The organism is Falsirhodobacter sp. 1013 (genome assembly GCF_051195255.1).
In the GTDB taxonomy this organism is placed as follows: Bacteria; Pseudomonadota; Alphaproteobacteria; order Rhodobacterales; family Rhodobacteraceae; genus Falsirhodobacter.
Genome location: NZ_JBNJLK010000003.1, coordinates 164,979 through 219,916, shown reverse-complemented (window position 1 = coordinate 219,916; position 54,938 = coordinate 164,979). Strand labels below are relative to the sequence as shown.

57 protein-coding genes (2 of these 57 cut by a window edge) are annotated in these 54,938 nt (G+C 66.3%); 11 read left to right on the top strand and 46 right to left on the bottom strand.

The window, feature by feature from the left end; all coding sequences use genetic code 11:
* From ACSHZY_RS07350 to ACSHZY_RS07310, 9 genes are all read right to left on the bottom strand, one after another.
* Window positions 1-721 carry the 5' portion of an ABC transporter permease gene (locus ACSHZY_RS07350; protein WP_435167525.1) on the bottom strand. It extends 122 nt beyond the left edge of the window, so 721 of the gene's 843 nt are visible here — the first part of the coding sequence; it begins with the start codon at window positions 719-721; its stop codon lies beyond the left edge, outside the window.
* A 5-nt stretch (window positions 722-726) separates the two neighbouring features.
* Window positions 727-1,686 (bottom strand): ABC transporter permease, encoded by a 960-nt coding sequence (locus ACSHZY_RS07345; RefSeq protein WP_435167522.1) that lies wholly within the window; start codon window positions 1,684-1,686, stop codon window positions 727-729.
* A 59-nt stretch (window positions 1,687-1,745) separates the two neighbouring features.
* The gene (locus ACSHZY_RS07340; protein ID WP_435167519.1) at window positions 1,746-3,359 is read right to left on the bottom strand and encodes an ABC transporter substrate-binding protein; all 1,614 of its coding nucleotides are present in this window, start codon (window positions 3,357-3,359) and stop codon (window positions 1,746-1,748) included.
* A 57-nt stretch (window positions 3,360-3,416) separates the two neighbouring features.
* Window positions 3,417-4,139: an HAD-IA family hydrolase gene (locus ACSHZY_RS07335; RefSeq protein ID WP_435167516.1), complete on the bottom strand. Its 723-nt coding sequence runs from the start codon at window positions 4,137-4,139 to the stop codon at window positions 3,417-3,419.
* A 170-nt stretch (window positions 4,140-4,309) separates the two neighbouring features.
* Window positions 4,310-5,221 (bottom strand): 2-hydroxyacid dehydrogenase, encoded by a 912-nt coding sequence (locus tag ACSHZY_RS07330; RefSeq protein WP_435167513.1) that lies wholly within the window; start codon window positions 5,219-5,221, stop codon window positions 4,310-4,312.
* The gene (locus tag ACSHZY_RS07325) at window positions 5,221-6,594 is read right to left on the bottom strand and encodes an aspartate aminotransferase family protein (RefSeq protein ID WP_435167510.1); all 1,374 of its coding nucleotides are present in this window, start codon (window positions 6,592-6,594) and stop codon (window positions 5,221-5,223) included. Before ACSHZY_RS07325 ends, ACSHZY_RS07330 begins: the two co-directional genes overlap by 1 nt.
* 15 nt (window positions 6,595-6,609) lie before the next feature.
* Window positions 6,610-7,422, bottom strand: a complete 813-nt coding sequence (locus ACSHZY_RS07320) for a GNAT family N-acetyltransferase (RefSeq protein WP_435167507.1) — start codon at window positions 7,420-7,422, stop codon at window positions 6,610-6,612.
* Window positions 7,423-7,537: 115 nt separating this feature from the next.
* On the bottom strand, window positions 7,538-8,644 hold the full coding sequence (gene argE / locus ACSHZY_RS07315; protein ID WP_435167504.1) for an acetylornithine deacetylase: 1,107 nt from the start codon (window positions 8,642-8,644) through the stop codon (window positions 7,538-7,540).
* Window positions 8,628-8,990 carry a cupin domain-containing protein gene (locus ACSHZY_RS07310; RefSeq protein ID WP_435167501.1) on the bottom strand — a complete coding sequence of 121 codons (363 nt, stop codon included), beginning with the start codon at window positions 8,988-8,990 and terminating at the stop codon, window positions 8,628-8,630. Before ACSHZY_RS07310 ends, argE begins: the two co-directional genes overlap by 17 nt.
* Window positions 8,991-9,200: 210 nt before the next feature.
* Here ACSHZY_RS07310 and ACSHZY_RS07305 point away from each other — a divergent pair, with 210 nt between their 5' ends.
* Together ACSHZY_RS07305 and ACSHZY_RS07300 are read left to right on the top strand one after the other, a co-directional pair.
* Complete coding sequence (locus ACSHZY_RS07305) at window positions 9,201-9,866, top strand: haloacid dehalogenase type II (RefSeq protein ID WP_435167498.1); 666 nt, start codon at window positions 9,201-9,203, stop codon at window positions 9,864-9,866.
* 3 nt (window positions 9,867-9,869) lie between these two features.
* Window positions 9,870-11,159 carry an NAD(P)/FAD-dependent oxidoreductase gene (locus ACSHZY_RS07300; RefSeq protein ID WP_435167496.1) on the top strand — a complete coding sequence of 430 codons (1,290 nt, stop codon included), beginning with the start codon at window positions 9,870-9,872 and terminating at the stop codon, window positions 11,157-11,159.
* Here ACSHZY_RS07300 and ACSHZY_RS07295 read toward each other — a convergent pair.
* Window positions 11,156-12,094: an N-acetyltransferase gene (locus tag ACSHZY_RS07295; RefSeq protein ID WP_435167493.1), complete on the bottom strand. Its 939-nt coding sequence runs from the start codon at window positions 12,092-12,094 to the stop codon at window positions 11,156-11,158. The genes ACSHZY_RS07300 and ACSHZY_RS07295 overlap by 4 nt on opposite strands.
* Before the next feature lie 283 nt (window positions 12,095-12,377).
* Between ACSHZY_RS07295 and ACSHZY_RS07290 the strand changes: the two genes are divergently transcribed.
* Complete coding sequence (locus ACSHZY_RS07290) at window positions 12,378-13,532, top strand: ROK family transcriptional regulator (protein ID WP_435167490.1); 1,155 nt, start codon at window positions 12,378-12,380, stop codon at window positions 13,530-13,532.
* Here the strand turns inward: ACSHZY_RS07290 and ACSHZY_RS07285 are convergent.
* The gene (locus ACSHZY_RS07285; protein ID WP_435167487.1) at window positions 13,529-14,554 is read right to left on the bottom strand and encodes a sensor histidine kinase; all 1,026 of its coding nucleotides are present in this window, start codon (window positions 14,552-14,554) and stop codon (window positions 13,529-13,531) included. The genes ACSHZY_RS07290 and ACSHZY_RS07285 overlap by 4 nt on opposite strands.
* Window positions 14,551-15,033, bottom strand: a complete 483-nt coding sequence (gene coaD / locus ACSHZY_RS07280; RefSeq protein ID WP_435167484.1) for a pantetheine-phosphate adenylyltransferase — start codon at window positions 15,031-15,033, stop codon at window positions 14,551-14,553. Before coaD ends, ACSHZY_RS07285 begins: the two co-directional genes overlap by 4 nt.
* Before the next feature lie 130 nt (window positions 15,034-15,163).
* Here coaD and ACSHZY_RS07275 point away from each other — a divergent pair, with 130 nt between their 5' ends.
* Window positions 15,164-15,613 carry a hypothetical protein gene (locus tag ACSHZY_RS07275; RefSeq protein ID WP_435167482.1) on the top strand — a complete coding sequence of 150 codons (450 nt, stop codon included), beginning with the start codon at window positions 15,164-15,166 and terminating at the stop codon, window positions 15,611-15,613.
* Here ACSHZY_RS07275 and uvrA read toward each other — a convergent pair whose 3' ends face one another.
* Together uvrA and ACSHZY_RS07265 are read right to left on the bottom strand one after the other, a co-directional pair.
* Window positions 15,614-18,472, bottom strand: a complete 2,859-nt coding sequence (uvrA, locus tag ACSHZY_RS07270) for an excinuclease ABC subunit UvrA (protein WP_435167479.1) — start codon at window positions 18,470-18,472, stop codon at window positions 15,614-15,616. It abuts the gene before it with no gap.
* An 80-nt stretch (window positions 18,473-18,552) separates the two neighbouring features.
* A complete protein-coding gene (locus ACSHZY_RS07265) occupies window positions 18,553-18,990 on the bottom strand; it encodes a hypothetical protein (RefSeq protein WP_435167476.1) in 438 nt (145 codons plus the stop codon).
* Window positions 18,991-19,065: 75 nt separating this feature from the next.
* Here ACSHZY_RS07265 and moaA point away from each other — a divergent pair, with 75 nt between their 5' ends.
* Window positions 19,066-20,052 (top strand): GTP 3',8-cyclase MoaA, encoded by a 987-nt coding sequence (moaA, locus tag ACSHZY_RS07260; RefSeq protein ID WP_435167474.1) that lies wholly within the window; start codon window positions 19,066-19,068, stop codon window positions 20,050-20,052.
* Between the two features lie 3 nt (window positions 20,053-20,055).
* Here moaA and ACSHZY_RS07255 read toward each other — a convergent pair whose 3' ends face one another.
* From ACSHZY_RS07255 to ACSHZY_RS07235, 5 genes are read right to left on the bottom strand one after another with little or no spacing between them, the layout of a single operon-like run.
* The gene (locus tag ACSHZY_RS07255; RefSeq protein WP_435167471.1) at window positions 20,056-20,583 is read right to left on the bottom strand and encodes a nucleotidyltransferase family protein; all 528 of its coding nucleotides are present in this window, start codon (window positions 20,581-20,583) and stop codon (window positions 20,056-20,058) included.
* Window positions 20,580-21,446, bottom strand: a complete 867-nt coding sequence (locus tag ACSHZY_RS07250; protein ID WP_435167469.1) for an XdhC family protein — start codon at window positions 21,444-21,446, stop codon at window positions 20,580-20,582. The genes ACSHZY_RS07255 and ACSHZY_RS07250 overlap by 4 nt, the downstream gene beginning before the upstream one ends.
* A complete protein-coding gene (paoC, locus tag ACSHZY_RS07245) occupies window positions 21,447-23,624 on the bottom strand; it encodes an aldehyde oxidoreductase molybdenum-binding subunit PaoC (RefSeq protein ID WP_435167466.1) in 2,178 nt (725 codons plus the stop codon).
* 4 nt (window positions 23,625-23,628) lie between these two features.
* Entirely contained in the window at window positions 23,629-24,576 is a 948-nt protein-coding gene (locus ACSHZY_RS07240; RefSeq protein WP_435167463.1) for an FAD binding domain-containing protein, read from the bottom strand.
* Window positions 24,573-25,109: a 2Fe-2S iron-sulfur cluster-binding protein gene (locus ACSHZY_RS07235; protein ID WP_435167461.1), complete on the bottom strand. Its 537-nt coding sequence runs from the start codon at window positions 25,107-25,109 to the stop codon at window positions 24,573-24,575. Before ACSHZY_RS07235 ends, ACSHZY_RS07240 begins: the two co-directional genes overlap by 4 nt.
* A 246-nt stretch (window positions 25,110-25,355) precedes the next feature.
* Here ACSHZY_RS07235 and ACSHZY_RS07230 point away from each other — a divergent pair, with 246 nt between their 5' ends.
* The 4 genes from ACSHZY_RS07230 to ACSHZY_RS07215 are packed head-to-tail and all read left to right on the top strand — an operon-like array spanning window position 25,356 to window position 28,354.
* Entirely contained in the window at window positions 25,356-25,733 is a 378-nt protein-coding gene (locus ACSHZY_RS07230) for a response regulator (RefSeq protein WP_435167458.1), read from the top strand.
* Between the two features lie 59 nt (window positions 25,734-25,792).
* A complete protein-coding gene (surE, locus tag ACSHZY_RS07225) occupies window positions 25,793-26,575 on the top strand; it encodes a 5'/3'-nucleotidase SurE (RefSeq protein WP_435167455.1) in 783 nt (260 codons plus the stop codon).
* Complete coding sequence (locus ACSHZY_RS07220; RefSeq protein ID WP_435167452.1) at window positions 26,572-27,225, top strand: protein-L-isoaspartate(D-aspartate) O-methyltransferase; 654 nt, start codon at window positions 26,572-26,574, stop codon at window positions 27,223-27,225. Before surE ends, ACSHZY_RS07220 begins: the two co-directional genes overlap by 4 nt.
* 55 nt (window positions 27,226-27,280) lie before the next feature.
* Window positions 27,281-28,354 carry a LysM peptidoglycan-binding domain-containing protein gene (locus ACSHZY_RS07215; protein WP_435167870.1) on the top strand — a complete coding sequence of 358 codons (1,074 nt, stop codon included), beginning with the start codon at window positions 27,281-27,283 and terminating at the stop codon, window positions 28,352-28,354.
* Here the strand turns inward: ACSHZY_RS07215 and ACSHZY_RS07210 are convergent.
* The 5 genes from ACSHZY_RS07210 to ACSHZY_RS07190 form a co-directional block, all read right to left on the bottom strand.
* A complete protein-coding gene (locus ACSHZY_RS07210) occupies window positions 28,348-29,184 on the bottom strand; it encodes an ATP-binding protein (protein WP_435167449.1) in 837 nt (278 codons plus the stop codon). The genes ACSHZY_RS07215 and ACSHZY_RS07210 overlap by 7 nt on opposite strands.
* Window positions 29,181-30,041 carry a twin-arginine translocase subunit TatC gene (tatC, locus tag ACSHZY_RS07205; RefSeq protein WP_435167447.1) on the bottom strand — a complete coding sequence of 287 codons (861 nt, stop codon included), beginning with the start codon at window positions 30,039-30,041 and terminating at the stop codon, window positions 29,181-29,183. The genes ACSHZY_RS07210 and tatC overlap by 4 nt, the downstream gene beginning before the upstream one ends.
* A complete protein-coding gene (gene tatB / locus ACSHZY_RS07200) occupies window positions 30,038-30,568 on the bottom strand; it encodes a Sec-independent protein translocase protein TatB (protein ID WP_435167444.1) in 531 nt (176 codons plus the stop codon). Before tatB ends, tatC begins: the two co-directional genes overlap by 4 nt.
* Window positions 30,569-30,580: 12 nt before the next feature.
* Window positions 30,581-30,799 (bottom strand): twin-arginine translocase TatA/TatE family subunit, encoded by a 219-nt coding sequence (locus ACSHZY_RS07195; protein ID WP_435167442.1) that lies wholly within the window; start codon window positions 30,797-30,799, stop codon window positions 30,581-30,583.
* Between the two features lie 97 nt (window positions 30,800-30,896).
* The gene (locus ACSHZY_RS07190) at window positions 30,897-31,673 is read right to left on the bottom strand and encodes an SDR family oxidoreductase (RefSeq protein ID WP_435167439.1); all 777 of its coding nucleotides are present in this window, start codon (window positions 31,671-31,673) and stop codon (window positions 30,897-30,899) included.
* 50 nt (window positions 31,674-31,723) lie between these two features.
* Here ACSHZY_RS07190 and ACSHZY_RS07185 point away from each other — a divergent pair, with 50 nt between their 5' ends.
* The gene (locus ACSHZY_RS07185; RefSeq protein ID WP_435167436.1) at window positions 31,724-33,322 is read left to right on the top strand and encodes a peptide chain release factor 3; all 1,599 of its coding nucleotides are present in this window, start codon (window positions 31,724-31,726) and stop codon (window positions 33,320-33,322) included.
* A 168-nt stretch (window positions 33,323-33,490) separates the two neighbouring features.
* Entirely contained in the window at window positions 33,491-34,879 is a 1,389-nt protein-coding gene (locus ACSHZY_RS07180) for a DEAD/DEAH box helicase (RefSeq protein ID WP_435167434.1), read from the top strand.
* Between the two features lie 127 nt (window positions 34,880-35,006).
* On the opposite strand, the gene ACSHZY_RS07175 is transcribed toward ACSHZY_RS07180, so the two are convergent.
* The 22 genes from ACSHZY_RS07175 to ACSHZY_RS07070 all read right to left on the bottom strand — a co-directional run.
* Window positions 35,007-36,683, bottom strand: coding sequence for a ribonuclease J (locus tag ACSHZY_RS07175; RefSeq protein WP_435167431.1), 1,677 nt, complete (start codon window positions 36,681-36,683; stop codon window positions 35,007-35,009).
* Window positions 36,680-37,456, bottom strand: coding sequence for a type III pantothenate kinase (locus tag ACSHZY_RS07170; protein ID WP_435167428.1), 777 nt, complete (start codon window positions 37,454-37,456; stop codon window positions 36,680-36,682). Before ACSHZY_RS07170 ends, ACSHZY_RS07175 begins: the two co-directional genes overlap by 4 nt.
* The gene (locus tag ACSHZY_RS07165) at window positions 37,440-38,192 is read right to left on the bottom strand and encodes a biotin--[acetyl-CoA-carboxylase] ligase (protein ID WP_435167425.1); all 753 of its coding nucleotides are present in this window, start codon (window positions 38,190-38,192) and stop codon (window positions 37,440-37,442) included. Before ACSHZY_RS07165 ends, ACSHZY_RS07170 begins: the two co-directional genes overlap by 17 nt.
* A complete protein-coding gene (gene nuoN / locus ACSHZY_RS07160) occupies window positions 38,182-39,618 on the bottom strand; it encodes an NADH-quinone oxidoreductase subunit NuoN (protein WP_435167422.1) in 1,437 nt (478 codons plus the stop codon). Before nuoN ends, ACSHZY_RS07165 begins: the two co-directional genes overlap by 11 nt.
* Before the next feature lie 9 nt (window positions 39,619-39,627).
* Entirely contained in the window at window positions 39,628-41,166 is a 1,539-nt protein-coding gene (locus ACSHZY_RS07155) for an NADH-quinone oxidoreductase subunit M (protein ID WP_435167418.1), read from the bottom strand.
* Window positions 41,166-43,118 (bottom strand): NADH-quinone oxidoreductase subunit L, encoded by a 1,953-nt coding sequence (gene nuoL, locus ACSHZY_RS07150; protein WP_435167415.1) that lies wholly within the window; start codon window positions 43,116-43,118, stop codon window positions 41,166-41,168. The genes ACSHZY_RS07155 and nuoL overlap by 1 nt, the downstream gene beginning before the upstream one ends.
* A 4-nt stretch (window positions 43,119-43,122) precedes the next feature.
* A complete protein-coding gene (gene nuoK, locus ACSHZY_RS07145; RefSeq protein ID WP_435167413.1) occupies window positions 43,123-43,428 on the bottom strand; it encodes an NADH-quinone oxidoreductase subunit NuoK in 306 nt (101 codons plus the stop codon).
* 1 nt (window position 43,429) lies between these two features.
* Window positions 43,430-44,038: an NADH-quinone oxidoreductase subunit J gene (locus ACSHZY_RS07140; RefSeq protein ID WP_435167410.1), complete on the bottom strand. Its 609-nt coding sequence runs from the start codon at window positions 44,036-44,038 to the stop codon at window positions 43,430-43,432.
* A 7-nt stretch (window positions 44,039-44,045) separates the two neighbouring features.
* Entirely contained in the window at window positions 44,046-44,543 is a 498-nt protein-coding gene (gene nuoI / locus ACSHZY_RS07135; RefSeq protein WP_435167407.1) for an NADH-quinone oxidoreductase subunit NuoI, read from the bottom strand.
* A 2-nt stretch (window positions 44,544-44,545) separates the two neighbouring features.
* The gene (gene nuoH, locus ACSHZY_RS07130) at window positions 44,546-45,583 is read right to left on the bottom strand and encodes an NADH-quinone oxidoreductase subunit NuoH (protein WP_435167404.1); all 1,038 of its coding nucleotides are present in this window, start codon (window positions 45,581-45,583) and stop codon (window positions 44,546-44,548) included.
* A 9-nt stretch (window positions 45,584-45,592) separates the two neighbouring features.
* Window positions 45,593-46,003 (bottom strand): hypothetical protein, encoded by a 411-nt coding sequence (locus ACSHZY_RS07125; protein WP_435167401.1) that lies wholly within the window; start codon window positions 46,001-46,003, stop codon window positions 45,593-45,595.
* Window positions 46,000-48,009 carry an NADH-quinone oxidoreductase subunit NuoG gene (gene nuoG / locus ACSHZY_RS07120; protein ID WP_435167398.1) on the bottom strand — a complete coding sequence of 670 codons (2,010 nt, stop codon included), beginning with the start codon at window positions 48,007-48,009 and terminating at the stop codon, window positions 46,000-46,002. The genes ACSHZY_RS07125 and nuoG overlap by 4 nt, the downstream gene beginning before the upstream one ends.
* A gap of 25 nt (window positions 48,010-48,034) precedes the next feature.
* Window positions 48,035-48,370 (bottom strand): hypothetical protein, encoded by a 336-nt coding sequence (locus tag ACSHZY_RS07115; protein ID WP_435167395.1) that lies wholly within the window; start codon window positions 48,368-48,370, stop codon window positions 48,035-48,037.
* Window positions 48,367-49,662, bottom strand: a complete 1,296-nt coding sequence (gene nuoF, locus ACSHZY_RS07110; protein WP_435167392.1) for an NADH-quinone oxidoreductase subunit NuoF — start codon at window positions 49,660-49,662, stop codon at window positions 48,367-48,369. Before nuoF ends, ACSHZY_RS07115 begins: the two co-directional genes overlap by 4 nt.
* A 4-nt stretch (window positions 49,663-49,666) precedes the next feature.
* Window positions 49,667-49,888 carry a DUF5337 family protein gene (locus tag ACSHZY_RS07105; RefSeq protein ID WP_435167389.1) on the bottom strand — a complete coding sequence of 74 codons (222 nt, stop codon included), beginning with the start codon at window positions 49,886-49,888 and terminating at the stop codon, window positions 49,667-49,669.
* Window positions 49,885-50,796, bottom strand: coding sequence for an NADH-quinone oxidoreductase subunit NuoE (gene nuoE, locus ACSHZY_RS07100; RefSeq protein ID WP_435167387.1), 912 nt, complete (start codon window positions 50,794-50,796; stop codon window positions 49,885-49,887). Before nuoE ends, ACSHZY_RS07105 begins: the two co-directional genes overlap by 4 nt.
* Window positions 50,796-52,016 (bottom strand): NADH-quinone oxidoreductase subunit D, encoded by a 1,221-nt coding sequence (locus ACSHZY_RS07095; RefSeq protein ID WP_435167384.1) that lies wholly within the window; start codon window positions 52,014-52,016, stop codon window positions 50,796-50,798. The genes nuoE and ACSHZY_RS07095 overlap by 1 nt, the downstream gene beginning before the upstream one ends.
* Window position 52,017: 1 nt before the next feature.
* Window positions 52,018-52,851 (bottom strand): sulfotransferase, encoded by an 834-nt coding sequence (locus tag ACSHZY_RS07090; protein WP_435167382.1) that lies wholly within the window; start codon window positions 52,849-52,851, stop codon window positions 52,018-52,020.
* A complete protein-coding gene (locus ACSHZY_RS07085; protein ID WP_435167379.1) occupies window positions 52,848-53,450 on the bottom strand; it encodes an NADH-quinone oxidoreductase subunit C in 603 nt (200 codons plus the stop codon). Before ACSHZY_RS07085 ends, ACSHZY_RS07090 begins: the two co-directional genes overlap by 4 nt.
* Before the next feature lie 12 nt (window positions 53,451-53,462).
* The gene (locus ACSHZY_RS07080; RefSeq protein WP_435167376.1) at window positions 53,463-53,996 is read right to left on the bottom strand and encodes a NuoB/complex I 20 kDa subunit family protein; all 534 of its coding nucleotides are present in this window, start codon (window positions 53,994-53,996) and stop codon (window positions 53,463-53,465) included.
* On the bottom strand, window positions 53,987-54,352 hold the full coding sequence (locus ACSHZY_RS07075; protein ID WP_435167373.1) for an NADH-quinone oxidoreductase subunit A: 366 nt from the start codon (window positions 54,350-54,352) through the stop codon (window positions 53,987-53,989). The genes ACSHZY_RS07080 and ACSHZY_RS07075 overlap by 10 nt, the downstream gene beginning before the upstream one ends.
* Window positions 54,353-54,553: 201 nt before the next feature.
* Window positions 54,554-54,938: the 3' portion of an HAD-IA family hydrolase gene (locus tag ACSHZY_RS07070; protein WP_435167370.1), read on the bottom strand. It continues 272 nt past the right edge of the window; the window shows 385 of its 657 coding nt (coding positions 273-657); the start codon falls outside the window, past its right edge; the stop codon is at window positions 54,554-54,556.

Below are 54,938 nucleotides of genomic sequence, written 5' to 3'. Positions count from 1 at the left end.
CGATGTTCTCGCGCACCAGCGCGCCCCAGTCGGCGTTCGGCGGCTGCACGCCAAGGCCCAGGAAAGACAGGCCCGACAGCACCAGCACGATGAAGACGAAGCGCAGCCCCAGATCGGCCAGAACGGGGCCAAGGATGTTGGGAAAGATCTCGCGCAGGATCAGGTGGGTGAAGCCTTCGCCCCGGGCGCGGGCCACGGTGACGAAATCCATCGTGTTGACATTCACCGCCAGCGCGCGGGCAAAGCGGTAGGAACCGGGAAGGTAGATCGCGGCCAGCGTCAGGATCAGCACCGGGATGGACGACCCGACCGCGGCCACCACGACCAGCCCGAACAGAAGCGACGGGATGCCGTTGAACGCGTCCAAGAGGCGCGACAGCAGCGTGTCGAACCAGCCCCCCGCCACGCCCGCGATCATGCCCAGCAGCACGCCCCCGGCGCAGGCCAGCGTCACCGCCGCCAAGGCGATGCCCACGGTGTATCGCGCGCCCATGATCACGCGTGAAAGGATGTCACGTCCCAGATAATCCGTGCCCATCCAGAACTTCTGGCTGACGGGGCCGAAATAGTCGAAATCGACCATCTCTCCGGTCGGATAGGGGGTGATCCACGGGCCGATGATGGCCGCCACCGCCCAGAACAGGATCACAACCAAACCGATGCGGCCTACCCAGTTGAACGAATATCCCAGCCGCGCCGGGGTCGGAATGCGAAGGGACATGGACATCAACGGCGCAACCTCGGGTTTGAGAGAATGGCGATCATGTCGGCCACCGTGATCAGCAGAAGGTAGCTGAAGCAGAAGATCATGGCGCAGCTTTGGATCAGCGGCAGGTCGCGGGTGGACACCGCGTCCACCATCAGCTTGGCCACGCCCGGATAGTTGAAGACCGTTTCCACGATGATGACGCCCCCCACCAGATAGGACAGCGACAGGGCCACGGCGTTGGCGATCGGGCCCAAGGCGTTCGGCAGCGCGTGGCGCAGCACCATCCGCGTGCGCGACGCGCCCTTCAGCAGGGCCATTTCGACGTAGGGGGTGTTGATCGTCTCGATCACGGCGGCGCGAGTCATGCGGATCATCTGGGCCGACACCACGAAGGACAGGGTGATGACCGGCATCGCATAGGCCTTCAGCATCGCGCCCCAACTGTCCACGTCGACCCCATAGCTCAGCGCCGGAAGCCAGCCGAGCCAGACGGCGAAGATCAGCACGGCCAGCGTCGCCACCATGAATTCGGGAACCGAGATGACGGAGATGGTCAGCATCGACACCACCCGGTCCAGCACCGACCCCCGCCACATGGCCGACGCGATACCCAAGAACAGCGCCACCGGCACGCAGACCAGCGTCACGATCCCCGCCAGCCGCAGGGAATTGGCCAGCCGCCCCGACAGCATGTCCGCGATGGACACGTTGTTCACATAGGACATCCCCAGATCGCCCGAGGCGAGACCGCCAAGCCAGGACAGGAACCGCCAGATCGCCGGTTCGTCCAGACCCATCGCCGTGCGCAGGCCGGCCACCGCTTCGGGGGTGGCGGCCTGGCCCAGAAGGATTTCCGCCACGTCGCCGGGCAGCAGTTCCGTGGCAAAGAAGACGGCGAAGGACACGATCACCAGCGTGATCGCGGCGATCCCCAGCCGCTGGCCCACCAGAAGCCATGTGGTCGCGGAACGTAGCATGCCGCACCTCCTTCAAAGTTCGGGGATCCCGCGCGACGATCCGCGCGGGACGTCAGGCCTCAGACATCCAGCCAGACGTATTCGGCAAAGGCATAGCCCATCTGGCCACCCAGCGGGTTCGGCTGCAAGCCCTTCAGCTTGGACGACAGCGCATCGACGTTGGAGATGTAGGCCGGGATGATGGTGCCCGCCTCGTTCGCCACCATCTCCTGCATTTCCCAGTAGATCGCCTTGCGCTTTTCCTCGTCCAGCGATCCGCGGGCTTCGGTCAGCATGCCGTCGAACTTTTCGGACTTGTACTGGCTTTCGTTCCAAGGCGCGTCCGAGGCATAAAGCAGCGAGAACAGGATGTCCGGCGTCGGGCGCGGGTTGATGTTGCCGAAATGGATCGGCGCCTTCAGCCAGTAGTTCGACCAGTAGCCGTCCGACGGCACCCGCTCCAGTTCGAACTTCATGCCGGCTTCGGCGCCCGCCTGTTGCACCACCATTGCCATGTCGATGGCCGAGGTCGGCGCGTCCGAGGTGACGATCGGGATCGTCTGCCCGAACAGGCCCGCCTTCTTGAACAGCGCGACCGCCTGTTCGGGATCGTAGGGGCGCGGCTTCAGGTTCGGGTTGTGATACTTGTCGGCCGGCGACACGGGCTGGTCGTTCCCGATCTCGGCCAAGCCGCGCAGAACGGATTTCTGGATGGCCTCGCGGTTCATCAGGTACTTCATGCCTTCGATGAAGCCGGCCTTGTCGCCCGGCGCCATGTCCAGACGGATGTTCAGGTTGGTGTAGTTTCCGGACGTCGTGACCGAGGTCTGGACATGGTCCTGTCCTTCCATCATCCGCATCGACCGCGGGTTGATGGAGGCGCCAAGGTGCACATCCCCCGACAAGACTGCGTTCACCCGTGCGTTGTTGTCCGAGATGGCGAAGTATTCGAAGCTTTCCAGATACGGACCCTGGCCTTTGAAGTAGTTCGGGTTGCGCACGCCCACCGACTTGACGCCCGGCTCGAACGACTCGCACAGGAAGGCGCCGGTGCCGTTGGCGGTGGTGAAGTCGGTCGTGCCGTCGGCCACGATCATGAAGTGGTGCAGCGACAGGATGGTGGGCAGGTCGGCATTGGCCGCCGCCAGCACGATCCGCACGGTGCGGTCGTGCACGGCCGTGACCTCGGCCATCTGGGCCGCGATCGCCGCCGCCTTGGACCCGACGGCCGGATCCAAGTGCCGTTTCATCGAGTACACCACGTCGGCCGAGGTCAGCGTCTTGCCGTTGTGGAAGGTCACGTCCGGCTTCAACGTGACCTGCCAAGTCTTCGCGTCGTCCGTCGTGATCTCCTCGGCCAGTTCCATCTGGGCGATGCCGGCCTGATCAAGGAAGGTCAGGCGATTGTAGAAGGCGCAGCACCGCACATAGTCGGTGGAGAAGGACGCCTTCGCCGGGTCCAGCGTGTCGGCGGTGGAGGACGACCAGCCCGCCCCCTTCAGGTGCCCGCCTGTCACCGGCGTCTGGGCCACGGCCTGACCGGCGCGCAGCAGCAGGGAACCGCCCGCGCCCAGCGCCACGCCCGAAGCCATGAGCATCTTCAGAAGATCGCGGCGGGTGGCGCCCTTGCGGATCGCGGACTCCACCATGGCATCGTCGCGACCGGTCCAGTTGGCAGGCGTCTTGTGGTTCATGTCGTTCCCCTGTGGAAAGGCGCCGACGGTTCTTGTGACCGTTCGGACGATGAAAATTCAGGCGTGAAAGGCGTCCTCCGCCGCGTCGGCCAATTCGATCAGGGCGTGGAAGTGGTAATCGGGTTCGGTGAACTCGGTCGGTTCGATCGTGCCGCCATAGCCGGCCTGCGCGTGCCGACGCTGGATCCAGGCGTTGGTCATGCCCAGCTTGCGCGAGATGCCGATGTCGTGGTGCTGGCTTTGCGCCGTGTGCAGGATGTCGTCCTTCGTTCCGCCATCCGCTTCCACATGGGCGAAGACCTGGTGGAAGAAGGCGGGATCGGGCTTTTCGGTGCCCGTGTCATCCGTGGTGAAGGACGCCCAGAAGGGGAAGCCCAGCTTTTCCTCGTATTTTGCGAAGGCCCAGCGGCGGGCGTTGGTCATGGCGATCAGCTTGTAGCGGGCCTTCAGCTTGGCCATCGCGTCCAGGCTGTCGGGGAAGGGCTTGGCCTCACCCACGGCGTCGATCATGAACTGGCGGTGTTCGGGCGTGTCCGGCAGATGCAGCGCCGCCGCGATCCGGCCATAGCAGCGGCCAAGATCGTCGGGAAAACGCTGCGCCTCGGGATCGTAGCGCGCGTCGCGATACACGGACAGCGCGGCCTCGCCGTCGATCTCGCGGCCTTCGCGGCGGGCGATGTCGGCCAGAGCTTCGGTGATGGCGCCTTCGAAATCGATCAGCGTGCCGACCACGTCGAAGGTGACATAGCGGAAGGTGTGAAGGGGTTTGACATCGGTCATCCGGATGGTCCTTCTTTCGTGAAACGCGCCAGCACCGTGTCGCCTTTCCGTTACAGTCAGGTTTGCCTGTTTTGGCCTGCGGCGCATCCCGAAACCGGGGGCCGGAACGGCATATTCTGTCGTATTCGAAAATGGGGCGGCATAGAATCGTCTGCGCCGCCGCCGGGGGATCAGTAACCCCGTTCGCGATCGACAAGGCCCGGCAGGGGTGCGCCCTCCCGCCCGGCGCGGATCACGGCCAGCGCGTGATGGGCTCCTTCCTCGGCATCGGTCAGGGAGGCGATGTGCGGCGTGACGATCACCCGCGGATCGGCCCAGGCCCAATGGTCGCCCGGCAGCGGTTCCGGATCGGTCACGTCCAGCATCGCCGCGGCCAGCTGGCCACTGTCCAGCGCACGGCGCAGGGCGTCCATGTCCAGCTGCGGCCCACGCCCGGCCTGCACCAGCCGCGCGCCTTGGGGCAGTTGCGCGAACAGCCGGTCGTTCAGCAGGCCGCGCGTGTCGTCCGTCAGCGGCAGCAGCCCCACAAGGATGTCGGATTGCGACAGGAAGGCGTCCAGATCGTCGCTGCCGAAGGTTCGCACGCCGTTCACCGGCCTGGCCGAACGGCTCCATCCCAGAACCCCGAAGCCAAGCGCGCCGAGCGTCTGCGCCACCAGCGTGCCGATGCGCCCCATGCCCATGATGCCGACGCGGCGGGACCGGGCCAGCAGCGTCTTGTGCACCGTCCATTCCCCCCGCGCCGCCTGATCCAGATACAGCGGCAGGTCGCGATGCAGCGCCAGCACCGCCAGCACCACCCAGTCGCGGACCATCCCTTCGATCCCCGGGGCGACGGTGCGCGACAGGGCCACCCCTTCAGGCAGAGGCGGCAGGTGGTCCGTCCCCGCCCCCACGCCAATCACGACCGACAGGTTGGGATAACGCGTCAGGTCCTTTGGCGGCATCCAGCAGGCCAGATGCGTCACCAGTGCGGGATCCGTGACATCGCCCTCGGTCGCGAAGAACGGCTCGGACTCCTCGGCGAAGACCCGGCTCCAGATCTCGCGCCGTTCGGGGGTGGAATGCAGCAGCAGCGCCATCAGCGCAGAACCGCGCGGATCTCGGGATCCTCCAGCGTCAGGTCCAGCACGGCGCGCGTGCGGGCGACGATGGCGTCGATCTGTTCTTCGGTGCAGCACAGCGGCGGGGCATAGCCGAAGATGCCCTGCGGGAAGGACCGCACGATCAGCCCGTGGTCCCACGCGCGGTCAAACAGGCGCGTGGCCGGCTGGACCGAGAGCGGTAGCGGCGTCTTCGCCTCCTTGTCCGTCACCAGCTCCACCGCCGCGAGCATTCCGCGCCCGCGCACGTCGCCCACCAGCGGATGGTCGCGCAAGGTTTCCAGCCCCGCCATCAGGCGCGCCCCGGCCTTGCGGCCGTTTTCCAGCAAGCCGCCTTCGTAGAGCGACAACACCTCCAGTGCGACGGCGGCGGACACCGGATGCGCGGAATAGGTGAAGCCGTGCCCGATGACCTTGGCCCCCGCCCCTCCGGCGATCGTCTCGTACACGTGATCGCGCATGAACACCGCGCCCATCGGCACATAGCCGGAGGTGAGACCCTTCGCGACCGTCATCAGATCCGGGACGATCCCCTCCTCCTCGCAGGCGAACAGGGGGCCGGTGCGGCCGAAGCCGGTGATGACCTCGTCCGCGATGAACAGGATCTCCAGCTCGGCACAGACGTCGCGCATGGCCTTGACCCAGCCCTTCGGCGGAACCAGCACGCCGCCCGACCCTTGGATCGGCTCCAGATAAAAGGCGCCCACGCGTTCGGGGCCCAGCGCCTCCACCTTCGCGCGCAGTTCCGCGACGGAAGCATCAATGATGGCCTGCGGGTCCGTTCCCACCGAGTTGCGATAGATGTAGTGCGAGGAGATCTTGTGCTGCCAATCATAGGGCACGCCGAACCCGTCATGGAAGCCGGGCAACGCCGTCAGCCCCGCGCCCATGGTGGTGGAGCCGTGATACCCCTGCTGGACCGAGATGAACTGGTCCCGCTGCGGCTGGCCCTTGGCGTGCCAGTAGTAGCGGACAAAGCGGATGGTGCTGTCCACCGCGTCCGACCCACCCAGCGTGAAGTAGATGTGGTTCAGATCGCCCGGGCTGCGGTCGGCCAGCGCGGAAGCCAGCCGGATCGGCGCTTCGGAGCCGAGGTCGAAATAGCCGGTGGCGTAGGGCAGCCGGCGCATCTGGTCGGCCGCGGCCTCCACCACGCTTTCATGGCCATAACCTGCGTTCACGCACCACAGGCCCGCAAAGCCGTCGATCAGTGTGCGGCCTTCGGCGTCCGTCACCGTCGCCCCCTTGCCCGAGGTCAGGACGCGGACGCCCCGCGCCTCGTGCCCCCGGAACGAGGAGACGGGATGGATCAGGTGGCGGCGGTCGAGCTCGACAAGGGAATTGGTCAGCATGGGAAACTCCGTGGATCAGCCCAAGGCCTGCGAGACGAGGGCGTAGGTTTTGGCAAGGGTGGCGGGCGTGGAACGGGCGTCCTTCACCATGGCGGTGCCCCCGCCGGCGGCGGCAAGGCCCAGTTCCTCGGCCAGGGGAACAAGCGCCGGATCGCGCAGGTCGACGCGCAGGAAACCGCCTTCGCGCCGGCGGGCGGCTTCGGTCAGAAGGGCGCGGGCGGTGTCGGCATCCTCGGCCACGATGGGGCCGACCACATCGCCACGCCCGAAGGAACGGATCAGCGCGAAACCGCGATCGGCGCGCAGGACCTCCCCGCCCTCGGCGATGCGGCGCAGCAGGAGTGCGCGCTGCAGGCCGCTGGCGGCTTCGTCCATCGCGGCAAGCTGGGGAACGTCGTCCACCGTCCCGTCGCGCACGGGAAGGTCCGGGAGACCGCCCTTCGCGAGGCCCTGATGCTGGTGAATGCGGCCCACGCTGCGGAAGCCCAGCTTTTCGTAAAGCGGAAGCCCGCCGGTCGTGGCGACAAGGCGCATCTCCCGCCCCTCGGCCAGCGCCATGGCGGCGTCCATCAGCCGGCGGCCAAGGCCACGCCCGCGCATCGCCTCGTCCACGATGATCATGTTCAGTGTGGCCACATCGCCCAGAAGCGAACACAGGGCCGTGCCGACCACCCGCCCCCCGCCCAGCGCCACCACGCCGCGCGAGGTAGAAAGCGTCAGCCCCCAATCCTCGGCCCGGTGGGGCCATCCGGCCTGACGCGACAGGCCAAGGGCGTCCGGCACATGGGCGGTGTCGAAAGGTGCGATGGTGATGGTGTCGCTGGTCATGCAAGCTCTCCTTTTTCTGATCCTGCCACGGGCCGAACGGCAGGAAGACGCGTCGAACCGGCCGCCGCCGCAATTTCACGCGCATCCCTTCGGCCTTGCCGCAGAATATGCCGCGTCATGCCGACAGCCGCTCCCCCAAGGCCCGCACCATGGCGCAGGTGGCCTGCAATTCGCCTTGCGTGAGGTGTTCCTCGGGGCGGTGGGCGCGGGCGATGTCGCCGGGCCCGCAGATGATGGAGGGGATGCCGGCCGACTGGAACAGCCCCGCCTCGGTCCCGAAGCTGACGGCGCCCAGCGCGGTGTGGCCGGTGATCGCCTCGGCCAGCGTCGCCAGCGGATGATCGCGGTCCAGCGCCAGCGCGGGGTAGGACGACAGCCATTCGATGTCCAGCCCTCCGGCCGCCTCCACCACCGGCTGCAGGATCGCCTTCGGATCGACGCCCTGGATGGCGCGAGCCTCCAGCGCAGCCTCCGCCCGGTCGGGGATGATGTTGACCGCCTGCCCGCCCTGCACCGTGCCGATCTGAAGGCTGGACCAAGGCGGCGCGAACCGTGCGTCCTGCGGGCCGGATTGCAGCGCCACGGCCTGCGCCGCCGCCGCCTGAAGCGCGGGCAGAAGCGCATGGATCGCGTTCACCCCCAGATCAGGGCGCGAACTGTGGCCCGACCGCCCCTGCGCCACCAGCCGCAGCGCGGCCTTGCCCTTGTGGGCCAGCACGGGAACCAGACCCGTCGGCTCCCCCACGATGCAGCCCGCTGGCGGTGCGCAAAGATCGGGCAGCGCCGCGATCAGGTGCGGCACGCCGCGGCAGCCCGCCTCCTCGTCATAGGACAAGGCGATGTGAATGGGGGAGGACAGGCGCATCCGCAGCAGATCCGGCACGGTGGCCAGAACGGCGGCGACGAAGCCCTTCATGTCGCAGGCGCCGCGGCCTGTCAGGCGGTCGCCCTCCATCCGCAGGGCGAAGGGGTCGGCGCGCCACTCGGCCTCCCCCGCCGGAACCACGTCCACGTGGCCCGACAGGATGTGGCCCGGCACTGATGGATCGCCGATGGTCGCGAACAGGTTCCAGCGGTCGCCTTCCGGCCCCGCGATGCGGTGGCAGGGCACGCCAAGGTCGCGCAGATACGCCTCGACAAAGGCGATGATCGCGCCGTTGGGCGTGCCCACGACGCTGGGAAACCCGACAAGGCGGGCCAGAAGATCAGTCGGCGAAGACATAGATTTTCCGCACCGTTTCGATCGTCTTCCACACGCCGGTGAAGCCGGGCTTCATCAGGAAGGTGTCGCCCGCCGTGAAGCGCCGCGTTTCGCCGCCGTCTTCGGTCAGGTCCACCACGCCGGACAGGATGTGGCAGATCTCCATCGCCTCGCCCTTGACGGATCGGGTGGTGCCGGGGGTCGCTTCCCAGATGCCGGTGCGGATCTTCGACCAGTTGCCCAGCGGCACCTCGTCCAGCGCCCAGGTCTTGAAGGCGGGCGCCCCCTCGATCAGCTTTTCGGGGGCGGCCACATCCTCGCGCGGGGCGAAGGCGGGGTGGGTGTCGATGGGGGTCAGAAGGGCCACGGCGGATGCTCCGTCCTTTAAAATGTCTTTGTGGCCCCAGCATGGCGGCCCCGCCCCGCCCTGCGGCACCGTTCTTTCCGGCGCGGCGGCATCCCCTGCCGTGCTCCCCGCCGAATACGCAATTTCCTGCCTCTGGCAGCGCCACTGCCGCACGCCCTGTGGCCCAAGCGGCGCGAAGATGACAGGAACATGACCTTCCAGGAGACAGCGATGACCTTCCGCCCCAAATTCATCACCTTCGATTGCCACGGCACGATGATCTTCTTCGACATGGCCGGTGCGGCGCGCGACCATTACGGCGCGCAGCTGTCGGGGGCGGCGATGGACACCTTCATCGCCGACTTCTCCGCCTATCGCCTGGACGAGGTTCTGGGCGCCTGGAAACCCTATGCCGAAGTGGTCCACAACGCGCTGGAACGCACCTGCAAGCGCAACAACGTGGCCTTCGATCCGGCCGTGGCCGAGGACATCTACAACCGCGTGCCGACCTGGGGCCCACATGCCGACGTGCCGGCGGGCCTTGCCAAGATCGGAAACAAGATCCCGCTGGTCGCGCTGACCAATTCGATGAACGCGCAGATCCCGCACAACATCGCGAAGCTGGGCGCCCCCATCGCGCACACCTTCACGGCCGAAAGCGCGGGCGCCTACAAGCCGCAGATGCAGGCCTTCGAATACATGTTCGACCAGCTGGGCTGCGGCCCCGAGGATGTGCTGCACGTCTCCTCCTCGTTCCGCTACGACCTGATGACGGCGCATGACTTGGGCATCCGCAACAAGGTCTGGGTCAACCGCGGCCATGAACCCGCCAACCCCTATTACGGCTATACCGAGATCAAGGACGTGTCGGGTCTGGCCGCCGTGGTCGGGCTCTAGGACATGGAATACGCATCCTACTGGCACGCCACCTCCACCCCCTTTGCCCATGCCCAGACGGAACCGGTGAACGGAGAGGTGGACGTAGCCGTGATCGGCGCGGGCTTCACCGGCCTGAACGCGGCGCTGAAACTGACCAGGGCCGGCCTGCGGGTGGCGGTGCTGGAGGCGGGCCATGTGGGCACGGGCGCCTCGGGCCGCAATGGCGGGCACCTGAACAACGGCATCGCGCATGGCTATGCCAGCGCGAAGGCCCATCTGGGCGCCGACCGGGCCCACGCCCTGTATCACGCCTATGACCGGTCCATCGACCTGATCGAGGACACGGTCCGCGAGGAAGGCATCGACTGCGACTTCCGCCGTGCGGGCAAGCTGAAGCTCGCCTCCAAGCCCAGCCACGTGGACGGCCTGCGCGCCAATTACGACCTGATCCACCGCGAGGTCGATCCCGACACCCGCTGGCTGGACAAGGCGGAGCTGCGGGACGAGATTGCCTCGGACAGCTTCCATGGCGGGATGCTGTATGAAAAGTCGGCCATGGCGCATATGGGCCGGTACGTGAACGGGCTTGCCGAAGCCGCTCACCGGCATGGCGCCCGCATCTGGGAAGGCACCCCCGTCACGGACCGGAACAGGACCGCGGGCGGCTGGGAACTGGTGACCCCGCGCGGGCGCATCCGCGCGGCGCGGGTGATCGCGGCCACGGACGCCTACAGCGGCATGGTGCCGGGCGCGCCCCTGAAGCATTTCCGTCGGCGCATCATCTCGGTCGGGTCGTTCATCATCGCCACCCGTCCGCTGACCGAGGCGGAGGTGGCGGCCACCCTGCCCGGCGACCGGACTTGCGTCACATCGCTCAACATCGGGAACTACTTCCGGCTGTCGCCCGACCGGCGGCTGATCTTCGGCGGGCGTGCGCGGTTCTCGGCGGTGTCGGACCAGACCTCGGACGCAAAGTCGGGCCAGATCCTGCGCCGGTCGATGGTGGAGATCTTCCCCCATCTGGCGAAGGTGGAGATCGACTATTGCTGGGGCGGCTTGGTCGGCATGACGAAGGACCGCTTCCCCCGCGTGGGAGAGGCGGACGGGATGCTCTATGGCATGGGCTATTCCGGCCATGGCGCGCAGATGTCCACGCTGGTGGGACAGGTGCTGGCCGACATGGCGATGGACATCCGCGGCACGAACCCGCTGGAGGGTCTGGACTGGCCCGCGATCCCCGCTCACAGCGGCAGGCCGTGGTTCCTGCCGGTGGTGGGGATGTGGTTCGGGTTGAAGGACCGCCTGTCCTAACCCAGCGAATGGGCGGCCAGCCCGTAGATCACGGTCCCTTCCGCCGCGCGGCGGTGGGGGCCGATCCGCATCTCGGTAACGGTGTCGAAGTCCACCAGCCCCGCCTGCCGCAGGAAATCCACAAAGGCCGGGCGGATCACGGGCGTGTCCAGACGGGTGAAACGCCCTTCGTTCCGCGCGATCAGGGGTGCCGCCAGCCGCAGCGCCATGTCATCGCCTTCCGCGACCAGCGGGCCGATGACGATGCCGCGCCCGAAGGGGCGGCTGAGGGCATAGCCGCAGACGATGCCATCGCGCACCGCCACCACACCCTGTGACAAGGGCAAAAGCGCGTCCAGCACCTGCGTTCGGGGGGCACCATAGGCGTGGGCGTCCAAGGCGCGCAAGGCCGCCTCATCCTCTGGCACAAGGGGGCGGATCTCCATCCCCGGCAGATCGCGCGGCGGCGCAAAGGGCTTCACGATGCCCTGCTGCTGGCGGATGACCCCCACTGGCAGGAAGCCTGCCGCCTCGTACAGGCGATAGCCGGAACGTGTCGCGCTCAACCTCAGGTCGCGGCCCTGGGTGTCGCGCAGCAGGTTCCGCAGCAGCCAGCGGCCGGCGCCCAGCGATTGCAGGCGGGGCACGGTCACCATCATGCCCAGCATCGCGAAATCATCCCCCATCGGAAACCACATCGCGGAACCGAGGGCGCGCCCGATCTTGTCCGTGGCCAGATAGCCGTGGCCCAGGGACAGGAACAGGTCCAGATCGTGATCGCGATGGGGCCACAGCACGCTGACCGTCAGTTCATGCAGGGAACGCCGTTGCGCCGGACCAAGGGGCTGGGTGGACGCGTCATAGGCGTCGATCCTCAGACGCGGGGAGATGTCCCTGTCATCCGGGGACGGCGCGGGCGCGTCCGGTGTTTCGGGGGCCGAATCGTCGGTCGTCATGGCGGGCACGTCCTTCACACTTCCGCGGTCCCGCATTTATGGCGGCCCTCGGACCCCATTTGGTGCCGTATGCAGCCCTTGGGTGCGAAGATTATGCCGTGCTTGCGGATATACCACAGGATGCGATCGCCTGTGGACACTCCGCTGTTTTTTCTTGGATCGGCATATTTCCGCCTATATGGCTTCACACACGGAGCGTGGAAAAAATATAAATTCCGCTGCTTCACAAACCACCTCGCAACGCTTTGATATCGGACGCCCTTCAGCATCGGCCAAGAGTGTGATGGTTTACGACCCGAGAGGACTTATCGATCGCAGGTTCCACCGTCACCCCGACGGTCCCGTCGTCTCGTTCAACGAGCGTCAGATCCTGCGGGCCCTGCAGCGTGAACCGGGACTGTCCCGTGCCGACCTGACCGGGCGGTTCGACCTGACCCAGCAATCTCTGCACCGCATCGTGGAGCAGTTGGCCAGCCGTGGCATGATCCGCCTTGGCGCGCCCAAAAGCACCAGCGGACGTGGCCAGCCCAGCCCGACGCTGTACCTGCAGCCGTCCTTTGCCCACAGCTGGGGCATCTCGCTGAACTCCGAAACGCTGGGGATCGCGTTGATGGACTTCGCGGGCAACCTCGTCGCGGATGAACTGCATGTCCTGCGCAGCGCCACCCAGTCAGGGGTGCTGACCCTCGCCTCGCAGCGCATGGCGGCGCTGTCGCAGGTGCACGGCATGGACCGTGCGGCCTGTCTGGGCTTGGGCTTCGGGATTGTCGGCTACTGGGTGGAAGGCACGCGCTTCGCCCCGCCCCTGACGCTGCGCGACTGGGCCATGGTCGAACTGGGGCCGCTTTTGTGCGACTGGTTCGACCGCCCCGTCTGGATCGAGAACACGGCCAACACCGCCGCCGTCGCCGAGGCGTTCTTGGGCGTCGGGCGCCGCATCCCGACCTTCGCCCACATCTCCATGAATCACTGGCTGGGCAGTGGGCTGATCCAGAACGGGGAACTGTGGTTGGGCGGCAACAACAATGCGGGCGAATTCTTCAGCCTGTACGAAAGCGAACCCCGTGTGCGCCATCCGGCCCTGAAACGCCTGATGGAGCTGATGCATGATGACGGCACCCATATCCACAACATTTCCGACATCCTGCGGGGGATCGACACCGAACGTCCGGCCGTGACCCGCTGGATCGCCGAGGCGCTGCCCGGCTTCAACCGGCTGCTGGCCGCGCTGTGGTCGGTGTTCGATCCGCAGGCCGTCGTGCTGGGCGGCCAGCTTCCGCCCGCCTTGGCGCAAAGGCTGATCGACGGGGTCAACCTGCCGATCCTGCGCCGCTACGACATCCCGCGCCGGGCACCGAAGCTGCTGATCTCGGATCTGGGGCCGAACGTTTCGGCGCTGGGGGCCGCCGTCTTTCCGTTGCGGGTGTCAGCCTTCTAGGCCTCGTTCGGGAAGATCAGCTCCGACATGGTCCCGCCTTCGGGCCCCGTCGCCATCCGCAGGCTGCCGCCCATCTGCTGGGCGAACTGCCGGGCGATGGTCAGGCCCAGGCTGGGCGCCTGATCCACCTGGAAGCCCTTGGGCAGGCCATGGCCGTCATCCTCGATGCGCAGCACGACGTTGCCGCCTTCCTGCGACAGGCGCAGCGCGATCTGGCCTGCGCGGTCCCCGGCGAACCCATGCTCGATCGCGTTGCTGAGGAGTTCGGTGGCGATGAGGCCCAAGGGGACCGCATGATCGCGTGGAATGGCCAGCCGCGGGCAATCCAGGATCACGCGGATGCGCCCCTCCGCCCCCGCGGTGGAGATCATGTCGTCCGTCATGTTCTTCAGGAAGGCGCCGAAATCGACCTCCTGCGCCGTGGGGTCGTGCAGCAGGCGCTTCATCCGCGACACGGCGTTGATGCGGGCGACCGCATCATCCAGCGCCTTTCGGGCGGCCTCATCCTTTATGGCGCGGCGCTGGATGGACAGAAGGCCCGCCACCGTGGCCAGGTTGTTCGACACGCGATGCTGCAATTCGTTAAACATCAGGCGGCCCTGTTCGGCCATCGCCTCGCTGCGCTGACGCTCCTCCTCCAGATGCTTCACGGCGCGGGTCATGATGTCGATCAGCAGGATGTCGGTGACCGAGATGAAGCCGAAGAAGGCCATCGCCGTGATGGCCGCCGGCGACAGGTTGACGGTGCCTGGTTCCGACACGAACAGCAGCCACGAGGCAAGGAAGGACGCGATGGACACGGCCGAGCCCGGCCCCCGTCCGCAGAAGAAGGCGGTCAGGATGATCGCGGGAAAGAAGGTCAGAAACGGAAATCCGTCGGCGAGCGCGCCGCTCAGCACCCCGCGCAGAGACAGGGCGATGGCGAAGGACAAGGCCGCAAAGCCCCACCGGAACGCCGGGCCGCGTTCAACCAGAATCAGGTGGCTGATCGCGCGGAAGACCCTCGACGCCCTCGGTTTCATGAGAAGCGGTGGCGCAGCGCGTCCGCCACGGCCGGGGTCACGAATTTCGACACGTCGCCGTTCAGGCGGGCGATTTCCTTCACCAGCTTGGAAGCGATGGCCTGGCGTCGCGCGTCCGCCATCAGGAACAGGGTCTCGATCTCGTCGTCGAGCTGGCGGTTCATGTGGACCATCTGGAATTCGTATTCGAAATCGGCCACTGCCCGCAGGCCCCGGACGATCACCTGCGCGCCCACATCGCGCGCACAATCGATCAGAAGGTTTTCGAAGGGATGCACCACGATCTCGCTGTTGCCGAAGCGTGCGGCCTCGGCCTGCACCATGGCGACGCGTTCCTCAAGGCTGAACAGCGGGTTCTTGTCGCGGTTGATCGCGACGCCGACCACCAGGCGGTCCACCAGACGCGAAGCGCGCTGCAAGATGTCGATATGCCCCAGCGTGATCGGGTCGAAGGTGCCCGGATAAAGTCCGATCCGCATGTCTCACTCCCCCCTTTGGTCCCCGAGGGAAACAGGATTGCGCGGATTTCCGCAAGGCGAAACAAGCACCCTGACGGAAAGACGGAAAACCTGCGTTATATTTCCGTCGACGACATGTGAGGACATTTCGATGAGACGCATCATCCTGTCACTTCTGGCGGTTTCCCTGGCCACGCCGGTCCTGGCAGACCCTAAGGACCATTGGAACGGGGACCGCCGGGGACCGCCCGGCCATTTCCGTCACATCCCCCCCGGACATGACAAGGACCGGGACTGGGACCGCGACCGGGGCCGGCACGAGGGGCGCGATCGCGGCCATGACCGCGATCGCGAACATGCGCGGGATCGGGATCGCGACCGGGATCACCACCGCCACCGCCACGACGACCGCCGCTTCCACCCCGGCGATTACGCGCGCGACAGCTATCGCCTGCCGCCGGGACAGCTGGACCGGCTGCCCCGCCTGCCGCGCGGTCAGGAATATCGCCGCGTGGGCGACAACCTTCTGCGCGTCGACAGCGACACGCTGAAGATCATCGCCGTGCTGGGTCTGGTCAGCGCGTTCATGGCGATGCGCTGATCACTCCGCCGCCATGCGCCGGGGCTTCAGCATCGGCGCAAGATAGTGGCCCGTGTGGCTTTCCTTCACGCGGGCTACGTCTTCGGGCGTGCCCTCGGCCACGATCCGGCCACCGCCATCGCCGCCTTCGGGGCCGATGTCGATGATCCAGTCCGCCGTCTTCACGACGTCCAGGTTGTGTTCGATCACCACCACCGTGTTGCCCTGGTCCACCAGCTCGTGCAGGACCTCCAGCAGCTTCTTCACATCCTCGAAATGCAGACCCGTGGTGGGCTCGTCGAGGATGTAGAGGGTGCGGCCCGTGGCCCGGCGCGACAGCTCCTTCGACAGCTTCACGCGCTGCGCCTCGCCGCCCGAAAGGGTCGTCGCCTGCTGGCCCACCTTGATGTAGCCGAGACCGACGCGTACCAGCGCGTCCATCTTCTCGCGGATCGACGGGACCGCCTGGAAGAAGCCCTGCGCGTCCTCCACCGTCATGTCGAGGACTTCGGCGATGCTCTTGTCCTTGAACTTGATCTCCAGCGTTTCGCGGTTGTAGCGGGCGCCCTTGCAGGTCTCGCAGGTGACATAGACGTCGGGCAGGAAGTGCATCTCGATCTTGATGACGCCGTCGCCCTGGCACGCCTCGCACCGCCCGCCCTTCACGTTGAAGGAGAACCGGCCGGGGCCGTAACCGCGCGCCTTCGACTCCGGCAGGCCCGCGAACCAGTCGCGGATCGGGGTGAAGGCGCCGGTATAAGTGGCGGGGTTCGACCGCGGCGTCCGCCCGATCGGGCGCTGGTCGATGTCGATGACCTTGTCCAGATGCTCGAACCCCTTGATCGTTTCGCAGGGGGCGGGCGTCTCGTGCGCGCCGTTCAGCTTCAGCGCGGCCGTCTTGTACAGCGTCTCGATCGTGAGGGTGGACTTGCCGCCGCCCGACACGCCCGTGACGCAGACGAACTTGCCCAAGGGGAATTCCGCGGTCACGTCGTGCAGGTTGTTGCCGGAGGCCTTCACCACCGTCAGGCTCTTGCCGTTGCCCTTGCGCCGTTCGGGGTTCACCGGGATCTCGCGCCGGCCGCTCAGGTACTGGCCGGTGATGCTGTCGCGGTTCTTGATGATCTGCGCCGGCGTGCCGTGCGCCACGACCGAACCGCCATGCACGCCCGCGCCCGGCCCCATGTCGAAGACGTAGTCCGCCTCGCGGATCGCGTCTTCGTCATGTTCCACCACGATGACGGAATTGCCCTGGTCGCGCAGGTTCTTCAGCGTGGTCAGAAGGCGGTCGTTGTCACGCTGGTGCAGGCCGATGGACGGTTCATCCAGAACATACAGAACGCCTGTCAGGCCCGACCCGATCTGGCTGGCCAGCCGGATGCGCTGGCTTTCCCCGCCCGACAGCGTGCCGGCCGCACGGCTCATCGACAGATAGTCGAGGCCGACGTTCACGAGGAAGCCAAGACGCTCGCGGATTTCCTTCAGGATGGCGCGGGCGATCTCGTTCTTCTGAACGCTCAGCGCGGCGGGAACGGTGTCCATCCAGGCATAGGCCTCCTTGATCGACATCTGCACCACCTGCCCCACATGCAGACCCGCAATCTTCACGGCCAGCGCTTCGGGCTTCAGGCGGTAACCGTGGCAGGTGCCGCAGGAACGGTTGTTCTGGTAGCGCTCCATCTCCTCGCGCGACCAGGCGCTGTCGGTTTCGCGATACCGCCGCTCCATGTTGGGGATCAGCCCCTCGAACGTGCGGGCGATCTGGTAGACGCGGCCCGCCTCGTCATAGCGGAAGGTGATCTCCTCGGCGCCCGAGCCGTGGATGAACACGTCCTGCACCCGCTGGGGCAGGTCCTTCCACTTCGTCTTGCGGTCGAAGCCGAAATGGGCTGACAGCGCCTCGATCGTCTGGGTCACATAGGGGGACTTGGACTTCGCCCATGGGGCGATGGCCCCCTGCGCGATCGACAGGTTCTGGTCCGGCACGATCAGGCGGGGGTCGAAGAACAGCTCCACCCCCAGACCGTCGCAGGCCGGGCAGGCCCCGAAGGGCGCGTTGAACGAAAACAGGCGCGGCTCGATCTCGGGGATGGTGAAGCCGGACACCGGACAGGCGAACTTCTCGGAGAAGGTCGTGCGTTCGGCCTCCTCGCCCTCCGGGGCCGCCGTCTCGAAGATAGCGATGCCGTCGGCAAGGTTCAGGGCGGTGCGGAAGCTGTCGGCCAGACGGGTGGCGATGTCGCCGCGCACCACGATCCGGTCCACCACCACGTCGATGTTGTGGCGGAACTTCTTGTCCAGCGTCGGCGGCTCGTCCAGTTCATAAAACTGGCCATTCACCTTCACGCGCTGGAAGCCCTGCTTGCGCAGGTCCAGAAACTCCTTGCGGTATTCACCCTTCCGGTCGCGCACGATGGGCGCCAGAAGATAGCCGCGGGTGCCTTCCGGCATCGCCATCACGATGTCGACCATGTCCTGCACCTGCTGCGCGGTGATCGGCAGGCCGGTGGCGGGAGAATAGGGCGTGCCTGCGCGGGCGTACAAAAGGCGCAGATAGTCGTAGATCTCCGTCACCGTGCCGACGGTGGAACGCGGGTTCTTCGACGTGGTCTTCTGTTCGATGGAAATGGCGGGCGACAGGCCCGAGATGTGGTCCACATCCGGCTTGCCCATCATGTCGAGGAACTGGCGCGCATAGGCGCTCAGGCTTTCGACATAGCGGCGCTGGCCTTCCGCATAGATCGTGTCAAAGGCAAGGCTGGACTTGCCGGAGCCAGAAAGCCCCGTAATCACCACGAACTGGTCGCGCGGGATGTCCACATCCACGCCCTTGAGGTTGTGCTCGCGCGCGCCGCGCACCTCGATGAACTTCTGTTCCATGCCATTCCCCGGATCGGTCGGCGTCTAGATAGGCACTGACACCGGCTATGCCAAGCGCAAACGTGAACGATTGGTGAACGTCAGTTGCCGTAAACGCTCACCTGCGGAAGTGCGGTCAAGGGCAGTTCCAAGGCGCGATAGGCGGCCAGCGACAGCTGCGCCGACCCCGCCCCCGGCAGCAGGTCCACGGCGACGGATTGGCCGTTCACCTCCACCCGCCCCTTGCGCAGGCTCTTGACCAGGGAAGACCGAAGCCAGAACCCCGGCTCGGCCGCGTTGCCCAGCGTCACGACCGCCTCGCCCAACGGCTCCGCGCCCGGATCGGGGGTGGTGGCCATGGCGCGCTGACGCTCCGCCTCCGACGTCAAGTCGAAGCTTTCCGCGGGCTTGGCGGCGCTTTGGCCGATGGCCGCTGCAGGGGCGGCCGGGGCCGGCGGCGCGTCGCGTCGGAACGGGTTCGACACCTGCGAACAGGAGGCGAGGATCAGGAGCGGGGCAAGAAGCAGGATGGGGCGCATGAGGCAATGTTAGACCGGCACACTTCCGCGTCAATCGCACTTGAGCGTGAGGGCGCGTCGCCCTACCTTCCCCGCATGACAGCCCCCCTGATCGATCCGTTCCAGCGAGCCATCTCCTACCTGCGCATCTCGGTGACGGATCGTTGCGATTTCCGTTGCCTGTACTGCATGTCGGAACAGATGACCTTTCTGCCGAAGTCCGAGCTTCTGACGCTGGAAGAACTGGACCGCCTGTGTTCCACCTTCGTCGGCCTGGGCGTGCGCAAGCTGCGGGTGACCGGGGGAGAACCGCTGGTCCGCCGCAACATCATGGACTTCTTCCGCGCGATGTCGCGCCATCTGGACAGCGGCGCGCTGGAGGAGCTGACGCTGACCACCAACGGATCGCAGCTGGCGAAATACGCGGCCGATCTTGCGGCCTGCGGGGTGCGGCGGATCAACGTCTCGCTCGACACGCTGGATGATGCGAAGTTCGCCCACATCACCCGCTGGGGTCGCCTGTCGCAGGTGCTGGAGGGGATCGCCGCCGCCAAGGCCGCCGGGCTGCGGGTGAAGATCAACACCGTCGCCCTGAAAGGCTTCAACGAGGATGAGCTGTTCCGCCTGCTGGACTGGTGCGCGGGCGAAGGCCACGACCTGACCTTCATCGAGGTGATGCCGATGGGGGAAACCGGCGACCGGCTGGACCAGTACTGGCCCCTGACCGACCTGCGCCGCCGCCTTGGCGAACGGTTCAGCCTGATCCCGCTGACCGAACGCACCGGTGGCCCCGCCCGTTACGTGCAGGTGTCCGAAACGGGGCAGAAGATCGGCTTCATCACGCCCCTGACCCACAATTTCTGCGAAAGCTGCAACCGCGTGCGCCTGACCTGCACCGGAGAGTTGTACATGTGCTTGGGCCAGGAAGACCGGGCCGACCTGCGCGCGCCGCTGCGGGAAGGCGCCGATCTGGAAGATGCGATCCGCGCCGCGATCCTGCACAAGCCCAAAGGCCACGATTTCGACTATTCCCGCCAGAACACCGGCCAGATGCCCCGCCACATGAGCCATACGGGCGGCTGAGCTTCAGCGCAGGTCGTCCGGCCGGTCGATGTCGCGCAGGGAAGCGGGGGGCAGCGGGCAATGCGCCTCGGGGTGATGGCGCAGCAGCTTGCCCGCCCCTTCATCGCCGCGCAGGGTAAGAAGACGCGGGAACCATTCGCGGGGGAACAACGCCGGAGGGGACACGTGACCGTCCGCCACCGCGCAGCGCGGGCCGTCGCCGGACAGGATCAGCGCCAGATCCTCATCTTCCAAGTAAGGCATGTCGCCCAGCAGGATCAGAAGGTGTGTGGTGGTGTCCGGCAGATGACGGACGGCGGCGACCAGACTGTCGGCCTGCCCCCCGCCCGCCGGGATCATCACCGTGTCCACCCCCACCGCCTGCGCGACCTCGGCCGACGAGACAACGGCAAAGCAATGATCCAGCGCCGCGCGCGTCATGCGCTTGGCCGCATGGGCCACCAGCGGGCGCCCTTGCAGCGGCGCCAGCAGCTTGTCCTCGGCCCCGAAACGGCGGGAAGCCCCGGCCGCCAGCAGCGCGCCGACAATCATGCCTTGGCCCGCGCCAGAACGTCCGCCAGCACCGCCACCGCCAAGGTCCGCGCGTCGCGGGCCGAGGGGATCAGGCCGAACGGGTCGGCCAGCCGGTTGATCGCGTCCTCCGGCACCCCGATCTCCTCCAACGCGCGCCGCCGCGCCTGACGCGCCCGATGGCTGCCCTGCGCGCCGATATAAAGCGCCGGTGATGACAAGGCAGCGGCCAGCAAGGGCGGCTCCCAGTCGTGGTCGTGGAAGAACAGGGTGATGGCCGTGCGCGGGTCGATCGCCACCCCCTCGGGCCAGCGGGGCGAGACCATCGGGACGGCCGCCACGCCCGACGGCACGTCCATCGCCTCGGGCGAAAACAGCTCCACCCCAAAGCCGGCCAAACGGGCCAGATCGGCGAAGGTCGCGGCCTCGGGCCCCTTGCCGAAGACCAGAAAGCGCAATTCGGGCTGGATGTGCAGGGTGATCGCCCCAAGGTCCAGCACCGCCGTGCGGCGGGCCGCCAATTCCGCTGCCGCCGCCTGAACGGCACCCTGCTCCGGGCGCGGAAGGATCAGGATGTCCAGCCCCCCGCCGCAGGGAAGCGCCAGATCCGCGAAAGGCGATCCGGCCCCATAGCGCAACTGCCGCGCCTGCCCGTCCAGCAATGCCTGCTGCGCGTGCAGGGCCACATCCTCGTCGATGCAGCCCGAGGACAGGTTGCCCGTGCGGTGGCCGGACCCGTCCACCGCCATGGACGCGCCAAGGGGGCGGTAGGACGTTCCCTCCACCCCCACGATCACGGCCAGCGCCCGATCCTTACCCGCCAGGGCCGCAAGGGGCATGTCCCCTTCCGACACCTTGGCGGACACGCGCGCGTCAGTTCCCACTCACACCTCCGGCAAACGATCGAGATAGCGGTCCAGCGTGATCGGATAATCCCGCACCCGCACGCCCGTGGCGTTGTAGATGGCGTTCGCCACCGCCGCCGCCACGCCGCACAGGCCCAACTCGCCCACGCCCTTGGCCTTCAGGGGCGTGGAACAGGGATCGTCCTGCTGCATGAAGATCACCGTCTGTTCAGGAATGTCCAGATGGACCGGCACTTCATAGGTGGCCAGATCGTGGTTGGCAAAGAAGGCGCGTTCGGCATCCACTTCCAGATGCTCCATCAGCGCGGCGCCGACGCCCATGACCATGCCGCCGATCACCTGACTGCGGGCGGTGATCGGGTTCAGGATGCGGCCCGCGTCGCAGACGGCCAGCATCCGGCGCAACCGCACCTCGCCCGTATAGGCGTTGACGGCGGTTTCCACGAAATGCGCGGCGAAGGTGGCCAGTTCGTATTCCTTGTCGCGGAACTTCCCAAACTCGATCTTGTCCTCGGCCACCAACTCCCCGTCCGAGGCGAGGCTGGCCAGCGTCACGCTGCGCGCCCCGTCCCAGACCTCTCCGTCGCGGAAGTCCAGCGTGTCGGCATCGGCCTGAAGGCGTTTGGCGATCTGCGCGCGCAGGGCGACGCAGGCGGCGTAAAGCCCCGCGGTCGAACTTGCCGCCCCGAACTGCCCGCCCGAGCCTGAGGAGACCGGGAAGCGGGAATCGCCCAGACGCACCTCCATCTTCTCGATCGGCAGGCCCATCATCTCGGCCGCCGTCTGCGCGAGGATGGTGTAGCTGCCGGTGCCGATGTCGGTCATGTCCGTTTCCACGATCACGCGGCCATCGGCCTGCAACCGCACCCGCGCCCCCGAGGTGGTGGCCGGCGACCCGCGATAGGCCCCCGCCATTCCCTGCCCGATCAGCCAGTGGCCTTCCCGGCGCGACTTGGGCGCGGGGTTGGTCCAGCCGAACTCCTTCGCGCCGTGGCGCAGGCAGTCCACGAAGTTGCGGCGCGAGAATTTCTGGTCCGGGTTGCTGGGCACGACCTGCGTGTCGTTGACGATCCGGAACTCCACCGGGTCCATGCCCAGACGCTCCGCCATCTCGTCCATGGCGATCTCCAGCGCCATCTGGCCCGCCGCGTCGCCGGGCGCCCGCATGGAGTTCGACTCGGGCATCTCCATCTCGGCCACGCGGTTGACGATCAGAAGGCTGGGCGCGCCATAAAAGGACAGGCTCTGGATCGTCGAATCCTCTCCATCGCCGCCCGGAGGGGTGTTGGACAGGTTGTCATGGCCCAGCGCCATCAGGCGGCCGTCGGTGCCGGCGGCCAGACGGATGCGCTGGATGGTCTGGGCGCGGTGCGTCGTGTTGTTGGGCATGAAGGGACGCGGCAGCGCCACCTTCACCGGCCGGCCCGCAGCCTTGGCGCCCAGCGCGGCCAGAACGGCGTCCGCCCGCAGGAACAGCTTTCCGCCGAAGCCGCCGCCGATAAAGGGGCTTTCAACGCGCACATTCTCCACATCCACGCTGAGGGTCTTGGCCAGCGCGTCGCGCCACCACTTGATCATCTGGCTGGAGGTCCACACCGTCAGCTTCCCGTCCGTCCATTCCGCGATGGAGGCGTGCGGCTCCATCATCGCATGGGTGTGGGCGGGGGTGGTGTAGGTTTCGTCCAGCGTGACCGGCGCGGCGGCGAAAGTGGCGTCGAAGTCGCCGGTGTCGGCTTCGGGCTCGGCCTCGGGCGGGGTCACCTCGGACAGGTCCAGTGTCGCCTTCTCGGCCTCATACTCCACCTCGATCAGGCCCACCGCAGCGCGGGCCTGTTCGAAGGTGTCGGCCACGACGACGGCGATGGCCTGATGGTAATGGACGATCTCCGCCCCGCCGAAGAGGTGGTTGACGTTGTGCTTGTCCTTGGGCAGCGCCTCCATCTCCAGCGTGGTGACGATGGCGCGGACGCCGGGGGCCGCGCGGGCCGCCCCGATCTCCATGGACAGGATGCGGCCCTTCGGGATGGCGGCCCCCAGGGGGTATCCGTAAAGCTGGCCTTCCGCGACATCCTGACGTTCATAGGCGTAGGGCGCGGTGCCGGTGGTCTTCAGGGGACCATCCACGCGGCTGTGGGGCTTGCCCAGAACCACGGAACGGTCGGCGACATTGGCTTCGGCGGGACGGTCGAATTTCATGGTCTCACTCCTTCGCTTCGGCCAGAACCAGCGCAAGCGTCCGTTCGGCCAAAGGCAGTTTGAAGGCATTGTCCGGACGCGGCGCGGCGCCGGCAAAGACGCGGGAGGTGACGGCGCGCGCACCGTTGGGCATCTCGGCCTCCGCCTCCTCCACCCGCCACGGCTTGTGGGCGACGCCGCCAAAGGCCACGCGGCCCGTGCCGTCGGGATGGATGATGGCCGCAACGGACACCAGCGCGAAGGCATAGGACGCGCGGTCCCGCACCTTGTGATAGATCTGGCGGCCGCCCACCGGGGCAGGCAGCGTGACGGCCGTGATGAACTCGCCCGTCTTCAGCACCGTGTCGCGCTGGGGCTCATCCCCCGGCAGGCGGTGGAAGTCGGCCATGGGGATCGCGCGGGTGGCACCTTCGGCATCCACCGTTTCCACCACCGCGTCCAGCGCGCGCATGGCGACCGCCATGTCGCCCGGATGTGTGGCGATGCACGCGTCGGACCCGCCGATCACGGCCAGCTGGCGGCTGGCCCCGGTCAGCGCGGCACAGCCCGAACCGGGGTTGCGCTTGTTGCAGGGCATGTTCGTGTCATAGAAATACGGGCAGCGCGTGCGTTGCAGCAGGTTGCCGGCCGTTGTCGCCTTGTTGCGCAACTGCCCCGAGGCCCCTGCCACGAGTGCGCGCGACAGCAGCGGATAATCCCGCCGCACCTGCGCATCCGCGGCCAGATCGGTGTTGCGCACCAGCGCCCCGATCCGCAGCCCGCCTTCGTCCGTGGCCTCCACCTTGTCCAGCCCAAGGCCGTTCACGTCGACCAGATGGGTCGGGGCCTCGATCTCCAGCTTCATCAGGTCCAGAAGGTTGGTGCCGCCCGCGATGAACTTCACGTTCGGAACCGCAGCGGCGGCGGCGGCGGCGGCGGGCGTGGTGGCGCGTTCGTAGCTGAAGGCCCTCATTTCCGGCCCTCCACTTCGCGGATCGCGTTCAGCATGTTGGAATAAGCCCCGCAGCGGCACAGGTTGCCGCTCATCCGTTCGCGCAGTTCGGCGTCGCTGAAGATCACGTGTTCCAGATCTTCGGTCACGTGGCTGGGAATGCCCTGACGGATCTCCTCCAGCACGGCCTTGGCGGAACAGATCTGGCCGGGAGTGCAATAGCCGCATTGGTAGCCATCGTGCCGGATAAAGGCGTCCTGCATCGGGTCCAGCGCGTCCGGCGTGCCGATCCCCTCGATCGTCGTGATCTCGTCCCCTTCGTGCATCACCGCCAGCGACAGGCAGGAGTTGATGCGCCGCCCGTTCACCATCACGGTGCAGGCCCCGCACTGGCCGTGGTCGCAGCCCTTCTTCGATCCGGTCAGCCCGATATGCTCGCGCAGGGCGTCCAGAAGCGTGACGCGATGGTCCAGCGTCAGGTTCACGGTCTTTCCGTTCACCGAAAAGCGCACCGCCCCGGCGGTTCCGCCTTTCGGCATGTCGTGGATGGTCATGGCTGGCCTCCTGAAAGTGGCTTGCTGTCTGAGGCGGGAACCTAGTCCGAACACGATGCCGCGACAGGCCGGATGTCCGACAAAATAGTTATGGAACCCGCCCGCCGTTCCCGCGTTTGGCGCACGGTCCGCACCAAAAAATTCACAAAAGCGGGCTATGATGGGGCAAAGGCGGCACAGGGCGATCGTGGGCCAGCAGGCACCGGCCCGCAAAACCCTTCCGCGTGTTTTCGAGTGGAGACGGACATGAACGCAACCGCAGCATTCCGGGCGGCGCGCGTCCTCGTGGTGGAGGACGAACCCGTGATGGCGATGACCATTGGGGACTACCTGCGAGATCTGGGCTATGACGTGGTGGGACCCGCCACGCGGCTGGACGCCGCACTGGAACTGGCCCGGAACGAAGCGATCGACTTCGCCCTTCTGGACATCAACCTGCGCGACCATCTGTCCTTTCCCGTAGCGGACGCGCTGGCCGATCGCGGCATTCCCTTCATCTTCGCCACCGGCAACGGGCGCGAGGTTGTGACGGAACGGCACGCGGCGAACGTCATGCTGCGCAAACCCTATGATCTTTCGGATCTGGAACGGGCGCTGGGTGCGGCAGAACTGCATCTGGTCTGAGGCGCGGCTTGTCGCGGGGGATGCGGTCGTCTAAGCAAGGGTCAAAGGAAAGGGCCCTCATGCGTATCCTGATCACGAATGACGACGGCATTAATGCCCCGGGTCTGGCCGTTCTGGCCGAAATCGCGCAGGAACTGGCCGGTCCGGAAGGCGAAGTCTGGACCGTCGCCCCGGCGTTCGAACAATCGGGCGTGGGACATGCGATCAGCTACACCCACCCGACCCTGTTCGCCCAGCTGGGCCAGCGCAGCTTCGCCGCCGAAGGCAGCCCCGCCGATTGCGTGCTGGCCGCCATCCACGAGGTGTTCCAGGGCCAGAAACCCGACCTGATCCTGTCGGGCGTGAACCGCGGCAACAACTCGGCCGAGAATGTGCTGTATTCCGGCACCATCGGCGGTGCCATGGAAGGGGCCCTGCAAGGCGTCGCCTCCATCGCGCTGTCGCAATACATGGGGCCGGACACCCGCCTTCTGGAAGACCCGTTCGAAGCCGCCCGCGTCCACGGCGCGGCCGTCATCCGCCGCCTTCTGGACCGCGGGATCTGGGACGAGGCGCCCTACCGCCTGTTCTACAACATCAACTTCCCGCCCTGCGCGGCCGCCGACGTGAAGGGCACCCGCGTGGCGCCCCAAGGCTTCCGCACGGGATCGGGCTTCTCCACCGAACCGCACATCTCGCCTTCCGGCAAGCGCTTCCTGTGGATGCGCGGCGGCGAACAGGGTCCGGCCGAAGCCGGCAGCGACGCCACGCTGAACCTAGAAGGGTTCGTGACGGTGACCCCGCTGCGCTGCGACCTGACCGCCCATGACCGGTTGAGGGAGCTTGAGGCCGCCTTCGCATGACCGAGGACGAGGACAGCCTTGCCGAACGGAAGATGCGCTTCCTGTATGCCCTGCGGTCACGGGGGATCACGGACGGCCGCGTGTTGACGGCGATGGAAGCCATCGACCGCGGCGCCTTCGTGAAGGGCATCTTCGCCGATCGCGCGTATGAGGATACGCCCTTGCCCATCGCCTGCGGGCAGACGATCAGCCAGCCCTCCATCGTGGCGCTGATGACGCAGGCCCTGTCCCTGAACCCGCGTGACCGGGTGATGGAGATCGGCACGGGCTCCGGCTATCAGGCGGCGATCCTCAGCCAGCTGGCGCGGCGCGTCTACACCATCGACCGCCACCGCCGCCTTGTGCGCGAGGCCGAGGAGGTGTTTCAGGCGCTGAACCTGCCCAACATCACGGCCTTCACCGGCGATGGCAGCCACGGCCTGCCCGATCAGGCGCCCTTCGACCGCATTCTTGTCACCGCCGCGGCGGAGGATCCGCCTGGCCCCCTTCTGGCGCAGCTGAAGGTGGGCGGGATCATGGTCGTGCCCGTGGGCCAGACGGACGCCGTTCAGACATTGATCAAGGTCGTGCGGACCGAGGACAGCTTCGAATACGAAGAGCTCCGCTCGGTCCGGTTCGTGCCCCTTGTGGAGGGGCTGGCTTCGGAATGACGCAAGTCCTGCCGGCCATAGAAGGAAGAAGAATGTGAAGATCAAGCGCGTGGCGATGGTGCTGTCGGGAACGGTCCTGCTGGCGGCCTGCAACAACCCGGTCGACTTCGATCTGCGGAACGGGCTGAACACCGGCTCGGCGGCGATCAACGCGACGGATGCACGTCCCCAGCCCGACGCGCAGGGCGTGATCCGCTATCCGACCTATCAGGTGGCCGTGGCACGGCCCGGCGACACGGTGGGCTCCATCGCGGCGCGGGTCGGGGTTGATCCGGCGACGCTGGCCCAGCATAACGCCTTGGCGCCCGACACCGTCCTGCGCGGCGGCGAGGTGATCGCCCTGCCCCAAGGCACCGGCGGATTGGCCACGGCCAGCGCGGCGCCGATGGCGCCGGTGGCGACGGGCATCCAGACCGGCGCCATCGACGTGACGACGCTCGCCTCAAGCGCGATTGCCAGTGCACCGGTCAGCAGCGCGCCGGCGCCCAGTGCGGCCGTGCCTGCCGCTGCTGCCCCTGCCAGCGGATCGCAGCCGGCCCAGCACCGGGTCCAGCGGGGGGAAACGGCTTATTCCATCGCGCGCACCTACAGCGTGTCACCCAAGGCGCTGGCCGAGTGGAACGGGCTGGATGCGAACCTGTCGCTGCGCGAAGGTCAGGTCCTGATGATCCCGACGGGCGGCGCCGCCCCGGCCGCGACCCAGACGGCCGCCGCAGCGCCCGCAGCCGCCACACCGGCCGTTGCGACCCCCGCCGCGGCACCAAAGCCCACCACCTCGGGCGCGCGGTTCGCGATGCCCGCTTCGGGCAGCATCATCCGGCCGTATCAGAAGGGCAAGAACGAAGGGGTCGACATCGGCGCCCCCGCCGGCAGCCCGGTCGTGGCGGCGGCGGATGGCACCGTCGCGGCCATCACCAAGGACACGGATCAGGTCCCGATCCTTGTGCTGCGCCATCCCGACAACACACTGACCGTTTATGCCGGCATTGATGCCGTGGCGGTGGCGAAAGGGGCCAGCGTGACGCGCGGGCAGACCGTGGCAAAGATCCGGGCCACGAACCCGGCCTTCCTGCATTTCGAGGTGCGCAAAGGCTTCGAAAGCGTCGACCCGGCCCCCTACCTTCAGTAAAGGCGGATGCCCTTCCGCGCGGCCAGGTCGGTGAAGAACTGCCAGGCCACGCGGCCCGACCGCGATCCGCGCGTCGCCTGCCACTCGATCGCCTCGGCGCGCAGCGTGTCTTCCATGGGCACGCCGTAGGCCTGGCAATAGCCGTCGATCATCGCCAGATAATCGTCCTGCGAACAGGGATGGAAGCCCAGCCACAGCCCGAACCGGTCCGAAAGGGACACCTTCTCCTCCACCGCCTCGGCCGGGCTGATGGCGGTGGAACGCTCGTTCTCGATCATGTCGCGCGGCATCAGGTGCCGGCGGTTCGAGGTCGCGTAGAGGATGACGTTGTCCGGACGCCCTTCGATCCCGCCATCCAGCACGGCCTTCAGCGACTTGTAGTGCTGATCGTCATGGCTGAAGGACAGATCGTCCAGGAACAGGACGAAGCGATGGTTCGACCCGCGCAGAAGCGCCAGCAGACGCTGCACCGACGGCAGATCCTCGCGCGCCAGCTCCACCAGCTTCAGCGGCAGCCCTTCGGCCCGCAGCGCACCATGGATCGCCTTCACGAGAGACGACTTCCCCATCCCCCGCGCGCCCCAAAGCAACGCGTTGTTCGCAGGCAGCCCTTGGGCAAAATGGCGGGTGTTTTCCAGCAGGATGTCGCGCGCGCGGTTCACACCCACCAGCAGCCCCAGATCGACCCGCGCCACCCGCGTCACCGCGTCCAGCCGGTCCGGCGCGGTGTGCCAGATGAACGCGTCGGCCGCGTCAAGATCCGGTGCGGCGGGCAAAGGAGGCGAAAGACGCTCCAGCGCCTCGGCGATGCGAATCAGGGGGTCGCTCATTTCTTGGCGCTGTCCTCGGCTTCTTCGTCCTCGACCCACAGGCCCTCGGCCCGCAACTCCGCTTCGCGGCGTTTCTCGATGCGGCGGATCAGGAAGATCGACACCTCGTACAAGGGATAAACGGCGCAGAAGAGGATGATCTGGCTCATCATGTCCGGGGGGGTCGCGACGGCAGCCAGCACGAGGATCGCCACGATCGCGTATTTGCGCACCGAGGCCAGACCATCGGCCGAGATCAGCCCCGCCTTGCCCATCAGCGTCAGGAGCACCGGCAGCTGGAAGCACAACCCGAAGGCCAGGATGAACTTCATCGTCAGGCCCAGATATTCCTGCGCCGACCCTTGGAACACGATGCCCGCATGGACCGCCCGTTCGGCCACCTCGCTGGCGACCGGCGCCTCCTGCCCCTGCTGGAAGCTGAGGAAGAAGTCGAAGGCCATCGGAAGCACGACATAGTAGCTGAACGCGGCGCCCAGGAGGAACATGGCGGGCGAAGCGATCAGGAACGGCAGGAACGCGCTTTTTTCCGACTTGTAAAGGCCGGGCGCCACAAAGCGCCACATCTGGTAGCCGATGATCGGGAAGGCCAGCACGAGGCCCCCAAAGAACGAGATGTTGACCGAGATGAAGAAGCCTTCCTGCAGCTTGATCATCACGAGGCCGCAATCCTGCCCGCGCGTGTTCAGCGCGGTGCAGACAGGATGCGACAGGAAGTTGAAGACATGCTGCGCGAAGGGGAACACCACGCAGACCGCAACCACATAGGCCCCGAGAGCCCAAAGGACGCGGGTGCGAAGTTCCTTCAGATGTTCGATCAGCGGCGCGCTGCTGTCCTCGATCGTGTCTTCACGGCTCATGTATCGTGCTTCTTGGGCGTCGGGCGACGGGGGACGGGCTTGCGGACCGGAGCGGAGGCATCGACCTTCCGGCGGCGCACGGGTTCAGGACGCGGACGGACCAGCTTCGGTTCGGAAACGGGCTTCACATAGACGGCGGGCGACACGGGCTTCAGCGTTTCCACCGCAGGCGGGGCCGCGGTGACGGAAGCGGCGGAATGCCGAACCTCGTCCGTCTTGTCCGCATCGGCGCCAAAGCGGGTGGACCGCATCGGATCCCAGTTCTCGAACTTGGTCGCCGCGGTCTTGACCGCGTCCAGCCCAAGGGACCGGGCCGAGGTCATGTTCTTCAGATCGCCCGCCACGTCATGGACACCGGACTCCTTCGCTGCGTCTTCCATGGCGTTGGAAAACTCCCGCGCCATGGACCGCGCCTTGGAGGTGAAGCGGCCCATCTGCCGGAACATGTCCGGAAGATCCTTGGGCCCGACCACGATCAGCGCGATCGTCCCGATCAGGATAAGTTCGCTCCAGCCGATATCAAACATGGGTGCGGCCGATCAGACTTTCTTGCGCTCGGCCTCTTCGGGCGTCACGTCGCGGGCCTGGTCGACCCGCTGCTGGTCGGCTTCCTTGTCGCCTTCGTGCACGCCCTTCTTGAAGGCGGTGATGCCCTTGCCGACTTCGCCCATCAGCGACGACACCTTGCCGCGGCCGAACAGCACCAAAACGATCACAGCGATAAGAAGAAGGCCCGGAAGGCCGATATTGTTAAGCATGACGCAACCCCTTCACGCCGCCGACAAGGCGGTTTTGCCTTATCTAAGCGATTCAGGGGCGTGTTCAAAGCCCCATTCGCCCCGCCCGGCATCACAATCACATGGTCAGGTTGACGCTTCCGCCATCCACGAGGACGTTCTGCCCCACGATGTACCGCGCCTGCTGCGAGCAAAGGAAGGCGCAGATGGCGCCGAAATCGCCCGCATCCCCGTAACGTCCCGCCGGAATGGCGGCCTCACTGCGACGGCGGGCCTCGGCCTCGTCCACGCCTTCGCGGGCGGCGCGGCCCTTGTCCAGCGCCTCGGACCGGGCGGTGGCGTGGGTTCCGGGCAGAAGATTGTTCACGATCACCCCATGCGGCGCCACCTGCCGCGCCGTTCCCGCAACAAAGCCCGTCAGCCCCGTGCGCGCCGCGTTCGACAGGCCCAGTTGCGCGATCGGCGCCCGCACGGATTGCGAGGTGATGTTGACCACCCGCCCCCAGCCCTTTTCGATCATCTTCGGCATGATCGCCGTCATCATCGCGATGGGCGCCAGCATATTCGCGTCCAGCGCCTTCTGGAAATCCGCGCGGCCCCAGTCGGACCAGACGCCGGGGGGCGGTCCGCCGGCATTGTTCACCAGGATGTCCACGTCGCCCGCCACCGCCAGCACCTTGCGCTGGCCTTCCTCGCTCGCGATGTCGGCGGCCACGGTCCGCACGTCGATGCCATGGCGGCGCAGCCGTTCCGCGGCTTCGTCCAGCGGGCCTTCACTGCGGGCGTTCAGGATCAGGTTCACCCCCGCCTCGGCCAGCGCCTCGGCGCAGCCATAGCCCAAGCCCTTCGATCCCGCGCAGACCAGCGCCGTTTTGCCGCGAATACCCAGATCCATTCCATCTCTCCCAGTGGACGCGCATCGCGGGGTGATGTAAACCGCCGCCCATGCTGGACAACCGCCCCACCCTTCCGCCCGAGATTGCCCGCCGCCGGACCTTTGCGATCATCTCGCATCCCGACGCCGGCAAAACCACGCTGACCGAGAAGTTCCTGCTGTTCGGCGGCGCGATCCAGATGGCCGGCCAGGTCCGCGCCAAGGGCGAGGCGCGGCGCACCCGGTCCGACTTCATGAAGATGGAGCAGGAGCGCGGGATTTCCGTTTCCGCCTCGGCCATGTCGTTCGAATTCGGGAAATACCGCTTCAACCTGGTGGACACGCCCGGCCACAGCGACTTTTCCGAAGACACCTACCGCACCCTGACGGCGGTGGACGCGGCCATCATGGTGATCGATGGCGCCAAAGGCGTGGAATCCCAGACGCGCAAGCTGTTTGAGGTGTGCCGTCTGCGCGACCTGCCGATCCTGACCTTCTGCAACAAGATGGACCGCGAATCCCGCGACGTGTTCGAGATCATCGACGAGATCCAGGAGAACCTGGCCATCGACGTGGCCCCGGCGTCCTGGCCCATCGGCGTGGGCCGCGATTTCGTGGGCGCCTACGACCTGCTGCACGACCGGCTGGAGATCATGGACCGCGCCGACCGCAACAAGGTGGCGGAGTCGGTAAAGATCAACGGTCTGGACGACCCGAAGCTGGCCGACCACATCCCCGCCGACCTTCTTGCGAAGTTCCGCGAGGAGATCGAGATGGCGCGCGAGCTGCTGCCGTCCTTCGACCGCCAGTCCTTCCTGGAAGGGCACATGACGCCGATCTGGTTCGGCAGCGCCATCAACTCCTTCGGCGTGAAGGAGCTGATGGACGGCATGGGCGAATACGGCCCCGAGCCGCAGCCCCAGACCGCCAAGGAACGCCAGCTGGACGCGAGCGAAAGCAAGGTCGCGGGCTTCGTGTTCAAGGTGCAGGCCAACATGGACCCCAAGCACCGGGACCGCGTGGCCTTCGTGCGCCTCGCCTCGGGGCATTTCGAACGCGGGATGAAGCTGCTGCACGTCCGGTCGAAAAAGCAGATGGCGGTGTCGAACCCCGTGCTGTTCCTCGCCGCCGACCGCGAACTGGCCGAGGAAGCCTGGGCCGGCGACATCATCGGCATCCCGAACCATGGGCAATTGCGCATCGGCGACGCGCTGACGGAAGGCGAGGCGCTGCACTTCACGGGCATCCCCTCCTTCGCGCCGGAACTGCTGCAAGGCGTGCGCGCGGGCGATCCGATGAAGGCCAAGCACCTGGAAAAGGCGCTGATGCAGTTCGCCGAGGAAGGCGCCGCCAAGGTCTTCAAGCCGATGATCGGTTCGGGCTTCATCGTCGGCGTCGTGGGGGCCCTGCAGTTCGAGGTTCTGGCCTCGCGGATCGAGCAGGAATATTCCCTGCCCGTGCGCTTCGAACCGTCGCAATTCTCCTCGGCCCGCTGGGTGCAGGGGTCGAAGGTGGCGGTGGAAAAGCTGGTCAACGTCAACAAGGGCCACATGGCGACCGACAGCGACGGCGACACCGTGTTCCTGACACGCCTGCAATGGGACATCGACCGCGTGCAGCGCGACCATCCCGACGTGAAGCTGACGGCGACCAAGGAAATGATGGTCTGACCCTCCGCCCTGCAACGGACGGGGCGAAACCCGGCGGAACCTTGACCTTTTCACGTCTTTGCGATACTGCCGATCCAGGACCGGCAACGGTCCGCCGACGCCGGGACGCCCGGAGGATATGCGTCCCCTTTTTTTCATGCGGTCCGATACCGCATTCACAGGACGCCGATGACGAAATTTTCCGACCTCGCGCTGGACCCCCGCGTGCTGAAAGCCGTTCAGGAAGCGGGATACGAGACCCCCACGCCGATCCAGGCGCAAGCCATTCCGCATGCGCTGGAAGGTAAGGACGTTCTGGGCATCGCGCAGACAGGCACCGGCAAGACCGCAAGCTTCACGCTGCCGATGATCACCCTGCTGGGCAAGGGCCGCGCCCGCGCGCGCATGCCGCGCAGCTTGGTGCTGGCGCCGACGCGCGAACTGGCGGCCCAGGTGGCCGACAACTTCGACACCTATGCCAAGCACACCAAGCTGACCAAGGCCCTGCTGATCGGGGGCGTCGCCTTCGGCGAACAGGACAAGCTGATCGACCGCGGCGTGGACGTGCTGATCGCGACGCCCGGCCGCCTTCTGGACCATTTCGAACGCGGCAAGCTGCTGCTTCAGGGCGTGCAGATCATGGTCGTGGACGAAGCCGACCGCATGCTGGACATGGGCTTCATCCCGGACATCGAGCGGATCTTCAGCCTGACGCCCTTCACGCGCCAGACGTTCTTCTATTCGGCCACCATGGCGCCGGAAATCGAACGCATTACCAACACCTTCCTGCAAGGCGCGGTGAAGATCGAGGTGGCGCGCCAGAATTCCACCTCCGCCACGATCGAGCAGATGCTGGTTCCGGTCACGCCCTCGCGCAAGGACCGCAGTTCGGCCGACAAGCGCAACGTACTGCGCGACCTGATCCGCGCGGAAGGCGAAAGCTGCACAAACGCCATCATCTTCTGCAACCGCAAGATCGAGGTGGACGTGGTGGTGAAGTCGCTGAAGGCGCACGGCTTCAACGCCGGGGCGATCCACGGCGACCTGGACCAGCGCGTGCGCACCGCGACGCTGGACGGGTTCCGCGAGGGGACGATCCAGCTTCTGGTCGCGTCGGACGTGGCGGCACGGGGGCTGGACGTGCCTTCGGTCAGCCACGTGTTCAACTTCGACGTACCGACCCATCCCGAAGATTACGTGCACCGCATCGGCCGCACGGGTCGCGCCGGCCGCAAGGGCAAGGCCTTCACCTTGGCCACGCCATCGGACGAGAAATACGTGGCGGCCATCGAGGCGCTCGTCGGTCAGCCGATCCCAAGAGGAGAGACGCTCGTGGTTGCCGAAGACACGCCTGCGCCCGCCGCAGCCCCGACGCCCGGCCCCCGCCCCGAGCGGGAACCCCGCGCCGAACGCGAACAGCGGCGCGGCCGCAACAAGCGCGAAGACCGGGACCGAAACGAACCCTCCGCTGCCCCTGTCGCCAAGGATGGCCCGATTGTCGGCATGGGCGATCACATGCCTGACTTCCTGACGCGCAGCTTCGCCCTGCCGGACGCGACGCCCGCCACCGAAGACTGAATTGGAAGGCCGCGACCTGTTCGCGGCCTTTTCCTTTCGTTGCCAAAGAAAAAGGGTCGCTGCTTGTTGCAGCGACCCTTTTCCATGAAGGATAAGCCAGCGCCCGAAGGCGCCGCCGTTCCCGATCCTATTCGTCCTGCAGACGGGAGATGACGACCGTCACCTCGGGCTTCTTGCCGATCTCGTCCTGGCCGACCTGTCGTGCCATGCGCCGCAGCCCTTCTTCCAGACGATCGTCGTCGCGCAGAAGCTTGGAGCCTGCGCCTTCCAGATACTCGGTCAGCTCCCGCTCCAGCGTGTCGGAGAAGGGCGCGCCGTTCCGGCCCTTGGCCGCCAGACCCATGACCTCGACCCAGACCTCGCCCAACAGCTCGTCGGATTCGTCCAGAAGCAGCGTCACCAGAACATGGCCGTTCAAAGCCAGGCGGATCCGGTCGCGCACCACGCCGTCGAAGGCGCCGATCAGCATGCCGCCGTCCAGATAGATGCGCTTGGGCTCCACCCGCTCCACCGGAACGGGGGTGTTGCCGGTGATGTCCACCATCATGCCGTTGATGACCACCGCGCTGCGGATGCCGGCATCGGTGCCCAGACGCGCGTGCTGGCGCAGGTGGCGATGCTCGCCATGCATCGGGATCAGCATCTGCGGCTTCACGATGGAATGCACGGCCACGAGGTCGGGACGGTTGGCATGGCCAGACACGTGATAAAGGCCGCCCGCATCGTCCTGCAGGTTCACGCCCATTTCCGACAGCTGGTTCATGATCCGGCCCACCGGGCGTTCATTCCCCGGAATGGTGCGCGAGGAGAAGAGGAACGTGTCCCCTTCCTTCAGATCGATGCCCAGATACTTGCCGCGGGCCAACTGTGCCGTGGCCGCGCGCCGTTCGCCCTGCGAGCCGGTCACGATCAGCAGCACGTTGTCGCGCGGCATTTCCAGCACCTGCTCCGGGCTGATGGTGGGCGGGAAGTCCGTCAGGATGCCGGTTTCCTGCGCCGTGGCGACCATGCGGCGCATGGCGCGCCCCAGAAGGCAGATCGACCGGCCCGACGCCTGCGCCGCATCGGCCAGCGTCTTCAGGCGCGCCACGTTGGAGGCGAAGGTCGTCGCCACGACCATCCCGCGGGCGTTGCCGATCAGCTCGCGCAGCGGGCCGGCCAGCGTGCTTTCCGAACGGCCGGGATGCAGCGTGAACACGTTGGTGGAATCGCACATCAGCGCCTTCACCGGACGTTCCGACGCGATCGCCTCGAACGAGGCGGGATCCCACGGCTCCCCCACCACCGGGGCGGGGTCCAGCTTGAAATCGCCGGAATGGACGATGCGGCCCGCCGGCGTGTCGATCACCAAAGCGGAGCTTTCGGGGACCGAATGGCTCAGCGGGGCGAACTGGACCTGGAAGGGACCGGCCTCCACCGCGTGGGGGCGCGGTTCAACGATGGTGATCGTGTCGCGCGGAAGGCCCTGATCCTGCAGCTTGTGCTGGCCGATGGCGGCCGTGAAGCGGCGGGCATACACCGGCGCGTTCAGCTTGGGCCACAGATGCGCCAGCGCGCCGATGTGATCCTCGTGCGCGTGGGTGATGAAGATCGCCTCGATCCGGTCGGCGCGCGCTTCCAGCCACGACACGTCGGGCAGGATCAGATCCACGCCCGGCGTCGTGTCCATGTCGGGAAAGGTCACGCCCAGATCGACCACGATCAGCCGTTCGCGCCCGGGGGCGCCATAGCCGTAGACGTAGCAGTTCATGCCGATCTCGCCCGCGCCGCCAAGAGGGAGATAGATCAGCCGCTCGTTCGTCATGCCTTGTCCAGTTCCATGTTGTATTGGTGTATGAGGACCAGACCCTGCATGGTCAGATCGTCTTCCACCGTGTCAAATAGGTCGAACCCCTGATCAAACAAAGGGGCAAGCCCGCCGGTTGCGATAACCTTCAGCGGACGTTCGCGTTCCAGCCGTATCTGGCGGACGATCCCTTCCACCAGGCCGATATACCCCCAATACACGCCTGACTGCATGCAGGCCACCGTATTCGTGCCGATGGCGGAGGCCGGACGGCTGACGTCCACGTGCGGCAAGGCCGCCGCCGCCATGTGCAGCGCCTCAAGGCTCAGGTTCACGCCGGGGGCGATCACGCCGCCGATATAGGCACCATCCCGGTCCACCACGTCGAAGGTGGTGGCCGTGCCGAAGTCGACGACCACCAGATCGCCCCCATGGCGATGGAAGCCCGCCACCGTGTTCACCAGCCGGTCCGGCCCGACCGTCGTTCCCGGATCGACGCGGGGCGCGACGGGCAGGCGGCATTCGGGCTTGCCCACCACCAGCGGGCGGCAGTTGAAGTAGCGGTTGCACAGGACGCGCAGGTTGAACACCACCCGCGGCACGGTGGAGGAGATGATCGCTTCCGTCACCCCCGGCTCCACCCCCGCCAGCCGCATCAGGCCGGTTAGCCAGACGAAGTATTCGTCCGCCGTGCGGGTGTGATCGGTGGAGATGCGCCATGTGCCGACGAAATCGCCGTTCCACAGGGAAAACACGGTGTTGGTGTTGCCGCAGTCAATGGCCAGAAGCATGCGCGCGCTCCGCAAAGAAGATGTCGGCGGCGGGTATGAGCATGGGACCCTCCGCCGTGTCAAGGAGCAGCGCCCCGCTGGCGTCGATGGTCCGGAAGACGCCTTCATAGGTCGCGGACATGGTGCGGGCGACGATCCGTTCGCCAAGGCGGGCGGCGTGGGACAGGAAGTCACGGCGGATCGTGTCGAAATCCGCGGCCAACTGCGCTTCGCGCAGGGCGAAGGCCGGTGCCAGACGATCCAGAAGCTGCGACGGCGCGACGTGCAGGCCGGTTTCGGCCTTCAGGCTGACGGGGCGCAGGGCTTGCGGTTCCACGCCTTCGGCCGGCGGCGCCCCGATCAGGTTGACGCCGATTCCGACCGCCAGCCGCCCCGCCTGCCCTTCCAGCAGGATGCCGGACAGCTTGCCGCCGTTCAGAAGCACGTCATTGGGCCATTTCAGGGCAAAGACCTGCGGCAGGCCGGTCAGGGCCACCAGCGCGTCCCGCAGCGCCAGCGCGGCCACGAAGGACCGCAAGGCCATCCGCTCCGGCGGATCGTCCGGGGTCAGGATCAGGCTGCCATAGAAATTGCCGGGCGGGCTGGACCAGGCACGCCCCCGCCGCCCGCGCCCGGCCGTCTGCTCCCCTGCCAGCACCCAGGCCGGCACCTCTGGCAGGCGAAAACCGAAAGCATTCGTGCTGTCGACGGTGTCGAGCGTGTGACGCCCGACACCCTTGGGCCAGTCAGCGGACAAGAGACTGGGCCGCGACGGCGGCCGCGCCCTCGACCCCGAACAGGTTCACGACGCCCAGCAGCATGATCGCCGCCGAGGCCATGAGGACGACCCACTGGGTGCGCCCCATCCCGGTGTCGAGCGTGCTGTCCTCTTTCCCGAAATACATCAGGAAGACGACGCGGAGGTAGTAGTAGGCCGCCACCACCGACCCCAGCACGCCCAGCAGCGCCAGCCAGGTGTATCCGGCATCCACCGCCGCCTTCAGCACGTAGAATTTCGCAAAGAAGCCGATGAAGGGCGGAACGCCGGCCATGGACATGAACAGCGCCAGAAGCGCCAGCGCCTTGGCCGGCTCCTTCTTGGCATACAGGCTCAGGCTGTCGATGCGGGTGGTGGCGACGCCATCGCGCGCCATGGTCAGCATGAAGGCGAAGGTCCCCACGCTCATCACGACATAGATCGCGATGTAGATCAGCATGGCCTGCACGCCCTGCGCCGTCCCCGTGGCCAGCCCCATCAGGGCAAAGCCCATGTGGGAGATGGAGGAATAGGCCATCAGACGCTTCAGGTCCGTCTGCCCGATCCCCGCGACCGATCCGATGAAGATCGACAGGACGGCGATCACCGCCAGCACCTGCCCCCATTCGCCCGGCACGCTGCCAAAGGCGTCGAAGACCAGGCGGGCCAGGAAGGCCAGACCCGCCACCTTGGGCGCCGTGGCGAAGAAGGCGGTCACCGGCGTCGGCGCGCCTTCATAGACGTCGGGCGTCCACATGTGGAACGGCGCGGCCGAGATCTTGAAGGCGATCCCCGCCAGCATGAACACCAGACCGAAGAGCAGGCCCACCGGCATCCCCTGCCCCAGCGAGGAGAGGATGCCCGCGAACTGCGTCGTGCCGGCATAGCCATAGGTCAGCGACGCGCCATACAGCAGCATCCCCGAGGACAGGGCGCCCAGGACGAAATACTTCATACCGGCTTCGGATGATTTCGGGCTGTCGCGCCGCAGGCTGGCCACGACATAAAGGGCAAGCGACTGCAGCTCGATCCCCATGTAAAGCGCGATCAGGTCGCCTGCCGACACCGTGATCATCATCCCCACGATCGAAAGGGAGATGAGGATCGGGTATTCGAACAGCATCAGCCCGCGCCGCGTCAGGTAGCTTTGGCTGATCACCAGCACGGCCGCGCCCGACAGCAGGATCATGACCTTGGTGAAGCGCGCGAACTCGTCCTCCACGAACATGCCGAAGAAGGCGACATGGTCATTCGGCCCCGACAGGGACACGAAGAAGGCCAGCAGCACGTAGACGGCCGCCGTCGCCCACATCAGCAGGGGCGCCGTGCGATCCTTGCCCGCGAACGCCCCCACCAGGATGGCGCCGAGCGAGAAGAGCGTGAGCAGGAACTCGGGGAGGATGGCGGAAAAATCGGCGTGGGTCATCGTCGTCCCCTAGTTCGCTGCGGCCTGGATGCCCGCATCGGCGGGCAGCGCGGCCTGATAGGTCTGCGTCAGTTGCGCAGTGGAAGCCCCGATCACGTCGGTGACCAGCGCGGGATACAGTCCCAGCAGAAGCACGAACAGCACCAACGGGGCGAAGATCGCCTTTTCGCGCCCGCTCAGGTCGGTCACGGATTTCAGGGCCTCCTTGATCAGGTCGCCCAGCATCACGCGGCGGTACAGACGCAGCCCGTACCCGCCGGCGAAGATCACGCCCGAGGTGGCGACCAGCGCCACCCAGGTGTTCGCCTGGAAGGCCCCCATCAGCGTCAGGAACTCCCCCACGAAGCCGGAGGTGCCGGGCAGGCCCACATTGGCCATGGTGAAGAACATGAACACCAGCGCATAGGCGGGCATCCGGGCCTGCAGGCCGCCGAACGCGTCCACGTCCCGCGCTCTCAGGCGATCGATCACGACGCCCGCGCACAGGAACATCCCGGCCGAGATGAAGCCGTGCGACACCATCTGGAAGATGGCGCCGTCGATCCCCTGCTGGTTGGCCGAAAAAATGCCCAGCGTCACGAAGCCCATATGGGCGATGGACGAATAGGCGATCAGCCGCTTGATGTCATGCTGCACGAAGGCCACGAGCGAGGTGTAGACGATCGCGATCGCCGACAGCCACAGCATCAGGCCCTGCATCACCTCCGACCCCACGGGGAACATGCCCAGAGAGAAGCGCAGGAAGCCGTAGCCCCCCATCTTCACGAGGATGGCCGAAAGGACGACCGTCGCCGCCGTGGGCGCCTGAACATAGGCGTCCGGCTGCCAGGTGTGCAGCGGCCACATCGGCAGCTTCACGGCAAAGCTGGCGAGGAAGCCAAGGAACAGCAGCGTCTGAAGCCCGCCCATCACCGTGATCCCTGCCACCGTCATCGGGGCGGAGGCGAAGTCATGCTGCAGCAGCGCCACGATGTCCGTGGTCCCTGCGTCGAAATACATGGCGATCATCGCCACCAGCATCAGGACCGAGCCGAGGAAAGTATAAAGGAAGAACTTGAACGCCGCGTAAAGCCGCTGCCGCCCGCCCCAGATGCCGATCAGCAAGGCGCCTGGGATCAGCGTGCCTTCGAAGAAGACGTAGAACAGCACCAGATCCAGCGCCGCGAAGACGCCGATCATCAGCGTTTCCAGCACGAGGAAGGCGATCATCATCTCCTTCACGCGGTGTTCGACCTTCCAGCAGGCGCCGATCACGACCGGCATCAGCACCGTGGTCAGCAGCACGAACATCACGGAAATGCCGTCCACCCCCATCTTGTAACGCAGGCCGCCGATCCAGGCGTGATCCTCCACGAACTGGAAGCCGGGATTGGACCCATCGAACCCGAAATACAGGAACAACGAGATCAGGAAGGTCGCGACCGTGGCCAGCAGCGCCAGCCACTTGGCGTTCTTGCGCGCGGCTTCATCCTCGCCGCGCAGAAAGACGGCCAGGATCAGCGCCGCGATGGCGGGGATGAAGGTGACGATGGAAAGAAGGCTGTCCATCAGCGCGATCCCCCTGTGAAGCTGACCCAGGTGACCAGGGCGGCGACGCCCAGAACCATGGCGAAAGCGTAATGGAACACATAGCCGGACTGCATCCGCTGCGCGAGCCGGGTGATTGCCGGGATGAGGCCGAGCGATACCCCGTTCACCACGCCGTCGATCCCGCGATCATCGCCGCGCCGCCAGAACCACGACCCCAGACGCTGCGAGGGGCGCACGAAGATCGCCTCGAACAGCTCGTCGAAGTACCACTTGTTCAGCAGGAAGGCATGAAGACCTCGCGCGCTGGTGGCCAGGCGCGCCGGCATGCCCGGATCGCGCAGATACATCAGCCAAGCCAGAACCAGACCCACCAGCATCGCCACGAAAGGCGACGCGGCGACCCAAGCCGGGCCCTCATGCGCCTCGTGCAGGACGTGGCCGTTCATGGCCAGGCTTTCGCCGAACCACGCGCGGACGGTCTCTTCCTCTCCGAAGAAGACGTTGCGCCAGACCACGCCAGCCAGAACCGCACCGACCGACAGCACCGCCAGCGGGATCAGCATGCTGCGGCCCGATTCATGGGCATGGGCATGAAGCTCCGGCTTGCGCGGGGTGCCGAAGAAGGTCAGGAACATCAGCCGCCAAGAATAGAAGGCCGTCATCGCCGCCGCGATCACCAGCATCCAGAAGACGAGGCCGGAGTTCACCCATGCCACCTCGATGATGGCGTCCTTGGACACGAAGCCGGCAAAGCCGATATAGGTGAAGGGAATGCCCACGCCGGTGATGGCCATGGTCCCGATCATCATCGCCCAGAACGTGGCCGGCATCTTCTTGCGAAGGCCGCCATAGTTGCGAAGGTCCTGATCGCCATTCATCCCATGGATAACGGAGCCGGCCGCAAGGAACAGCAGCGCCTTGAAGAAGGCGTGGGTCAGCAGGTGGAACATGGCTGCCGAATAGACGCCCATCCCCGCCGCCACAAACATGTAACCGAGCTGCGAGGCGGTCGAATAGGCGATCACGCGCTTGATGTCGTTCTGAACAAGGCCAACCGTGGCCGCGAAGAAGGCGGTCGCCGCCCCCATGACCACGACCAGCGCCTGCGCGTTCGGCGCCACTTCGTAGATCGGGGACATGCGGCAGATCAGGAACACGCCGGCAGTGACCATGGTCGCCGCGTGGATCAGGGCGGACACCGGGGTCGGCCCCTCCATTGCGTCGGGAAGCCATGTGTGCAGGCCCAGCTGGGCCGATTTGCCCGCCGCGCCGATGAACAGCAGCACGCCCACGATGGTCGCCGCGTTCCATTCGATCGACAGGAAGGACAGCGAGGTCGTCGCCATGTCCGGCGCGGCCGCGAAGATGTCATCGAAGCGGACGGAATCCGCCAGGAAGAACAGCGCGCCGATGCCCAGAAGGAAGCCGAAATCGCCCACGCGGTTCACGACGAAGGCCTTGATGGCCGCCGCGTTCGCGCTGGTCTTGCGGTAATAGAAGCCCACCAGAAGATAAGAGACGAGACCCACGCCTTCCCAGCCGAAGAACAGCTGCACGAGGTTGTCGGCCGTGACCAGCGCCAGCATCGCGAAGGTAAACAGCGACAGGTAGGCGAAGAAGCGGGCCTTGTAGGCCTCCCCCTCGCGGAAGTTGTGGTCGTGCGCCATGTAGCCGAAGCTGTAAAGGTGCACGAGCGCGGACACCGTGGTCACCACGATCAGCATCACCGCCGTCAGCCGGTCCAGACGGATCGACCAGTCGGTGGACAGGCTGCCGCTTTCGACAAAGCGCATCAGGGTGGTGTGCACGGTACCGCCGTCGAAGCCGAGGAAGACGATCCAGGACAGCGCTGCCGCCACCGCGACCAGCGCCGTGGCGATCACCTGCCCCGCCAATTCCCCGATCCACCGCCAGCACAGGCCGCAGATCAGCGCGCCCAGAAGAGGCGCCAGAAGGATGATGGTCGTCATGCGCTCAACCCTTCATCACGTTGACGTCTTCGACGTCGATCGTGCCCTTGTTGCGGAAGAAGGTCACGAGGATCGCAAGACCGATCGCCGCTTCGGCCGCAGCCACGGTCAGTACGAACATGGTGAAGATCTGTCCCGTCAGATCGCCCAGATGGCTGGAAAAGGCGACAAGGTTGATGTTCACCGCCAGCAGCATCAGCTCAATCGACATCAGGATGACGATGACGTTCCTGCGGTTCAGGAAGATGCCGAAGATCCCGATGACGAACAGCGCCGCCGCGACCACGAGGTAATGTTCCAGTCCGACCATCCTACAGCCCCTGCCCCGATTTCACGTCCTTCAGCTCCATCGCCTTGGCCGGATCGCGCCACATCTGGTGCAGCACGTTCTGCCGCTTCACGTCCGACCGGTGGCGCAGCGTCAGCACGATAGCGCCCATCATGGCGACCAGCAGCACCAGTCCTGCCATCTGGAACAGCAGAAGGTAGCGGTCGAACAGCACCATCCCGATGGCGCGCGTGTTTTCCATGTCCGTCGGCGTCACGGTCTGGCGCAGCCCAAGCGCCCCGTCCGACTGGACCCAGGCGCCCACGCCCAGCACCAGCTGGACCAGCAGGATCAGCCCGATGAAGCCGGCGATGGGCACATAGCGCAGCATCTGGCCCTTCAGGTCGCCGAAATCGACATCCAGCATCATGACGACGAACAGGAACAGCACTGCCACGGCGCCGACATAGACGATGATCATCAGCATCGCGACGAATTCGGCCCCCAGCAGGACGAACAGCCCGGCCGAGGACAGGAACGCCGTGATCATCCACAGCACCGCATGCACCGGATTGCGGGAGATGGTCACGCAGATCCCCGCCACGATCGTGACGATGGCGAAGGCGTAGAAGGCGAAGATTGCGAAGGTCATGGCATCCTCACCGGTACGGAGCGTCAAGCTCGAGGTTGCGGGCGATCTCCGCCTCCCACCGCGCGCCGTTGTCGAGAAGCTTCTGCTTGTCGTAGAACAGCTCCTCCCGCGTCTCGACCGAGAATTCGAAGTTCGGGCCTTCGACGATGGCGTCCACCGGGCAGGCCTCCTGGCAGAAACCGCAATAGATGCACTTCGTCATGTCGATGTCGTAGCGCGTGGTGCGGCGGGACCCGTCCTCGCGCGGTTCGGCATCGATCACGATGCACTGGGCGGGGCACACCGCTTCGCACAGCTTGCAGGCGATGCAGCGTTCTTCGCCGTTGGGATAGCGGCGCAGGGCGTGTTCGCCGCGGAAACGCGGGGACAGCGGGCCCTTTTCATGCGGATAATTGATCGTTTCTTTCGGGGCGAAGAAATACTTGAACCCCAGCTGGAAGCCCTTGATGAAATCAAACAGCAGCGCGTATCGGGTCGCGCGACCCCAGTCGATGGCCTGAGTCATTGTCAGCCTCCCATCGCCCAGCGGGCCCAGAAGCCGCCGAACACTTCGAATTTCGCAAGAAACGCCACAAGCACGACCCAGCCCAGCGACAGCGGAAGGAACACCTTCCAGCCGATGCGCATCAACTGGTCATAGCGGTAGCGCGGCGTGATCGCTTTCACCATCGCAAACAGGAAGAAGAAGAACGCCATCTTCAGCACCATCCAGATCACCCCGTCGGGCAGGCCCGGGATGGGCGACAGCCAGCCGCCGAAGAACAACAGCGACAGCAGCGCGCACATCAGGAAGATCGCGATGTATTCCCCCGCCATGAACAGCAGGAACGGGGTGGAGGAATATTCCACCTGGTAGCCCGCGACCAGTTCGGATTCCGCTTCCGGAAGGTCGAAGGGCGGGCGGTTCGTTTCGGCCAGAGCCGAGATGAAGAACAGCACGACCATCGGCAGATGCGGCAGCCAGTACCAGTTCAACAGGCCCAGATCGCCGTCCTGCGCGCGCACGATGTTGCCGAAGTTCATCGACCCGGTGGAGATGATGATCCCGATGATGATCAGCCCCAGCGACACCTCGTACGAGATCATCTGCGCGGCGGAGCGGAGCGAGCCGAGGAACGGATACTTCGAGTTCGACGCCCAGCCCCCCATGATCACGCCATACACCTCCAGCGAGGAGGCGGCGAAGACGAAGAGCACGGCCACGTTGATGTCCGACAGCACCCAGCCATCGGCAAACGGGATCACGGCAAAGCCGAACATCGCGAGGATGAAGGACAAAAGCGGCGCGAGGAAGAAGACGAAGCGGTCGGCGCCGGCCGGAACCACGATCTCCTTCACGATGTATTTCAGCGCGTCGGCGAAGGTCTGCAGCAGGCCCCACGGCCCCACCACGTTCGGACCGCGCCGCATCTGCACCGCCGCCCAGACCTTGCGGTCGCCATAGACCATGAAGATCAGCGAGATCATCACGAAGGCGACCACGCCCAGCGACTGCAACGCCGTCAGCAGCGCGATGCCCAGTCCCGTTTGAAGAAAATCGGCCATGATGTCCCCCTACACCGTCGGAATCGACTGCGCCTTGCAGTCGGCCACGGTCGGTGCCGCCTCGATGATGGCCCCAGTCTGCGGCCGGTCGGCCGAGATGAGGTAGATCGCGTCGGCCTTCCAGCCGGCCCCGCGGTCGTCGATGTTGGTGCGGATGCGGCGGACATAGCTTTGCCCGCGCACCAGCGCGTATTGTGCCGCCGCGCAATCGGTATAGGCGTCGATGTCCGCCGCGGCGCGCGGACGTTCAATCGCCACCCGGAAGCCGACCAGATCGTCGGAAATCCGCATCGTCTGCACCCCAAGGTAACGGGGCGCGGGAAGCGGATCCCGTCCCTCCCTTGGCGCAGGAACCTCCTGCGGCAGGGTCGAGGCGCAGGCCGTCAGTCCCATCACCGCCACAAGCGCCACCGTTCTCATTCGGCCGCCATCGGGGCCGCGGCCCGCTGCGCCGCAAGCGACGACAGTTCGGCCATGAGGACGGAGGCCCGCGCGATCGGGTTGGTCAGGTAGAAATCGCGCACGACGGTGCGGAAATCGGCTTGCGCCGGCTCGCGCAGCTTCAGCGGTTGCCATGCGTTCTCCGGCACTTGGTCGATCCGGCCCAGATGCGGGACGGCGGCCACCATGCGCTGGCGCAGCTGCCCCAGCGTGTCGAAGGGCATGGCGGCGCCCAGTTCGGCCGACAGCGCGCGCAGGATCGCCCAGTTTTCCTTGGCCTCGCCGGGCGGGAAGCCCGCGCGCAGCGCCAGTTGCGGACGGCCTTCGGTGTTCACGAACAGGCCGTTTTCTTCCGTGTAGGCGGCGGCGGGCAGGATGATGTCCGCCCGATGCGCGCCACGGTCGCCATGGCTGCCCTGATAGATCACGACCGGACCCGGCGCGATGTCGATCTCGTCCGCGCCGAGGTTGTAGACCACCTCGGCCCCTTTCAGGGCGGCGGCCATGCCGCCTTCGGTCACGGCGCCCACATCCAGGGCACCCACGCGCGATGCGGCGGTGTGCAGGACCAGCAGGCCCGCGCCCGTCGCTTCGGCGAAGGCCATGGCCTGCCCCAGCACCGCGGCCCCGTCGGCCTCGGTCAGCGCGCCCTGCCCGACGATGACGATGCCACCCGCGTCGGCCTCGGCCTCGCGCACAAGGCGGGTCAGGCTGTCGCGGCCCGCGCCCAGATGGGTGTAGTCATAGGTCAGGTCCGCGGCCACGCCCACCAGCGACACCGCAGCCCCGGCCAGCCAGGCCTTGCGGATGCGGGCGTTCAGGACCGGCGCTTCCAGACGCGGGTCGGTGCCGATCAGCGTGATGCGCCTGGCGGTGTCGATATCCTCGATCCGGGCGGTGCCGACATAGGCCGAACGGTTGCCGGCCGGAAGGCGCGCGCCATCCGTGCGGCATTCGACGCGGCCGTTCTGGTTTTCCAACATCATCTTCAGCGCGAAGGCCGCTTCCGTGGGGACCAGATCGCCGATCAGGCCCGTCACCGGCTTGTTGCGCATCGCGTCGGCGGCGGCGCGCAGCGCCTCCCCCCAGGTGGCGCGGCGCAGCTTGCCGTTTTCGCGGATGTAGGGCGTGTCCAGACGCTGGCGGCGCAAGCCGTCCCAGATGAACCGGCTCTTGTCGCTGATCCACTCCTCGTTCACGCCGTCATGGTTGCGCGGCAGGATGCGCATCACTTCGCGCCCCTTCGTGTCCACCCGGATGTTCGATCCAAGGGCGTCCATCACGTCCACGGATTCCGTCTTCGACAGTTCCCACGGGCGCGCGGTGTAGGCGTAGGGCTTCGACGTCAGCGCCCCCACCGGGCACAGGTCGATGATGTTGCCCTGAAGGTTCGAATCCAGCGTCAGGTTCAGGTAGGAGGTGATCTCCGCATCCTCGCCCCGCCCGGTCTGGCCCATCTGGCTGATGCCGGCCACCTCGGTCGTGAAGCGGACGCAGCGCGTGCAGGAAATGCAGCGTGTCATCGCCGTCTTGACCAGCGGGCCGAGGTTCAGCTCCTCCGACACGCGCTTGGGTTCGCGATAGCGCGAGAAGTCGACCCCGTAGGCCATCGCCTGGTCCTGAAGGTCGCATTCGCCCCCCTGGTCGCAGATCGGGCAATCCAGCGGGTGGTTGATCAGGAGAAACTCCATCACCCCTTCCCGCGCCTTCTTCACCATGGGGGAGTTCGTCTTGACGACCGGCGCCTCGCCGTTCGGGCCGGGCCGCAGATCCTTGATCTGCATGGCGCAGGACGCGGTGGGCTTCGGCGGGCCGCCCACCACTTCCACCAGGCACATCCGGCAGTTGCCCGCAATGGACAGCCGTTCGTGATAGCAGAAGCGCGGCACTTCGACGCCCGCGTATTCAGCGGCCTGCAGGATCGTCATGGATCCGTCGACTTCGTATTCCACGCCGTCGATGCTGATCTTGCGAAGGTTGCTCATGTCCGGTCCCCCCGGTCAAAACGTGTCATCGACAAGCCCCCTCGAACACCCAGTTCGGGGCCTGGTATTTCCCGACCACGGTCGGGTTGAAGCGCAGCATCCGGTTCGCGCAGGCCCGCGCGGCCACGTCCTTGGCCAGCTTGCCCTCATCCTCGCCCAAGGGGTCGACCGGATTGTAGACGGCCATCGTCATCCCTTCCACCGGCACGACGCCCTGGCGCGTGATGCGATGCCCGATCCCGGCCGGTTGCAGGACGGACACGAAATTGCCGTCCTGAAGGCTGGGCGCGGGCGGACGCGCCGCTTCCGCCGCGCAGCCCGCAAGGGCCAGCAATGCCATGATGCCCGCTGCTGCCTTCATTCCGCGGCCATCGCCCCCATGCGGCCGGTGCGCTTGGCCTTGATGCGGTCCTCGATTTCCTCGCGGAAGTGACGAACGAGGCCCTGGATCGGCCAGGCCGCCGCGTCGCCCAGGGCGCAGATGGTGTGTCCCTCGATCTGCTTGGTGACGTTGATCAGCATGTCGATCTCCTCGACCTCCGCCTCTCCGCGCACCAGACGGTCCATCACGCGCATCATCCAGCCCGTGCCTTCGCGGCACGGCGTGCACTGGCCGCAGCTTTCGTGCTTGAAGAACTTCGACAAGCGCCAGATCGCCTTGATGACGTCCGTGTTCTGATCCATCACGATCATGCAGGCCGTCCCGAAGGACGACTTGTTCTCGCGCATCCAGTCGAAGTCCATCAGCGCGTCCTCGCACAGATGGGCCGGCAGGATCGGGCAGCTGGCGCCGCCGGGGATGACCGCCTTCAGGTTCTTCCAGCCGCCGCGGACGCCGCCGCCGTAGCGGTCGATCAGTTCGCGCATCGGGATGGACATGGCTTCTTCCACCACGCAGGGCGTGTTGACGTGGCCGGTCATCGCGAACAGCTTGACGCCCACGTTGTTCGGACGCCCGAAGCTGGAATACCAGTCCGCGCCGCGCCGCAGGATCGTCGGCACGACCGAGATCGATTCCACGTTGTTCACCGTCGTGGGGCAGCCATACAGGCCCGCGCCCGCCGGGAACGGTGGCTTCATGCGGGGCATGCCCTTCTTGCCTTCCAGGCTTTCCAGAAGGGCCGTCTCCTCGCCGCAGATATAGGCGCCGGCGCCGTGGTGCACGAAGACGTCGAAGTGATACCCCGACCCGCAGGCGTTCTTGCCCAGGAAGCCCGCATCATACGCCTCGTCCACGGCGGTCTGCAGGCTTTCCTTTTCGCGGATGTATTCCCCGCGCACATAGATGTAGGCGGCCACCGCACCCATCGCAAAGCCTGCGATCAGCGCGCCTTCGACCAGATGGTGCGGGTCGTGGCGCAGGATCTCGCGGTCCTTGCAGGTGGCGGGTTCGGATTCGTCGGCGTTGATCACCAGATAGGACGGACGCCCGTCCGAATTCTTCGGCATGAACGACCACTTCAGGCCGGTCGGGAAGCCCGCCCCGCCCCGGCCGCGCAACCCGCTCGCCTTCACCTGATCGATGATCCAGTCCCGCCCGTTGGCAAGGATGCCGCCCGTGTTGTCCCACAGCCCCCGCTTCTGCGCGCCCGCAAGCGTGCGCTCATGCATGCCGTAGATATTCTGGAAGATCCGGTCCTGATCCTTCAACATCTTCTCACTCCTTCCGGCGCTTGCGCCAGATGCGGACGGTCAGCACCGCCCCCCAGATGAAACCCGCCAGCGCCAGCAGATCGAACACCAGCATCAGTGCGGGCGACCAGCCAAGCGCCCGGCCCACCCACTGCAAAAGCAGCCAGGTCAGCGCCGTCCCGGCAAGGATCAGCGCCGCACGGCGTGCGGCCAGATCCTCGGCAAGGCTCGGACGGGTGTCCATCATGCATCACCCTTCTTCGGGGCGTCTTCGTTCACTTGCTGCCCAGGCTCCGCCGTGGCGGTGCCGCCGGGGGCCGTGCCCCTGTCATCCATGCGCGCGGCCGACTTCTCGGACGATTCCTCCAGCGTCAGGCCGGTGTCGTCGATCGGATGCCCGCCGCTCAGCGTCGGTTCGCCCTGGATCGGAGCCTCGTCCACCTCGGGAGCCTTCTGCCACGGGGTGCGCAGCGGCACTTCGGTGCCGTCGATGCGCTTGATCGTGTCGCCGATGTCCTTCGCGCGCTGGACGGACCAGTTGTAAGGGGCGCGGTTCTCGTTCCCCTCCACCAGCGCGGTCGGGCCACCCTTGGCCTCGGCCCCGTAGCGGCCGTTCTGCGGGCCGGGCAACGGAACCTCTCCCCCCGCGAACCGGTCGATCAGGTCGCGCAGCACCTCGGGCGTGAGGTCTTCATAGTTGTCCTTGCCGATCTGGGCCATCGGCGCGTTCGAACAGGCGCCCAGGCATTCCACCTCCTCCCACGAGAAGCGGCCGTCGGCCGACACCTGATGGGGGTTCGGCGCGATCTTTTCCTTGCAGACGGCGATCAGATCCTCGGCCCCGCAGATCATGCAGGTGGTGGTGCCGCAGATCTGGATATGCGCCACCGTGCCCACGGGCGACAGCTGGAACATGAAGTAGAAGGTCGCCACCTCCAGCACACGGATGCGCGGCATGTCCAGCATGTCGGCCACGTATTCGATCGCCGGACGCGTCAGCCAGCCCTCCTGCTCCTGCGCGCGGAACAGCAGCGGAATGACGGCCGAGGCCTGGCGGCCTTCGGGGTACTTGGTGATCTGGCCACGGGCCCAGGCAAGGTTCGCCGGGGTGAAGGCGAAGCTGGCGGGCTGTTCAGTGTGCAGACGGCGCAGCATCAGCGGTCGACCTCTCCGAAAACGATGTCCATGGTGGCGATGATGGCCGCGACGTCGGCCAGCTGGTGGCCCTTGGCCAGCATATCCATCGCCTGAAGATGCGGGAAGCCCGGGGCGCGGATCTTGCAGCGATAGGGTTTGTTCGTCCCGTCCGAAACCAGATACACGCCGAACTCGCCCTTCGGTGCCTCCACCGCGCAATAGATCTCTCCGGCCGGAACGTGGAAGCCCTCGGTATAAAGCTTGAAGTGATGGATCAGCGACTCCATCGACCGTTTCATGTCGGCCCGCTTTGGCGGCGTGATCTTGCCGCGCGCCAGCACGTCGCCGGGGGTGTCCCGCAGCTTGGTGCAGCACTGCTTCACGATCTTCACCGACTCCACCATCTCGGCCATGCGGCACAGATAGCGGTCGTAGCAGTCGCCGTTCTTGCCGACCGGGATCTGGAAGTCGAACTCGTCATAGCATTCGTAAGGCTGCGAACGGCGCAGGTCCCAGGCAAGGCCGGAGGCGCGGGCCATCACCCCCGACATCGACCAGTCCATCACCTGCTGCTGCGACACGATGGCGATGTCCACGGTCCGCTGCTTGAAGATGCGGTTTTCCGTGATCAGGTCGTGCAAACGGTCCAGCACGGCGGGGAATGTCTCGCACCACGCCTCGATGTCGTCGATCAGGTCGGGCGGGACGTCCTGGTGCACGCCGCCGGGCCGGAAATAGGCCGCGTGCAGGCGCGCGCCGCTGGCCCGCTCATAGAACACCATCAACTCCTCGCGCGGGACGAAGGTCCAGAGCGGGGCGGTCAGCGCGCCCACGTCCATCCCGCCCGTTCCGACGTTCATCAAGTGGTTCAGCAACCGGCCCAGCTCGGCGAACAGCACCCGCAGCAGCGACGCGCGCCGCGGCACGACCGTGCCCGTCAGCGCCTCGATCGCAAGGCACCAGGCGTGTTCCTGGTTCAGGGGGGACACATAGTCCAGCCGGTCGAAATACGGCAGGTTCTGCAGATAGGTCCGGCTTTCCATCAGCTTTTCGGTGCCGCGGTGCAGCAGGCCCACATGCGGGTCGCAACGCTCCACGATCTCGCCGTCCAGCTCCAGCACAAGGCGCAGCACGCCGTGCGCCGCAGGGTGCTGCGGGCCGAAGTTCAGGTTGAAATTGCGGATCTTCTGCTCGGCCGTCTGGCCGCCGCCATGAAGCTCGTTCGCGCCGTCCATCATGTCAGACCCCCACCATGCTGCCGTGCCACGCGGCGGGCACCCGCCCGAAGCGCTGCCGGACATATTCGTATTGCGGACGCAGCGCCATCCCGGCCCGCACCCGCATCGACGACGGCAGCCACACGGCCACCCCGCCATTCACCCGCTGGCCGGCGTTCACCGACAGGGGGCCAATTCCCAGAAACGCCGCCAGCCGGGCCAAAGCCTGCGGCTGCGTCATCTCCTCGTAGAACATCACGTGCAGACGGTCGGGCCCGATCGCGCGATCCAGCCGGCCCAGCGCGCCGGCATAGTCGCTGCGCGTCCAGGACGGGCCACGACCGGCCAGCGCCTTTTCCATCGCGCGGCGGGCCAGAACGCCCACGGTTCCCGGCCAGCGCGCGGTGCGCGCGGCTTCCATGCGCACATTGCTCCACAACCGTTCCACCGGGTCGCGCAGCAGATAGATCATCTTCACGTCCGGCAGGCGGGCCAGCCGCGACAGCGCCCGCTGCGGCAGAAGGCCGTAAGCCGGGGTGAAATCGGCCACGATCTTCTGACCGTCCCGCCCCTTGCACAGGTATCCCCCATAGGCGCGCAGGTTCAGCCGTCCCTGACGCAGCACCGCCAGCCAGTCCGACAGGTCGGCGCGCAGCGGCCCTTCGGACCGCGCCACCCGTTCCTCGATCCGCCGCACCTGCGACGACCACCGGCCGTCCAGCGCGGTGGTGAAGTAATGCAGTTCCTTGATTCCGCGCAGGTGGCAGTCGCGATGACCGGCCAGCTGGTCGAACAACCAGCTGGTTCCGGCCTTGGCGGCCCCCATGCCCAGAACAAGTGTCGGCGCTTGCGTCACGGTTTCGCCTTGTCGTCGCCCGGAAGGATGTAGTTGGCCCCTTCCCACGGGCTCATGAAATCGAACTGCCGGTATTCCTGCGTCAGCCGCACGGGTTCGTAGACGACGCGCTTCTGCACCTCGTCATACCGCACCTCGGTGTAGCCGCTGGTGGGGAAGTCCTTGCGCAGCGGATGACCGCGGAAGCCGTAATCCGTCAAAAGGCGCCGCAGGTCCGGATGGCCGGAGAAGAGGATGCCGAACATGTCGAACACCTCCCGCTCGTACCAGTTGGCGACGGGGAAGACGGAGGTCAGCGAGGGGACCATCTCCTCCTCGTCGATGGCGATCTTCAGGCGGACGCGCTGGTTCTGGTGCATCGACAGGAAGTGATACACCATGTCGAACCGCTTCGGCCGCTCGGGGTAGTCCACGGCGGTGATGTCGGTCAGCACGCCAAAGCGCAGCGCCGGGTCCTGCTTCAGCTGCTCGGCCAGGCGCACCAGACCGTCCAGCGTGACATCCAGGCTCAGCACGCCAAAGCTGATGGACCGGTCCAGCACCGCGCCACCGGCACGGGCTTCGATCGTCAGGGCGAGGTCTTCGAGGGCTTCGTTCATCGTGGCTCCTCCTTACCGGGTCAGGGTGCCGGTTCGGCGGATCTTCCGCTGAAGCTGCAGAAGGCCATAAAGCAACGCCTCGGCCGTGGGGGGGCAGCCGGGAACGTAGATGTCTACCGGCACGATGCGGTCCACGCCGCGCACCACCGAATAGCTGTAATGGTAATAGCCGCCGCCATTGGCGCAGCTTCCCATTGAGATGACGTAGCGCGGCTCCGGCATCTGGTCGTAGACCTTGCGCAGCGCGGGGGCCATCTTGTTGGTCAGCGTGCCGGCCACGATCATCAGGTCCGACTGCCGCGGCGAGGCGCGGGGCGCGATGCCGAACCGTTCCACGTCGTAACGCGGCATGGAGGTCTGCATCATCTCCACCGCGCAGCAGGCCAGACCGAAGGTCATCCAGTGCAGCGAGCCGGTGCGTGCCCAGTTGATCACATCTTCGGTGGAGGTCAGCAGGAAGCCCTTGTCCTGCAATTCGCGGTTCAGCGACTGGGTGGCCACCTCGCGGTCGCCGCCGGCGCTGTTGGCTCCGGTGCTCAGGCCCATTCGAGTGCCCCCTTCTTCCATTCATAGATGAAGCCGACGGTCAGCACGCCCAGGAAGACCATCATCGACCAGAACGCCATCATGGAGATGCCGCCGAAGGCCACGGCCCAGGGGAACAGGAACGCCACCTCCAGGTCGAAGATGATGAACAGGATCGACACCAGATAGAAGCGGACGTCGAACTTCATGCGCGCGTCGTCGAAGGCGTTGAAGCCGCATTCGTAGGCCGACACCTTTTCGGGATCGGGATTGCGTACGGCCAGCAGCAGCGCCGCCAGGATCATGACCAGGCCCAACGCCACGACAATGACAAGAAAGACGACGAGCGGAAAATACTCTCGGAGAAGTCCGTCCACGAGTGGCTCCTTCGGCCTGCGGCCTTTGCGGCGCGCGCGAAAAGTTGCTGCCCTCCATGTATCCTTGCACAGGCGTCCGGTCAACCGAACCCCGCCGGCCGCAACATCAATAAAACAAGGATATGACAGCAACAGGTTCAAAATATTCGCAACCCGTGCATGCCTTCGAATGCCATGGCATACCGCACGAGTCGCGGGAGATCAGATCAGCGAGGCGACAACCCGCCCAAGGTCGGCATAGGATTCCAGCAGGGCGTCGGGTTCCAGCCGCTCCACCCCCCGCCCCTCGGGCCCGAAGGTGACGAGCGCGACAGGCACACCGGCCGCCCGCGCGGTCAGGAAATCCGTCTCGGTGTCGCCCACCAGCATCGAGGTCGTCCCACCGACCCGCCGGACCGCTTCAAGGTACGGAGATGGGTGCGGTTTGCGTTCAGACAAGGTGTCGGCCCCGATCAGCGACCCGAACAGATCACGAACACCCAGCGTCGTCAAAAGCGTCTCGGCCAACCCTTCCGGCTTGTTGGTGCAGATGGCCGTGGCATGGCCGTCGCGGCGCAACTGCTCCACCGCCTCGGCCGCGCCGGGA

Excerpts from the sequence above, each read along its gene's own strand:
- ACSHZY_RS07345 (WP_435167522.1), bottom strand. The coding sequence starts at position 1,686 with ATGCTACGTTCCGCGACCACATGGCTTCTGGTGGGCCAGCGGCTGGGG.
- ACSHZY_RS07340 (WP_435167519.1), bottom strand. The coding sequence starts at position 3,359 with ATGAACCACAAGACGCCTGCCAACTGGACCGGTCGCGACGATGCCATG.
- ACSHZY_RS07335 (WP_435167516.1), bottom strand. The coding sequence starts at position 4,139 with ATGACCGATGTCAAACCCCTTCACACCTTCCGCTATGTCACCTTCGAC.
- ACSHZY_RS07330 (WP_435167513.1), bottom strand. The coding sequence starts at position 5,221 with ATGGCGCTGCTGCTGCATTCCACCCCCGAACGGCGCGAGATCTGGAGC.
- ACSHZY_RS07325 (WP_435167510.1), bottom strand. The coding sequence starts at position 6,594 with ATGCTGACCAATTCCCTTGTCGAGCTCGACCGCCGCCACCTGATCCAT.
- ACSHZY_RS07320 (WP_435167507.1), bottom strand. The coding sequence starts at position 7,422 with ATGACCAGCGACACCATCACCATCGCACCTTTCGACACCGCCCATGTG.
- argE (WP_435167504.1), bottom strand. The coding sequence starts at position 8,644 with ATGTCTTCGCCGACTGATCTTCTGGCCCGCCTTGTCGGGTTTCCCAGC.
- ACSHZY_RS07305 (WP_435167498.1), top strand. The coding sequence starts at position 9,201 with ATGACCTTCCGCCCCAAATTCATCACCTTCGATTGCCACGGCACGATG.
- ACSHZY_RS07300 (WP_435167496.1), top strand. The coding sequence starts at position 9,870 with ATGGAATACGCATCCTACTGGCACGCCACCTCCACCCCCTTTGCCCAT.
- ACSHZY_RS07295 (WP_435167493.1), bottom strand. The coding sequence starts at position 12,094 with ATGACGACCGACGATTCGGCCCCCGAAACACCGGACGCGCCCGCGCCG.
- ACSHZY_RS07290 (WP_435167490.1), top strand. The coding sequence starts at position 12,378 with ATGGTTTACGACCCGAGAGGACTTATCGATCGCAGGTTCCACCGTCAC.
- ACSHZY_RS07285 (WP_435167487.1), bottom strand. The coding sequence starts at position 14,554 with ATGAAACCGAGGGCGTCGAGGGTCTTCCGCGCGATCAGCCACCTGATT.
- coaD (WP_435167484.1), bottom strand. The coding sequence starts at position 15,033 with ATGCGGATCGGACTTTATCCGGGCACCTTCGACCCGATCACGCTGGGG.
- ACSHZY_RS07275 (WP_435167482.1), top strand. The coding sequence starts at position 15,164 with ATGAGACGCATCATCCTGTCACTTCTGGCGGTTTCCCTGGCCACGCCG.
- uvrA (WP_435167479.1), bottom strand. The coding sequence starts at position 18,472 with ATGGAACAGAAGTTCATCGAGGTGCGCGGCGCGCGCGAGCACAACCTC.
- ACSHZY_RS07265 (WP_435167476.1), bottom strand. The coding sequence starts at position 18,990 with ATGCGCCCCATCCTGCTTCTTGCCCCGCTCCTGATCCTCGCCTCCTGT.
- moaA (WP_435167474.1), top strand. The coding sequence starts at position 19,066 with ATGACAGCCCCCCTGATCGATCCGTTCCAGCGAGCCATCTCCTACCTG.
- ACSHZY_RS07255 (WP_435167471.1), bottom strand. The coding sequence starts at position 20,583 with ATGATTGTCGGCGCGCTGCTGGCGGCCGGGGCTTCCCGCCGTTTCGGG.
- paoC (WP_435167466.1), bottom strand. The coding sequence starts at position 23,624 with ATGAAATTCGACCGTCCCGCCGAAGCCAATGTCGCCGACCGTTCCGTG.
- ACSHZY_RS07240 (WP_435167463.1), bottom strand. The coding sequence starts at position 24,576 with ATGAGGGCCTTCAGCTACGAACGCGCCACCACGCCCGCCGCCGCCGCC.
- ACSHZY_RS07235 (WP_435167461.1), bottom strand. The coding sequence starts at position 25,109 with ATGACCATCCACGACATGCCGAAAGGCGGAACCGCCGGGGCGGTGCGC.
- ACSHZY_RS07230 (WP_435167458.1), top strand. The coding sequence starts at position 25,356 with ATGAACGCAACCGCAGCATTCCGGGCGGCGCGCGTCCTCGTGGTGGAG.
- surE (WP_435167455.1), top strand. The coding sequence starts at position 25,793 with ATGCGTATCCTGATCACGAATGACGACGGCATTAATGCCCCGGGTCTG.
- ACSHZY_RS07220 (WP_435167452.1), top strand. The coding sequence starts at position 26,572 with ATGACCGAGGACGAGGACAGCCTTGCCGAACGGAAGATGCGCTTCCTG.
- ACSHZY_RS07215 (WP_435167870.1), top strand. The coding sequence starts at position 27,281 with ATGGTGCTGTCGGGAACGGTCCTGCTGGCGGCCTGCAACAACCCGGTC.
- ACSHZY_RS07210 (WP_435167449.1), bottom strand. The coding sequence starts at position 29,184 with ATGAGCGACCCCCTGATTCGCATCGCCGAGGCGCTGGAGCGTCTTTCG.
- tatC (WP_435167447.1), bottom strand. The coding sequence starts at position 30,041 with ATGAGCCGTGAAGACACGATCGAGGACAGCAGCGCGCCGCTGATCGAA.
- tatB (WP_435167444.1), bottom strand. The coding sequence starts at position 30,568 with ATGTTTGATATCGGCTGGAGCGAACTTATCCTGATCGGGACGATCGCG.
- ACSHZY_RS07195 (WP_435167442.1), bottom strand. The coding sequence starts at position 30,799 with ATGCTTAACAATATCGGCCTTCCGGGCCTTCTTCTTATCGCTGTGATC.
- ACSHZY_RS07190 (WP_435167439.1), bottom strand. The coding sequence starts at position 31,673 with ATGGATCTGGGTATTCGCGGCAAAACGGCGCTGGTCTGCGCGGGATCG.
- ACSHZY_RS07185 (WP_435167436.1), top strand. The coding sequence starts at position 31,724 with ATGCTGGACAACCGCCCCACCCTTCCGCCCGAGATTGCCCGCCGCCGG.
- ACSHZY_RS07180 (WP_435167434.1), top strand. The coding sequence starts at position 33,491 with ATGACGAAATTTTCCGACCTCGCGCTGGACCCCCGCGTGCTGAAAGCC.
- ACSHZY_RS07175 (WP_435167431.1), bottom strand. The coding sequence starts at position 36,683 with ATGACGAACGAGCGGCTGATCTATCTCCCTCTTGGCGGCGCGGGCGAG.
- ACSHZY_RS07170 (WP_435167428.1), bottom strand. The coding sequence starts at position 37,456 with ATGCTTCTGGCCATTGACTGCGGCAACACCAACACCGTGTTTTCCCTG.
- nuoN (WP_435167422.1), bottom strand. The coding sequence starts at position 39,618 with ATGACCCACGCCGATTTTTCCGCCATCCTCCCCGAGTTCCTGCTCACG.
- ACSHZY_RS07155 (WP_435167418.1), bottom strand. The coding sequence starts at position 41,166 with ATGGACAGCCTTCTTTCCATCGTCACCTTCATCCCCGCCATCGCGGCG.
- nuoL (WP_435167415.1), bottom strand. The coding sequence starts at position 43,118 with ATGACGACCATCATCCTTCTGGCGCCTCTTCTGGGCGCGCTGATCTGC.
- nuoK (WP_435167413.1), bottom strand. The coding sequence starts at position 43,428 with ATGGTCGGACTGGAACATTACCTCGTGGTCGCGGCGGCGCTGTTCGTC.
- ACSHZY_RS07140 (WP_435167410.1), bottom strand. The coding sequence starts at position 44,038 with ATGACCTTCGCAATCTTCGCCTTCTACGCCTTCGCCATCGTCACGATC.
- nuoI (WP_435167407.1), bottom strand. The coding sequence starts at position 44,543 with ATGACTCAGGCCATCGACTGGGGTCGCGCGACCCGATACGCGCTGCTG.
- nuoH (WP_435167404.1), bottom strand. The coding sequence starts at position 45,583 with ATGGCCGATTTTCTTCAAACGGGACTGGGCATCGCGCTGCTGACGGCG.
- ACSHZY_RS07125 (WP_435167401.1), bottom strand. The coding sequence starts at position 46,003 with ATGAGAACGGTGGCGCTTGTGGCGGTGATGGGACTGACGGCCTGCGCC.
- nuoG (WP_435167398.1), bottom strand. The coding sequence starts at position 48,009 with ATGAGCAACCTTCGCAAGATCAGCATCGACGGCGTGGAATACGAAGTC.
- ACSHZY_RS07115 (WP_435167395.1), bottom strand. The coding sequence starts at position 48,370 with ATGAAGGCAGCAGCGGGCATCATGGCATTGCTGGCCCTTGCGGGCTGC.
- nuoF (WP_435167392.1), bottom strand. The coding sequence starts at position 49,662 with ATGTTGAAGGATCAGGACCGGATCTTCCAGAATATCTACGGCATGCAT.
- ACSHZY_RS07105 (WP_435167389.1), bottom strand. The coding sequence starts at position 49,888 with ATGATGGACACCCGTCCGAGCCTTGCCGAGGATCTGGCCGCACGCCGT.
- nuoE (WP_435167387.1), bottom strand. The coding sequence starts at position 50,796 with ATGCTGCGCCGTCTGCACACTGAACAGCCCGCCAGCTTCGCCTTCACC.
- ACSHZY_RS07095 (WP_435167384.1), bottom strand. The coding sequence starts at position 52,016 with ATGATGGACGGCGCGAACGAGCTTCATGGCGGCGGCCAGACGGCCGAG.
- ACSHZY_RS07085 (WP_435167379.1), bottom strand. The coding sequence starts at position 53,450 with ATGAACGAAGCCCTCGAAGACCTCGCCCTGACGATCGAAGCCCGTGCC.
- ACSHZY_RS07080 (WP_435167376.1), bottom strand. The coding sequence starts at position 53,996 with ATGGGCCTGAGCACCGGAGCCAACAGCGCCGGCGGCGACCGCGAGGTG.